The 56353-nt window shown below is 64.8% G+C and carries 55 protein-coding genes and 1 pseudogene (1 of these 56 cut by a window edge); 41 read left to right on the top strand and 15 right to left on the bottom strand.

What is annotated here, in order from left to right:
- Positions 1-537: the 3' portion of a tripartite tricarboxylate transporter substrate binding protein gene (locus ASD04_RS11365; protein WP_056256745.1), read on the top strand. The gene continues 438 nt to the left of window position 1, outside the view; 537 of the gene's 975 nt are visible here — the last part of the coding sequence; the start codon falls outside the window, past its left edge; its stop codon occupies positions 535-537.
- 187 nt (positions 538-724) lie between these two features.
- Here the strand turns inward: ASD04_RS11365 and ASD04_RS11360 are convergent, their stop codons facing one another.
- Positions 725-1153 carry a helix-turn-helix domain-containing protein gene (locus ASD04_RS11360; protein ID WP_056256743.1) on the bottom strand — a complete coding sequence of 143 codons (429 nt, stop codon included), beginning with the start codon at positions 1151-1153 and terminating at the stop codon, positions 725-727.
- 97 nt (positions 1154-1250) lie between these two features.
- Between ASD04_RS11360 and ASD04_RS11355 the strand changes: the two genes are divergently transcribed.
- A complete protein-coding gene (locus tag ASD04_RS11355; protein ID WP_056256742.1) occupies positions 1251-3098 on the top strand; it encodes a chloride channel protein in 1848 nt (615 codons plus the stop codon).
- 84 nt (positions 3099-3182) lie between these two features.
- Positions 3183-4391 carry a hypothetical protein gene (locus tag ASD04_RS11350; RefSeq protein ID WP_056256740.1) on the top strand — a complete coding sequence of 403 codons (1209 nt, stop codon included), beginning with the start codon at positions 3183-3185 and terminating at the stop codon, positions 4389-4391.
- Positions 4392-4394: 3 nt separating this feature from the next.
- Here the strand turns inward: ASD04_RS11350 and ASD04_RS11345 are convergent, their stop codons facing one another.
- The 4 genes from ASD04_RS11345 to ASD04_RS11335 form a co-directional block, all read right to left on the bottom strand.
- Positions 4395-5015 (bottom strand): PQQ-binding-like beta-propeller repeat protein, encoded by a 621-nt coding sequence (locus tag ASD04_RS11345; protein ID WP_056256737.1) that lies wholly within the window; start codon positions 5013-5015, stop codon positions 4395-4397.
- Between the two features lie 6 nt (positions 5016-5021).
- Positions 5022-5189, bottom strand: coding sequence for a DUF1127 domain-containing protein (locus ASD04_RS19430; protein WP_162245124.1), 168 nt, complete (start codon positions 5187-5189; stop codon positions 5022-5024).
- 176 nt (positions 5190-5365) lie between these two features.
- Positions 5366-6085 (bottom strand): FadR/GntR family transcriptional regulator, encoded by a 720-nt coding sequence (locus ASD04_RS11340; RefSeq protein ID WP_056256733.1) that lies wholly within the window; start codon positions 6083-6085, stop codon positions 5366-5368.
- Between the two features lie 33 nt (positions 6086-6118).
- On the bottom strand, positions 6119-7048 hold the full coding sequence (locus ASD04_RS11335; RefSeq protein WP_156461219.1) for a dihydrodipicolinate synthase family protein: 930 nt from the start codon (positions 7046-7048) through the stop codon (positions 6119-6121).
- A gap of 142 nt (positions 7049-7190) precedes the next feature.
- Between ASD04_RS11335 and ASD04_RS11330 the strand changes: the two genes are divergently transcribed.
- The 8 genes from ASD04_RS11330 to ASD04_RS11295 all read left to right on the top strand — a co-directional run bounded on the left by ASD04_RS11330 (position 7191) and on the right by ASD04_RS11295 (position 15228).
- Positions 7191-8387: an enolase C-terminal domain-like protein gene (locus ASD04_RS11330; protein WP_056256729.1), complete on the top strand. Its 1197-nt coding sequence runs from the start codon at positions 7191-7193 to the stop codon at positions 8385-8387.
- Between the two features lie 11 nt (positions 8388-8398).
- Positions 8399-8794, top strand: a complete 396-nt coding sequence (locus ASD04_RS11325) for a cupin domain-containing protein (protein ID WP_056256727.1) — start codon at positions 8399-8401, stop codon at positions 8792-8794.
- Between the two features lie 31 nt (positions 8795-8825).
- Positions 8826-9770 (top strand): tripartite tricarboxylate transporter substrate binding protein, encoded by a 945-nt coding sequence (locus ASD04_RS11320; RefSeq protein WP_056256725.1) that lies wholly within the window; start codon positions 8826-8828, stop codon positions 9768-9770.
- A gap of 52 nt (positions 9771-9822) precedes the next feature.
- A complete protein-coding gene (locus ASD04_RS11315; RefSeq protein WP_056256721.1) occupies positions 9823-10311 on the top strand; it encodes a tripartite tricarboxylate transporter TctB family protein in 489 nt (162 codons plus the stop codon).
- Positions 10312-10315: 4 nt separating this feature from the next.
- Positions 10316-11809, top strand: a complete 1494-nt coding sequence (locus tag ASD04_RS11310; RefSeq protein ID WP_056256718.1) for a tripartite tricarboxylate transporter permease — start codon at positions 10316-10318, stop codon at positions 11807-11809.
- A 243-nt stretch (positions 11810-12052) separates the two neighbouring features.
- Positions 12053-12514 (top strand): MarR family transcriptional regulator, encoded by a 462-nt coding sequence (locus ASD04_RS11305; protein WP_056256715.1) that lies wholly within the window; start codon positions 12053-12055, stop codon positions 12512-12514.
- Entirely contained in the window at positions 12514-13641 is a 1128-nt protein-coding gene (locus ASD04_RS11300; protein WP_056256711.1) for an HlyD family secretion protein, read from the top strand. Before ASD04_RS11305 ends, ASD04_RS11300 begins: the two co-directional genes overlap by 1 nt.
- A gap of 24 nt (positions 13642-13665) precedes the next feature.
- On the top strand, positions 13666-15228 hold the full coding sequence (locus ASD04_RS11295) for a DHA2 family efflux MFS transporter permease subunit (protein WP_056256708.1): 1563 nt from the start codon (positions 13666-13668) through the stop codon (positions 15226-15228).
- A gap of 12 nt (positions 15229-15240) precedes the next feature.
- Here the strand turns inward: ASD04_RS11295 and ASD04_RS11290 are convergent, their stop codons facing one another.
- Positions 15241-16515 carry an L-fuconate dehydratase gene (locus ASD04_RS11290; protein WP_056256706.1) on the bottom strand — a complete coding sequence of 425 codons (1275 nt, stop codon included), beginning with the start codon at positions 16513-16515 and terminating at the stop codon, positions 15241-15243.
- A gap of 120 nt (positions 16516-16635) precedes the next feature.
- On the opposite strand from ASD04_RS11290, the gene ASD04_RS11285 reads away from it, so the two are divergent.
- A complete protein-coding gene (locus ASD04_RS11285; RefSeq protein WP_056256704.1) occupies positions 16636-17427 on the top strand; it encodes a GGDEF domain-containing protein in 792 nt (263 codons plus the stop codon).
- Positions 17428-17429: 2 nt separating this feature from the next.
- Here the strand turns inward: ASD04_RS11285 and ASD04_RS11280 are convergent, their stop codons facing one another.
- The 4 genes from ASD04_RS11280 to ASD04_RS11265 all read right to left on the bottom strand — a co-directional run bounded on the left by ASD04_RS11280 (position 17430) and on the right by ASD04_RS11265 (position 22166).
- A complete protein-coding gene (locus tag ASD04_RS11280) occupies positions 17430-18161 on the bottom strand; it encodes an SDR family oxidoreductase (RefSeq protein WP_056256702.1) in 732 nt (243 codons plus the stop codon).
- 173 nt (positions 18162-18334) lie between these two features.
- Positions 18335-19279, bottom strand: a complete 945-nt coding sequence (locus ASD04_RS11275; RefSeq protein WP_056256699.1) for an ABC transporter substrate-binding protein — start codon at positions 19277-19279, stop codon at positions 18335-18337.
- 119 nt (positions 19280-19398) lie between these two features.
- Positions 19399-20394 carry an ABC transporter permease gene (locus ASD04_RS11270; protein WP_056256697.1) on the bottom strand — a complete coding sequence of 332 codons (996 nt, stop codon included), beginning with the start codon at positions 20392-20394 and terminating at the stop codon, positions 19399-19401.
- Positions 20395-20603: 209 nt separating this feature from the next.
- Complete coding sequence (locus ASD04_RS11265; protein ID WP_210168354.1) at positions 20604-22166, bottom strand: sugar ABC transporter ATP-binding protein; 1563 nt, start codon at positions 22164-22166, stop codon at positions 20604-20606.
- A 167-nt stretch (positions 22167-22333) separates the two neighbouring features.
- Here ASD04_RS11265 and ASD04_RS11260 point away from each other — a divergent pair, with 167 nt between their 5' ends.
- Both ASD04_RS11260 and ASD04_RS11255 read left to right on the top strand, forming a co-directional pair.
- Entirely contained in the window at positions 22334-23101 is a 768-nt protein-coding gene (locus ASD04_RS11260) for an IclR family transcriptional regulator (RefSeq protein WP_056256690.1), read from the top strand.
- Positions 23102-23103: 2 nt separating this feature from the next.
- On the top strand, positions 23104-23928 hold the full coding sequence (locus ASD04_RS11255) for an amidohydrolase (RefSeq protein WP_056256688.1): 825 nt from the start codon (positions 23104-23106) through the stop codon (positions 23926-23928).
- 238 nt (positions 23929-24166) lie between these two features.
- Here ASD04_RS11255 and pobA read toward each other — a convergent pair whose 3' ends face one another.
- The gene (gene pobA / locus ASD04_RS11250; RefSeq protein WP_056256685.1) at positions 24167-25324 is read right to left on the bottom strand and encodes a 4-hydroxybenzoate 3-monooxygenase; all 1158 of its coding nucleotides are present in this window, start codon (positions 25322-25324) and stop codon (positions 24167-24169) included.
- Positions 25325-25396: 72 nt separating this feature from the next.
- Here pobA and ASD04_RS11245 point away from each other — a divergent pair, with 72 nt between their 5' ends.
- Positions 25397-26242 (top strand): helix-turn-helix domain-containing protein, encoded by an 846-nt coding sequence (locus ASD04_RS11245; RefSeq protein WP_244488304.1) that lies wholly within the window; start codon positions 25397-25399, stop codon positions 26240-26242.
- A gap of 34 nt (positions 26243-26276) precedes the next feature.
- Here ASD04_RS11245 and pcaQ read toward each other — a convergent pair whose 3' ends face one another.
- Positions 26277-27197 (bottom strand): pca operon transcription factor PcaQ, encoded by a 921-nt coding sequence (gene pcaQ, locus ASD04_RS11240; protein ID WP_056256680.1) that lies wholly within the window; start codon positions 27195-27197, stop codon positions 26277-26279.
- 254 nt (positions 27198-27451) lie between these two features.
- On the opposite strand from pcaQ, the gene pcaD reads away from it, so the two are divergent.
- From pcaD to ASD04_RS11175, 13 genes are all read left to right on the top strand, one after another.
- Entirely contained in the window at positions 27452-28246 is a 795-nt protein-coding gene (gene pcaD, locus ASD04_RS11235) for a 3-oxoadipate enol-lactonase (protein ID WP_056256677.1), read from the top strand.
- Entirely contained in the window at positions 28239-28625 is a 387-nt protein-coding gene (gene pcaC / locus ASD04_RS11230; RefSeq protein ID WP_056256674.1) for a 4-carboxymuconolactone decarboxylase, read from the top strand. The genes pcaD and pcaC overlap by 8 nt, the downstream gene beginning before the upstream one ends.
- Entirely contained in the window at positions 28622-29368 is a 747-nt protein-coding gene (pcaH, locus tag ASD04_RS11225; RefSeq protein WP_056256671.1) for a protocatechuate 3,4-dioxygenase subunit beta, read from the top strand. Before pcaC ends, pcaH begins: the two co-directional genes overlap by 4 nt.
- Positions 29368-29988, top strand: coding sequence for a protocatechuate 3,4-dioxygenase subunit alpha (gene pcaG / locus ASD04_RS11220; protein WP_056256669.1), 621 nt, complete (start codon positions 29368-29370; stop codon positions 29986-29988). Before pcaH ends, pcaG begins: the two co-directional genes overlap by 1 nt.
- A 220-nt stretch (positions 29989-30208) precedes the next feature.
- Positions 30209-31240: a 3-carboxy-cis,cis-muconate cycloisomerase gene (locus ASD04_RS11215; protein ID WP_056256667.1), complete on the top strand. Its 1032-nt coding sequence runs from the start codon at positions 30209-30211 to the stop codon at positions 31238-31240.
- Positions 31241-31464: 224 nt separating this feature from the next.
- The gene (locus tag ASD04_RS11210; RefSeq protein WP_056256665.1) at positions 31465-32187 is read left to right on the top strand and encodes a 3-oxoacid CoA-transferase subunit A; all 723 of its coding nucleotides are present in this window, start codon (positions 31465-31467) and stop codon (positions 32185-32187) included.
- Positions 32184-32855, top strand: coding sequence for a 3-oxoacid CoA-transferase subunit B (locus tag ASD04_RS11205; RefSeq protein WP_056256662.1), 672 nt, complete (start codon positions 32184-32186; stop codon positions 32853-32855). The genes ASD04_RS11210 and ASD04_RS11205 overlap by 4 nt, the downstream gene beginning before the upstream one ends.
- A gap of 1 nt (position 32856) precedes the next feature.
- A complete protein-coding gene (pcaF, locus tag ASD04_RS11200) occupies positions 32857-34059 on the top strand; it encodes a 3-oxoadipyl-CoA thiolase (protein ID WP_056256661.1) in 1203 nt (400 codons plus the stop codon).
- Between the two features lie 364 nt (positions 34060-34423).
- The gene (locus ASD04_RS11195; RefSeq protein WP_056256658.1) at positions 34424-35602 is read left to right on the top strand and encodes an ABC transporter substrate-binding protein; all 1179 of its coding nucleotides are present in this window, start codon (positions 34424-34426) and stop codon (positions 35600-35602) included.
- A 302-nt stretch (positions 35603-35904) separates the two neighbouring features.
- Positions 35905-36768 (top strand): branched-chain amino acid ABC transporter permease, encoded by an 864-nt coding sequence (locus ASD04_RS11190; protein WP_056256656.1) that lies wholly within the window; start codon positions 35905-35907, stop codon positions 36766-36768.
- A 10-nt stretch (positions 36769-36778) separates the two neighbouring features.
- Complete coding sequence (locus ASD04_RS11185) at positions 36779-37765, top strand: branched-chain amino acid ABC transporter permease (protein ID WP_056256654.1); 987 nt, start codon at positions 36779-36781, stop codon at positions 37763-37765.
- On the top strand, positions 37765-38523 hold the full coding sequence (locus ASD04_RS11180) for an ABC transporter ATP-binding protein (protein ID WP_056256652.1): 759 nt from the start codon (positions 37765-37767) through the stop codon (positions 38521-38523). The genes ASD04_RS11185 and ASD04_RS11180 overlap by 1 nt, the downstream gene beginning before the upstream one ends.
- Positions 38516-39229 carry an ABC transporter ATP-binding protein gene (locus ASD04_RS11175; RefSeq protein WP_056256650.1) on the top strand — a complete coding sequence of 238 codons (714 nt, stop codon included), beginning with the start codon at positions 38516-38518 and terminating at the stop codon, positions 39227-39229. Before ASD04_RS11180 ends, ASD04_RS11175 begins: the two co-directional genes overlap by 8 nt.
- Positions 39230-39457: 228 nt before the next feature.
- On the opposite strand, the gene ASD04_RS11170 is transcribed toward ASD04_RS11175, so the two are convergent.
- Positions 39458-40582, bottom strand: coding sequence for a 5-methyltetrahydropteroyltriglutamate--homocysteine S-methyltransferase (locus ASD04_RS11170; RefSeq protein ID WP_056256648.1), 1125 nt, complete (start codon positions 40580-40582; stop codon positions 39458-39460).
- A 114-nt stretch (positions 40583-40696) separates the two neighbouring features.
- The gene (locus ASD04_RS11165; protein ID WP_056256646.1) at positions 40697-41617 is read right to left on the bottom strand and encodes a hypothetical protein; all 921 of its coding nucleotides are present in this window, start codon (positions 41615-41617) and stop codon (positions 40697-40699) included.
- A gap of 236 nt (positions 41618-41853) precedes the next feature.
- Between ASD04_RS11165 and ASD04_RS11160 the strand changes: the two genes are divergently transcribed.
- From ASD04_RS11160 to ASD04_RS11125, 8 genes are all read left to right on the top strand, one after another.
- Positions 41854-42813, top strand: coding sequence for a VOC family protein (locus ASD04_RS11160; protein WP_056256644.1), 960 nt, complete (start codon positions 41854-41856; stop codon positions 42811-42813).
- 5 nt (positions 42814-42818) lie between these two features.
- Positions 42819-43547 (top strand): PIG-L deacetylase family protein, encoded by a 729-nt coding sequence (locus tag ASD04_RS11155; RefSeq protein ID WP_056256640.1) that lies wholly within the window; start codon positions 42819-42821, stop codon positions 43545-43547.
- Positions 43547-44218, top strand: a complete 672-nt coding sequence (locus ASD04_RS11150) for a 4-carboxy-4-hydroxy-2-oxoadipate aldolase/oxaloacetate decarboxylase (protein ID WP_056256636.1) — start codon at positions 43547-43549, stop codon at positions 44216-44218. Before ASD04_RS11155 ends, ASD04_RS11150 begins: the two co-directional genes overlap by 1 nt.
- Before the next feature lie 207 nt (positions 44219-44425).
- Positions 44426-45484, top strand: coding sequence for a 4-oxalomesaconate tautomerase (locus tag ASD04_RS11145; RefSeq protein WP_056256633.1), 1059 nt, complete (start codon positions 44426-44428; stop codon positions 45482-45484).
- A 13-nt stretch (positions 45485-45497) separates the two neighbouring features.
- The gene (gene purU, locus ASD04_RS11140; protein ID WP_056256631.1) at positions 45498-46346 is read left to right on the top strand and encodes a formyltetrahydrofolate deformylase; all 849 of its coding nucleotides are present in this window, start codon (positions 45498-45500) and stop codon (positions 46344-46346) included.
- Positions 46347-46359: 13 nt separating this feature from the next.
- A complete protein-coding gene (locus tag ASD04_RS11135; protein ID WP_056256628.1) occupies positions 46360-47211 on the top strand; it encodes an NAD(P)-dependent oxidoreductase in 852 nt (283 codons plus the stop codon).
- Between the two features lie 57 nt (positions 47212-47268).
- Positions 47269-48003 carry a GntR family transcriptional regulator gene (locus ASD04_RS11130; RefSeq protein ID WP_056256626.1) on the top strand — a complete coding sequence of 245 codons (735 nt, stop codon included), beginning with the start codon at positions 47269-47271 and terminating at the stop codon, positions 48001-48003.
- A 352-nt stretch (positions 48004-48355) separates the two neighbouring features.
- Positions 48356-49768: an aminomethyltransferase family protein gene (locus tag ASD04_RS11125; protein WP_056256623.1), complete on the top strand. Its 1413-nt coding sequence runs from the start codon at positions 48356-48358 to the stop codon at positions 49766-49768.
- Between the two features lie 218 nt (positions 49769-49986).
- Here the strand turns inward: ASD04_RS11125 and ASD04_RS11120 are convergent, their stop codons facing one another.
- The gene (locus tag ASD04_RS11120; protein WP_056256620.1) at positions 49987-50778 is read right to left on the bottom strand and encodes a crotonase/enoyl-CoA hydratase family protein; all 792 of its coding nucleotides are present in this window, start codon (positions 50776-50778) and stop codon (positions 49987-49989) included.
- 93 nt (positions 50779-50871) lie between these two features.
- Here ASD04_RS11120 and ASD04_RS11115 point away from each other — a divergent pair, with 93 nt between their 5' ends.
- From ASD04_RS11115 to ASD04_RS11095, 5 genes and pseudogenes are all read left to right on the top strand, one after another.
- Positions 50872-52725, top strand: a complete 1854-nt coding sequence (locus tag ASD04_RS11115) for a feruloyl-CoA synthase (RefSeq protein WP_056256618.1) — start codon at positions 50872-50874, stop codon at positions 52723-52725.
- The gene (locus tag ASD04_RS11110; protein ID WP_056256615.1) at positions 52722-53483 is read left to right on the top strand and encodes an SDR family NAD(P)-dependent oxidoreductase; all 762 of its coding nucleotides are present in this window, start codon (positions 52722-52724) and stop codon (positions 53481-53483) included. Before ASD04_RS11115 ends, ASD04_RS11110 begins: the two co-directional genes overlap by 4 nt.
- A complete protein-coding gene (locus ASD04_RS11105; protein WP_082531156.1) occupies positions 53480-55081 on the top strand; it encodes an acyl-CoA dehydrogenase family protein in 1602 nt (533 codons plus the stop codon). The genes ASD04_RS11110 and ASD04_RS11105 overlap by 4 nt, the downstream gene beginning before the upstream one ends.
- Before the next feature lie 318 nt (positions 55082-55399).
- Positions 55400-55891 (top strand): MarR family transcriptional regulator, encoded by a 492-nt coding sequence (locus ASD04_RS11100; RefSeq protein WP_056256612.1) that lies wholly within the window; start codon positions 55400-55402, stop codon positions 55889-55891.
- A gap of 11 nt (positions 55892-55902) precedes the next feature.
- Positions 55903-56259: pseudogene (locus ASD04_RS11095) on the top strand (4-hydroxyphenyl-beta-ketoacyl-CoA hydrolase); the annotation flags it as partial.
- Positions 56260-56353 lie beyond the last annotated feature (94 nt).

Here is a 56353-nt window from a genome sequence, read left to right as displayed (position 1 = left end):
GCCAAGGCCAATCCCGGCCAGGTGAATATCGGCAATCCAGGCGCGGGGACCAAGGGGCATATCGCCGCCGCCATCCTCGGGCAGATGGCCGGCATAGAGGTCAACCACATTCCCTACAAGGGCTCGGCACCGCTCGTGGCCGATCTGCTGGGTGGGCACATCCACTTTGCCCTCGATGCGCCATCGAACTACGTTCCCCATATCCAGGCGAATGCGATCCGCGCCATTGCCGTCACCACTGCGGCGCGGATTCCGGAACTTCCCGAGGTTCAGACCGTGGCTGAACAGGGTATCGACGGCTATGAGCAGACCCTGTGGTTTGGCGCCGTAGGCCCCAAGGACATGCCTGCCGACATCGTCAACAAGCTCAATGCTACCATCAAGGCATGGACCGAAACGCCCGCAGCCCAGGAAAAGCTGGCTTCGCTCGGCCTGACTGCGGTGGCCAATACGCCCGAAGAAATGCGTGCGGAGATGCACCGCGAGATCGAATCGATCCGGCCGCTGGTCGAGGCCGGCCTGGTGCAGGCGACCTGATCGTTTCACCGCCGTCAACCTGAGCAACCGGCGCCGCCCTCATGAAGCGGCGCCGGTTTGCGTTTGCCTGCGCGCTTGCTTGAATATCCCCGCCAACAGCGCAGTCATGTCACCCACCGCACTGATATCGCCAAGCCTTCGCCGGGCCGCGCCTCGAATGTCGGAAGCCGCCGGCTCCCTGCCGCCCTCAATCGGCGCGGTTGAGCACCTGCAGCAGTTCAACCAGGCTGGGGGCCAGTTGCTGCAACTCGCGCAGGTGAACCAGGGTCATCGAATTGAGCAGGGACTCGGCCTTTGCCGACAGCGCCAGGGCGTGGCGTCGGCGGTCGTGGGGATCGGCCACGCGCTCGGCCAGGCCGGCCTCGGCCAGACGATTGACCAGTTCGGTGGCGGTTTGCGGGGCGATGAGCAGCCGTTCGGCCAGCACGCCGATGGTCATCGCTTCCGCTTGGGCATGTCCCTTGATCGCCAGCAGCGCCTGATGTTGCTGGGGCGGCAGACCGGCCGCCTGGGCGGCGCGGGTGCTGAAGGCGGTAAACTGCCGCAGCGCATATCTGAAATTGGCCAGAACCTCATAATCGGTCTGGCTCAGTCGCTCGGGCTGGGTCTCACTCAAACTTGGCTGCTCCTTCTGAGCGGGATTGTATTATATCGTAATACGATATAATCGGCGCGCATCATTTCCGCCCTTTGGGCCGCAGCAAGGACGTTACATGCAGGACCGCGCCACAGCCACCCGAACCGGCGCATCCGGGCATGGTGCAGCCGCACCCCGCGGGCTGGCCGATTTCACCACGGACAAGCGGGTTCTGCTGTTGATCGGCATGGCGGTGGTCATCGGGACCGCGGCCTCCGTGGCGGCGTGGCTGCTGGTGGATTTGATCGCCATCGTGTCCAACCTGATCTGGCTGGGCAAGTTCAGCCTGGTCCCGCTGGATATGGGGACAGTGACGCGCTCGCCCTGGATGGTGCTTGCGCCGGTCTGCGGCGGGCTGGTGATCGGGCTGATGGCGCGGTTCGGCTCCGAGAAAATCCGCGGCCACGGCATTCCCGAGGCCATCGAGGCGATCCTGATCGGGGGCAGCCTCATGTCGCCCAAGGTGGCGGTGCTCAAGCCTTTGTCCTCCGCCATTTCGATCGGCAGCGGCGGCCCGTTCGGCGCCGAAGGCCCGATCATCATGACCGGCGGCGCCATAGGCTCGCTCTTTGCGCAACTGTTCCATCTGAGCGCCGCCGAGCGCAAGACGCTGCTGGTTGCGGGCGCCGCCGCCGGCATGACCGCGATTTTCGGCACGCCGATGGCCGCGGTGCTGCTGGCGGTGGAGCTGCTGCTGTTCGAATGGAAGCCCCGCAGCTTCATTCCGGTCGCCGTGGCCGCCATGGTCTCGATGAGCTGGCGCCCCCTGATGTTCGATGCGGCGCCGCTGTTTCCCAGGCAGGTCGGGTTCGACCTGCCGTGGTGGGGGCTGCTGCTCTGCGCCGGCATGGGAATTCTGTCGGGTCTGCAATCGGGCCTGCTGACCAACCTGCTCTACAAGCTCGAAGACGCCTTCGAGCGGTTGCCGATCCATTGGATGTGGTGGCCGGCCATCGGCGGGCTTGTGGTGGGGCTAGGCGGGCTGATCGAACCACGGGCGCTGGGCGTCGGTTACGATGTCATCGCCGGCCTCGTCTCGGGCCATATGATGGTCCAGGCCGTCGTCGCGATCCTCCTGGTCAAGGGCGTGATCTGGCTGGTGGCCCTGGCATCGGGCACCTCGGGCGGCGTCTTGGCGCCACTGCTGATTCTTGGCGGCACGTTGGGCTACCTCGTGGGGCTGGTGCTGCCCGGTGATCCGGCTTTGTGGGCACTGCTGGGCATGGGCGGCATGATGGGCGGCACCATGCGCGCACCGCTGACCAGCACTCTGTTCATCATCGAGCTGACCGGCAATGTGCACCTGCTGATCCCGCTGTTCACCGCCACGGTAGCGGCCTATGCCTTCACCGTACTGGCGCTGCGCCGCTCGATCCTGACCGAAAAGATCGCCCGGCGGGGCCGTCACATCACCCGCGAATACGGCACCGATCCCTTCGAATTGACGCGGGCCTTCGAGATCATGGTCAAGACGGTCGACACCTTGCCGGCCGAAATGCCGATCAACGAGGCCACCGCCTTTTTCGGCCAGCCCGAACATGCCCACCGCTCCTATCCGGTGGTGCTGCCCGGCGGCGTGCCGGTCGGCATGGTGTCGCGCGCCGATGCCCTGCGCTGGCGGGCGGAAGGCGACCATGCCGATCAGACGCTCTATGATCTGGTGTCCGATGCCTCGGTCACCGTCGCCCATCCCGACGATCTGGTTGGGCGGGTCACCGATCTGATGATTGCCGCCGATCTCGGCCGCATCCCGGTGGTCGATCCGGCGACGCATGTGCTGGTCGGGCTGATCGCCCGCAAGGATATCCTGCGCCTGCGCAGCGCCAACCTGACCGAGGAAAGCGAGCGGCAGGCCTTTCTGGGGCGCTCCATGCGCAACATGTCGAAGGCCATCCGCAAGCGCAAACCGCCTGCGACCCCGTAGAGCCGGGTTCGCGGCACGCGCCTCGTCGCTGAGCGGTTTCGGCGCTATGGTGTGCTCTCACGCCTTCCTCTTGGCCTGGACCCGATGGATTCCATTCTCAATGCGGCAGCCCTGGCGCTGGCGACAGGTGATGTGCTCGGTGCCCTCAATCGGGTAGCGCTGCGCGATGATCCGGAGGCCCTGGCGCTGCGGGGCATCGCCATGTCGCAACTGGGCGATTTCACGCGGGCGCGGGCTCTGCTGAAGCAGGCAGCGCGGGGCTTTGGCAGGCGCGAGGCGGTATCGCGCGCCCGCTGCCTCCTCGCCGAGGCCGAGATTGCCCTTGTTTCCCGAGACCTGGCCTGGCCCCCCGAGAAGCTGGAAGAGGCTCGGACCATCCTCCTGCACAGGGGCGACGTGGCGAACGCGGCGCATGCCGGGATCATCCAGGCCCGCCGCCATCTTCTATTGGGCCGACTCGACCGCGCTGCGGACGGACTGGCGATGCTGGCACCCGAAAGCCTGCCACCGGCCTTGCGGGCCGCCTATTGGCTGGTTCACGCCGGCATGGATATTCGGCGGCTGCGTGTCGCGCTGGCCCGGCAGGCCCTGGTGCGAGCCGGCCAGGCCGCGGGGCAGTCGGGCATACCAGCGCTGATCGCAGAGGTGGATGCGGCGCGCCGGTCGCTCGAAGGACCGGCCGCACTGCTGCGCCGGCGAGGCGTCGAAACGGCGATTTCGCTGGACGAGGTCGAAACCCTGCTGGCCTCCGACGTCCTCGTTGTCGACGCGACCCGCAACGGGTTGCGGCAGGGTGGCGATATCATCCCGCTATCGACGCGGCCGGTGCTCTTTGCCCTGCTGCACGCCCTGGGCGATGCCTGGCCGGGTGACGCTACAAGGGAGACCCTGTTGGCGCGCGCCTTCCATGCCAGGCATGCCGATGAATCGCACCGGGCCCGGTTGCGCGTCGAGATCACGCGGCTGCGCCAGCTCATCGCCCCGCGCGCCGGGCTATCCGCGACTTTGGCCGGATTTCGCTTGATCCCCCGGAGCGGCGACGTGGCCGTCCTGGCCTTTCCGCTCGACGACCAGAATGCCGCCATCATGGCCCTGCTGGCCGATGGCGAGCTGTGGTCGAGTTCGGCGCTGGCACTGGTGCTCGATATCAGCGCCCGCACCGTCCAGCGGGCACTGGGCCAATTGCAACATGCCGGGAAAGTCCAGGCTATCGGCCGGGGCCGGGCGCAGCGCTGGAGCCTGCGGACGCTGCCCGGATTTCCGACGACACTGCTCCTGCCCGAGCCCGGATAGGGATCAGCCGCGGCGGACGGTGCGGACCTTGCCGCTATTGCCGCCGCCGACGAAGAACCGGTCCGCCCCGTCGGACTCGAGGCCGGAGACGCTGATGCCCGGCATGTCCAGCACCGCCAGCACATTGCCATTGGCCGGATCGATGCGGGCGATGCCGCCATCGCCATCGTTCGAGTAGCCGTGCCACAATTCGCCATCCACCCAGGTCACCCCGGTCACGAAGCGGTTGGTCTGGATAATGCGCTGCACCACGCCACTATCGGGATCGATCTGCACGATCTGGCCATCGCGATACTGGCCCACCCAGAGCGAGCCATCCGCCCAGGCCAGCCCCGAATCCATCCCGGCACCCGGCGCCGGGATGGTCCCTACGACCTTGCGGGTCTGCGGATCGACCTTATGGATGACGGCGTCGGCAATCTGGAACAGATATGTGCCGTCATAGGCAGTGCCGGCATGGGCCGGCACGTCGATGGAGCCGGCTTCCGCTCCGGTTTCCGGGTCGAAACACCGCAGCCGGTCGCCCGTGGCGGCCCAGACATGGCGTCCATCGAAACTGACGCCATGAACCGGCCCGCCGGCATTTCCGGTAAATTCGCTCACGATCTCTGCGCGCTTGTTCATGATCGCCTATCCTTGAGAAGTGCCTGCGCCGTCCCGCGCGGCCACGAAAAGTTCGATGCTGTCGCGAAAGGTCCCGACATCGGCCAGCCGGCGGTCATCGAACGAATGCAGAGTGCCGATGGTCTGGCGGCGAAGGCGCCAATGGCGGTAGCGGTTGATCCAGGGTCGAAGCATTTTCATCTCCTGTGCATGTGGCCATATTTGGCCGGTTGCACAGCTCTAGCAGCCGCACGCCCCCGAGTGAGAGTTACAGATGTGACGGTATTCAGTTCGAACAGGCCTGCGCCAGCTCGACTGGCTCGGCACCCGGTTTCGACCCTGACTAACCTTCCAGCCGGACGCCGCGCTGCCTAGCGGCCGACAAAAACGCGGCGTCGGGCGCTTTCGATATGAGCCTGCATGCGTTCGCGGGCGAGTTCGGCCTCGCCATTGCGGATCGCGGCGAAAATGGCGCGATGTTCGTTGTTGGCTATGGTCAGGCGCTCGCGGCTCGGCCGTGTCGATAGCGTGGCGGCAATGGCGATGCCGACACGGATCGCCCTGGTGACCGATTTGATGGTGCGGACGAAATAGTCGTTCTCGCTGGCTTGGGCGACGGCGATATGGAAGGCGATATCTTCGTCCGCCCCCAGCCCACCCTCGATTATGCAACGATCCATCGCCTCGAGTGCGGCCTCGATATCGGCGATCCGCGTCTTGGAGTTCCGCTGCGCCGCAAGGCGCGCCGCCTCCCCCTCGATACCGACCCGGAATTCGTAGCAGCGCTGGATATCGGCCACGCTGCCGGGCTCGGCAAATTCCATGACCCGCTGGCTGGGCGCGCCGATGACCCGCGTACCGGCGCCCTGTTTGGAAGCAACCAGCCCGTCGATGCGCAGGCGCAGCAGTGCCTCGCGAATGACGGTGCGCGAGACACCGAATTTGTCGGCCATTTCCACTTCGGTCGGCAGCCGCGTTCCCTCGGACCACTCGCCCGAGGAGATGCGTTCATAGACCTGCTCGTAGACAGCATCGCTCAGGGTCCGCCCGCTGGCGCCTTTCGGGTTCTGTAGCGGAACGGATTCGGACATGCGCTGGGGCGCCCCTTGTTGGACAATATCGATTCACGCCGATTTCTGGCAGGTCTTGTCGAGCGCTACAAGGGCGGCCACCGCCTGCTTTACCTTCGGCAGGTCCGCCTCGACGACATTGCCCGCCATGGGCAGGATCGGGCCCATATCGGCAATGCCCGAAAGGGTCACCGCGTCATGCATCACCGAAAAGCCGTTGATTGCCGCGCGAACCTTTTCGAAATGCAGGAATGGCGCCGATAGCCGGCTGGCCTCGGCCCGGTCGCCCGTCCGATAGGCCGCCAGGATCGCCATCGCCGCATTCGGCGCGATGCAGACCCCGCCTGATGTATAGGTACGCAGCCCATAGTCGGGCAGGTGCACATGGATCGGCGTCTCGCCCATGCCGCTGGCGATATTGCCCGGACCGATGGCGCTGCAAAGGTCTGACAGATATTGGTCGCCGGAGGGGTCGGGCCGCTCCACGGCATATTTGACGAAGCAGATCGCGCCATCATTCAGCATGGCCGCCACCCGGTCCGGCGCCAGATAGTGCTCGCGCTTGATATAGAGGATCAGCGGCGCGCCAAGCGAATCGGCCGCGGCCCGCAGGGCCTTCTCGATCCCCGCCGGATGCGTCGGGAAGCTCATCGGCAGAGCCATCACCCCGGCAAACCTGCGGCCGCGCAGGATTCTGGCTTCGTCCAACAACTTTCCAAAATCCGGGCCTATCGAGGGGATGACATCGGTCTGCGGCGCTGCGGCGTCGGCAAGCAGGTCGATCAGTGCGCCAAAGCGTCCGCGATCGTAGTGATAGAGATTAGCGTTGCCGCCATAGAGCAGGGCGCCAACGCCGCCACTCTCGATGTGTTTGATTAGTTTACGATTTTCGCTTTCGGCCAGGTCGAGTCCGCTGGTCCAGGCAACGGGCGGTACGGCGACCACCGTGCGACCGAGGCGGGCGGCAATATCTGTCTGCGTCACGATGTTTCTGCCTCTTCTCTGCAATTAGCTCTTGCATAGTTTGGTATAATGATTTTGTAAATGGCGGGAGATTGTATAACAGCTTTTCGCGTGATACGACCTTTCCGGCGAAGCGACCCGCGACCAACTGAAAGACCCCTGAATGCTGCATACCGACGTCAAGCCCCGCGACACTATCCGCATCACGGGCGTTAAGCTCACCACCATTCAGACCAAGCGCCGCACTGGGGCCATCAGCTCGCATATGATCCTGGAGCTCTCGACCGATGCCGGCATTACCGGGCTGGGCGAGATTTCCGATCTCGATTGCTACCGCATGTACATGCCCGACCCCGAGGCGGTGCGGGTGGGCATCGAGAAGGTGGCCTTGGGCCAGAACGCCTTCGAGATCGCGGCCTTGCATGAGCGCCTGCTGGCCTACATGCCGTCCTATTTCCGCTACGCTAACACCTACCCGCCCTTCACGCCGGCCAGCCAGATCGCGGCGGGCGTGGAGATGGCCTTCTACGACATTGTCGGCAAGGCCTTCGGCACGCCGGTCTATAACCTGCTCGGCGGCAAGCAGCGCGACAGCTTCGAGATCACCTATCCGGTGTTCCAGGCCAAGAAGGAAAGCGATACCGAGCGCTACCTGGGCTATATGGACCAGCTGGTCGCCGAGGGCGTCACCCGCTTCCGCTATTATGTCGGCGTCAATTTCGAGCAGGACGAGAAGTTCCTCATCGCCTTCCGCGACCGCTTCGGCGACAGGGTGCGGCTCAAGGCGCTCGATTTCCAGGGTCACCATCACTGGCGCGACACCCTGCGCATCTACGACCGCTTCAAGCAATACGGGTTCGAGCTGATCGAGAGCCCCACCCTGGTCGAGGATTATGAGGGCATGGCCGAGCTGCGCAAGCGGATCGACGTGGATATTTCCGAGCATATTTCCAGCTTCGCTCAGGCCATGCGGATGATCCGCGCCAATGCGGTGGATGTGTTCAATATCACCATCCAGTCGGGCGGCATCTACCAGGCCAAGAAGCTGTTTGATCTCTCCGAGGCGGCAGGCCTCAAATGCCTCATTTCGACCACCCAGGAACTGAGCCTGGGCACCGCGGCCAATGCGCATCTGGCCGCCGTGGTGCCGCAACTGCACTATGCCGGCGATCCGGTCGGACCGCTGCTCTACACCGAGGACGTGGTCACCGAGACGCTCAAGTATGAAGATTCGCGCCTGATCATCCCCACCAAGCCGGGCCTGGGCTTCGAGCTCGACCGCGACAAGCTCGAAGCGCTGCGCGCCCCGCTGGTCGAGTGGGATCGCCCGGCCCACGGCGCCAATTACGTTTCGGACTGAGGAGACCGCAAATGAGCGAAAACGGATTGGGAGCCCTGCGCGTCTTCAACGTGATGGACATGCTCGAAGGCCATCCGCCGCGCACCAATTTCAACGTGTTCCGGCTGGATGACAAATACAACCTGCGCATCGCCGAGGTGACCGGCCGCTTTCCCTGGCATCGTCATACCAATGGCGACGAGGGCTGGCTCATTCTCAAGGGGGGCCTGCAGATCGATGTCGAAGGCCATGAGCCCATCGTCATGCGCCAGTTCGAAGGCACCATGATCCCCACGGGCTTGACCCATTCCCCAATCGCGCTTGAGGAAGGGACCGTCGTCGCCGTCTTCAATATCGACAACTTCCAGCATGAATACGTCGATGCCAATCCCGACACCGGCGCGTTCTCGGAGAGCGACGCCGGTTGACCGGCAAAAAAAATCACAGGAGGAGACTTTCATGAAATCCATCACAACCCTGCTTGCCGGTATCGGCATCAGCCTGGTGGCGCTCGGCGCCGCCCAGGCCCAGGACAAGATCGACTACCCCGTCGATTCCGTCCGCATCATGGTGCCGGCCGCCCCTGGCGGCTCGACCGATGTCGATGCCCGCGTCTTCGGCGAATTCTTCCAGAAGCACTCTGTCGCTTCGACGGCCATCGTCAATCAGCCGGCCGGCGGCGGTGTCGTGGCGGCCCAGACAGTCGCGACTGCGCCCGGCGATGGCAGCACTCTCTACGTGTGGCACGCGGCCGTTCACACCACCAACCTCTCGGGCCAGTCCCCCTTCGCCTATAGCGATCTGACGCCTCTGGCCACCGTCGCCGAATATAACGACGTCTACGCCGTGCGCGCCGATGCACCCTATTCGACCCTGCCGGAACTGGCCGACTACGCCAGGGCCAATCCGGACAGCGTCACCATAGGTTCGCAATTCGGCGGCACGACCCAGATCAAGGGCGATGCCATCAATGCCCTGTCGGATGGCGCCATGCGCGTGGTCGATGCGGGCGGCGAGTCCGACCGGATCATCGCCCTGCTGGGCGAACAGGTCGACGTCATCTCCATGAGCGTCGCCAATGCCCGTCAGTATGCCGAGGATGGCCAGATCAAGGTACTCGCCGTCATCAACAAGAATGCCGATCCCTTCGCGCCCGATTTCCCCACCACGGCGTCGCAGGGCGTGGACATCTCGTTCCCGCTGGTCTTCACCGTCTATGGTCCGCCCAATATGGACCCAGCGGCGGTGACAGCATTCGAGGCCGTCTACGATGCGATGCAGGCCGACCCGGCCTTTGCAGAGGCGCTCGAAACCGCCGCCCAGGTGCCGTCTTTCCGCGGGCCGGCCGAAACGGCCGAGTTCCTCGAAAGCGAGTTGGCCTTCGTCAAGTCGCTGATGGAATAATGCTACCCGGTCGGGCCGCCATGGCGGCCCGGCTTTTCCAGGGAGGAATGACATGGCTGCCGACCGCCTTATTGGTGCGGGTCTTTTCATACTTGGGGTTGTGATGGCCTGGGCATCAACCCAGATCGCCGCCCCCATGCTTGGCGAGGGCGACCCCGGTCCACAGGTGCTGCCGCTGGTGCTCGGGGTGGTGATCGCCATCCTCGGCGCCATGCTGAGCCTGCGCAATCCCGCCGTGGAGGTGTCCACCGATGCGCCGCTATTCGACGAGGCCGATACGGCAACGCTGATCCCGCCGGAGCCGCTGCTGCTGCGCGCTATCCATGCGGTCAACCTGCTGGCCTATGCCGTGCTATTCGAGCGGCTGGGCTTCACGCTGTCGACCTTCATCTTTCTTGCCATCGCCATCTTCCTGCTCGGCACGCGCTCGCTGCGCGGCGGTGTCGTTGCGGTCCTCGTGGCAGTGCTGGTTTCCCTGGTCGTGGGTACCGGCCTCAAGCTCGGCATCGGCGTCCCGCTGCCCGGCGTTTTGTTTGGATAGGTCCATGTTCGAACTCTTCTTCGTCAATCTGGCCCAGCTGATGATACCGACCACCCTGGCCGTCATGGTCGGCGGCCTGCTGGTCGGCCTGTTCTTCGGCGCGCTGCCGGGACTCAGCGCCACCATGGCGGTGGCGCTGCTGCTGCCGGTCACCTTCGCCATGGCGCCCGACGTCGGCATCGCCACCCTGGTCGCCACCTATATCGGCGGCGTTACCGGCGGTCTGGTCTCCGCGACGCTGCTGCGCATCCCGGGCACGCCGTCCTCGATCGCGACCACCTTCGACGGCTATCCCTTGGCGCGTGCCGGCGAAGCGACCAAGGCTCTTGCGACCGGCATGGTGGCCAGTGCCGTTGGCGGACTATTGAGCCTGCTGGTGCTGGTGGCCTTCGCGCCCAGCCTGGCGCGACTCGCCATCCGTTTTGGCGCTCATGAGTTCACCGCCCTCACCGTCGCCGCGCTGATGCTGGTCGTGGTGCTGTCGCAGTCCAATATGGTCAAGGGCCTGCTCTCGGCCGCTTTCGGCCTCGCCATCGCGACCGTCGGTTTCGCGCCCATCGGTGCATCCCAGCGCTTCACCTTCGGCTCCATCGACCTGGCCGCCGGTATCGGAATCGTGCCGTTCATGGTCGGCCTGTTCGCCATTTCCGAGATGATCCGCCAGCTCGTCGAGCCGTCGCTGCGCATCAAGCCAAATTTCGACATTCGCGGCACCGGTATCCGGCTCTCCGAATTCGTCGGTAACGGCTGGAACATGCTGCGTTCGGCCGTCATCGGCATCCTCATCGGCATCCTGCCAGGCATTGGCGGCTCCGCCTCCAACCTGGTGGCCTACGGCGCGGCCCGCCAGGCCTCCAAGGAGCCCGAGAGCTTCGGCAAGGGCAATGTTGCCGGCATCTACGCGTCCGAAACAGCCAACAATGCCAGCGTCGGCGGCGCGCTGCTGCCACTCATCACCCTGGGCATTCCCGGCGACGGCGTCACCGCGGTTCTCATCGGCGGCTTCACCATCCACGGTCTGCAGCCCGGCCCGCTGCTGTTCCGCAACGAGCCGGATCTCATCGGCATGATCTATGCGGCGTTTTTCGCCGCCACCGTCCTGCTGCTGGTCATCCAGTTGCTGACCATCCGCCTTTTCCCGCGCGTCCTGCTGGTCCCGCGCCATTTGCTGCTGCCCATCCTGGTCGTGCTCATGGTCGTGGGGACCTATGCGTCGGGCAACCGCCTGTTCGAGGTATGGGTTATGCTCGGCTTCGGTGTCCTCGGCTACTGCATGGAAAAATATCGATTTCCACTCGGCCCCATGGTTCTTGGTTTCGTGCTGGGTCCGATCTTCGAGACCAACCTGCGCCGCGCCATGATGTTCTCGGGTGGCGATCTCATGCCCTTCATCACCCGCCCGATCTCGGCCACCTTGGTTGGTCTGACCCTGCTGGCATTGGCCTACATGGTCTATGCGCAGCTCAAGGGTCGTGGCGCCGGTGCCAACGGCGAATAGATTTCGCGCCGGACGCATCCGCGTATTGATCGGCATACGCTCCCGGACACCGCGTGCCATGCGGCGCGCGGTGTCTTGCTTCGCGTTGCAGGACAGACCTCCAGCCGTCGATCGAATCATAAACCTCGCGTCTTCGCGGGGATCACACGCATGCGCCCCACGAATTCCCGATACGCAAAAGAAAACGCTATATATTGTAAGCCTGCTTATTATATGTAGACGGTCTTTTGGAGCGCGCGCCCGATGCAGCCGTCAAATCCTTCCGAAACTTCGGTGGGTTACCTGATCTACGAGGTGGCCCGAACCTTTCGCCGCCGCTTCGAGGAAGAAGCGCGCCGCCACGATCTCACTTTGCCGCAATGGCGGGCACTGGCCGAACTGGCCCGCAGGGGCGGCATATCGCAGGTCGTGCTGGCATCCGCCATCGACGCCGATCCCATGACCGTCAGCGGCATTCTCGACCGCCTCGAAAAACGCGGCCTGGTCCGCCGGGAACAGGATCCCGCCGATAGCCGCGCCAAGGTCGTCCAGTTGACCGGCGATGGCCGCGCCCTGTTCGACACGGCCAAGGCCGTCGGGATCGAACTCTATGCCTCCGCCGTACAGGGCATGAGCGCTGCCGAACTGGCGGCGCTGGTCCACGGTCTCACGGCCATTCGCAACAATCTCAACAGCCTGCCTGCCGAGCAGAAGGATCCTGCCTGATGAATACCCACGTTTCCGAACCGAAGCCCGGCTCGACTGTCGCCGCCCCGGCAGGGGTCGAGCTCGACGCGATCGCTCCCGCCGCACCGGCGGCGCCGCCCCGCAAGCGGCGCACCGGCCGGCTCGCGCTGATGGTGGCGGTTCCGCTGCTGCTGGCGGCTGGGGGCGGCTATTTCTACCTGACAGGCGGGCGCTACGAAGAAACCGACAACGCCTATCTGCAGCAGGTCAAGGTCTCGATCTCCTCCGATATCGCCGGCCGCATCGCCGCCGTCAACGTCACCGAGAACCAGATGGTGCATGCCGGCGACGTGCTGTTCGCCATCGATGCGGAACCCTATCGCATCGCCCTCGATCAGGCCAATGCCGCGCTCGGATCGGCCCGCGTCAATGTCGAGCAGCTCAAGGTCAGCTACGGCACCGCCCAGACCGCTTTGTCGTCGGCTCGCAGCACGCTGGATATCCAGCAGGCCACCTTTGACCGCCAGAACAGCCTGGTGACCCAGGGCATTGCCTCCACCGCCACGCTCGACCAGCCCAAGCTGTCCTTGCAGACGGCGCAGAATGCCGTTGCCACCGCCGGGCAGCAGGTGGCCGCCGCCGCCGCCGCCCTGGGCGGCGACCCCGCGATTGCCACTGACGATCATCCGGCGGTCAAGGCCGCATTGGCGCAGGTCGCGCTGGCCGAACGCAATCTCGGCAAGACCGAGGTCGTGGCCCCGGCCGATGGCGTCCTAAGCCAGGTCGCCAGCCTCAATGTGGGCCAGTTCGTGTCCACCGGCACCACCATTGCCAGTCTGGTCGAAACCGGCGGCACCTGGGTCGAGGCCAATTTCAAGGAGACCCAGCTCGGCGCCATCCGCATCGGCATGCCGGCCGAAATCACCGTCGACGCCATGCCCGGCGTCGCCATCGAGGGCACGGTGTCGAGCATCGGCGCCGCCACCGGCTCGGAATTCTCCCTGATCCCGGCGCAGAACGCCACCGGCAACTGGGTCAAGGTCGTCCAGCGCATTCCCGTGCGCATCGATTTCGCTGCGTCCGAAGCGCCGCTGCGGTCTGGCATGAGCGCGCTGGTCAGCGTCGATACCGGCCGCTCCACGCTCGACAAGCTCCAGGGCAAGTAACCCAGCCAAAGTCCGGATTTCGCTATGGCCGACGCCGTTTCCCAGCCTGCCCTCATCGTCAGGAACAAGGGTCTGCTGACCCTGGCCCTGATGCTGGGCACCATCATGCAGGTGCTCGACACCACCATTGCCAATGTGGCTTTGCCACATATGGCGTCCTCGCTGGGCGCCGCGCAGGATGAGATCAACTGGGTCCTGACCTTCTACATCGTCGCCGCCGCCATCGCGACGCCCCTGACCGGCTGGATGAGCGACCGGCTCGGCCAGCGGCGGCTGTTCATCTTCGCGGTCATCGGCTTCACCATCGCCTCGGCCCTGTGCGGCATTGCCACCAGCCTGCCCGAAATGGTGCTGTTCCGCGTGCTGCAGGGCCTGTGCGGCGCCATGATCGCGCCGCTGGCGCAGACCGTCCTGCTATCGATCAATCCCAAGGAAAAGATCGGCCAGGCCATGGCGATCTACGGCATGGGCATCATGGTGGCGCCGATCATCGGGCCGACCCTGGGCGGCTGGCTGACCGAGAGCTTCGACTGGCGCTGGGTATTCCTGGTCAATGTCCCCGTCGGCATCCTGGCCGTGACCATGCTGGTGCTCTATATGCCCGCAACCCCGATCAAGCGCCGGCGCTTCGATTTCTTCGGCTTCGGCATGCTGGCCCTGGGTATCGGTGCCCTGCAGATGATGCTCGACCGCGGCGCCGGCAATGGCTGGTTCGACTCCCCCGAAACCTGGATCGAGCTTGGCCTGGTCATCACCGGCATCTGGGTATTCCTGGTCCACAGCCTGACCGGCGATGCGCCGTTCATCGACCTGCGGATATTCAAGGATTTCAATTTCAACCTGGCATCCCTGTTCATGCTGGTGGTCGGCATCACCCTGTTTTCCGGCCTCGCTTTGCTGCCGCCGCTGCTGCAGAATCTCATGGGCTATTCGGTGATCTTCACCGGCCTGCTGATGGCGCCGCGCGGCGTGGCCACCATGCTCTCGATGATGGTGGTCGGCCGGCTCAGCGGCAAGGTTGATGCGCGCATCATGATGCTGTTCGGCGCCGTGATGATGACCTGGTCGCTCTGGATGATGACCGGCTTCAACCTGCAGATGGACTATATGCCCATCATCATCACCGGCGCCCTGCAGGGCTTCGGCATGGGCTTTATCTTCGTGCCTTTGTCCAGCATGGCCTTCGCCACCATCGCGCCGCATCTGCGGGCCGATGCCACCTCGGTTTTCAGCCTGGTCCGCAATCTCGGCCAGGGCATCGGCATCTCGCTGGTCGTGGCCGTGCTGTCGAGCATGATGCAGGTCAATCATGCCGAACTGGCCACGCGGCTGACGGCGACGTCGCCCAATGTGGCCACGCAGATGCCGGGCCTGCTCAGCGGCAATCCCCAGATCATCGCCATCGTCAATGGCCTGGTGACCCAGCAATCGGCCATCCTGGCCTATCTCGACGACTTCTGGCTAATGATGCTGCTCAGTCTCGGCTCCATCCCGCTGATCCTGCTGCTGCGCGGCCCCAAGAAGGAAAAGACCGCCAAGACCAGGGAACAGCTGGCCATCGAACGCGCCCACGCCATGGCGGAATAGCGCGATGTCGCGCTATCTGTGAAACGTGTTTCGGCGGATCGAATCCGGCTTCATCTCGATCGAAAACCCCGGCAGCTTCGGCGGCATATAGGCCGCGTTGCGCATGTCGCAGGGTTCCACGAAATGCTCGTGCAGGTGGTCGACATATTCGATCACCCGCCCGTCCTTGGTCCCCGAAACCACCAGATAATCGATCATCGACAGATGCTGCACATATTCGCAGAGCCCTACACCCCCGGCATGCGGCCACACCGGCAACCCATACTTGGCCGCCATCACCAGCACCGATAGCACCTCATTCAAGCCCCCAATCCGGCAGGCGTCGATCTGCACGATATCGATCGCCCCATCCTTGATGAACTGCTTGAACAGGATGCGGTTCTGGCACATCTCCCCGGTCGCCACCTTGATCGGCGCGATGGCATTGCGGATGGACCTGTGCCCTGACACATCGTCCGGGCTGGTCGGCTCCTCGATGAAATAGGGGTTGAACTTCGCCAGTGCCTTCACCCAGTCGATCGCCTGATCGACCTCCCAAACCTGGTTGGCGTCGATCATCAGATAGCGGTCTGGCCCCATGATCTCGCGCACGATTTCGAGCCGGCGGATATCGTCGTCGAGATCGCGCCCCACCTTCATCTTGATGTGCTGGAAGCCCTGGCCCACCGCCTCTGTCGCCAGCCGCGTCAGCTTCTCGTTGGAATAGCCCAGCCACCCCGCCGAAGTGGTGTAGCACTGGTAGCCTTCCGCCTTGAGCGTCGCGATCCGCTCAGCCTTGCCCGCCACGGCTTTCCTGAAAATCGCCAGCGCCTCGTCCGGCGTGATGGCATCGGTGAGGTAGCGAAAATCGATGATGGCGACGAGCTGCTCGGGGCTCATGTCGGCCACCAGCTGCCACACCGGCTTGCTGGCCGCCTTGCCCAGCAGGTCCCACACCGCATTGACCACCGCGCCCGTCGCCAGGTGCATCGCCCCCTTGTCCGGCCCGATCCAGCGCAGCTGGCTGTCGCCGGTCACATGCCGCCAGAAGCGGCCGGGATTTTCGGCGATCCAGTCCAGCTCCAGCCCGACCACGCGGCTTTCCAGCGCCTTGATCGCGGCCACCACCACCTCGTTGCCCCGCCCGATGGTAAAGGTCAGTCCGTGCCCCTCATGGCGCCCGTCAGTGCCCAGGATCACATAGGCCGCCGAATAATCCGGATCGGGATTCATCGCGTCCGACCCATCCAGCGAAGCCGAGGTGGGGAAGCGGAGATCGTGGGTGGAGAGGGCGGTGATCCTGGTCATGGCAAACTCGGCTGAACTGAAAAAGGCGCGGCGGGGGATGCGTTAAGCATGCCGGTTAACGGTACGGAGCCTCGGGCGTGGCAATATCGGCCGAACCGGAGTGGACGACGGGAGCGGGACGTGACGGACAAGATTATCGAGCGAACCTATCAGCGCTATTACTTCTGGCTGCTGCGGTTGGGCCTCGTGCGCTCGCTGGCCCTGAGCACGATGATAGCGATCACGGCCTCCGTGCTGTGCACTGCGGCGGTCATGCTGCTGATGCCCGATTCCCGGGCCTATTTCTGGTACAACATGATCGTTGCCGTGGCCTCGCCGCTGGTCAGCGCACCGGGCCTGTCGCTGGTGGCGATCTCCATGGTCTACAAGCTCAATGTGGCCCAGACGGCGCTGACGCTGGCGGCCGAAACCGATGCACTGACCGGCGTCGCCAATCGCCGCTATTTCATGGCGCAGGCCGAACGCGCCTTTGCCGAAGCCCAGGTCACCGGCACAGCCTTTGCCGTGGTCATGATCGACATCGACCATTTCAAGGCCATCAACGATACCCATGGCCACAGCATCGGCGACGAGGTGCTGCTTGACGTGGCGCAGGCCTGCCGGCAGGCGCTGCGGACCAGCGACTGCTTCGCGCGCTTCGGCGGCGAGGAATTCGTCGCCCTGCTGCATCGCACCGATGGCGCCGGTGCGGCGGTCATCGCCGAAGTCCTGCGCAAGACCGTGGCCGCGCTGGCCTTCGAGAATCGGACGCCGCCGGCCGTCACCGTCAGCCTTGGGGTCGCCAGCTATCTTGCGAACAGCGAAAGCCTGCATGACATCCTCAATGAAGCCGATCGGCAGCTCTATGCCGCCAAGGCCGCCGGCCGGAATCGGGTAGTGGCGGCAGACGGCACCGTGCGTCTGGCGTCCTGAAATCAGGCCGTCCAGCCGCCATCGATGATATGGACTTGCCCCGTCGTGTAGGTTGCGCCGGCCAGATAGACCGCCAGGTCCGCCACCTCCTCCGGCCGCGCGATCCGGCCGATCGGCTGGCGCGCGATGAAGGCTTTTTTCGCCCCCTCGAAATCGCCCGTGGCATGCCAGCGCTCGTGCAGGCTCGGCGAATCCACTGTGCCCGGCGCAATGGCATTCACCCGGATGCCCTGGGTCGTGTAGTCGGCCGCGATGGACTTGGTCAGCCCGATCACCGCCGCCTTGGAGATCGTATAGGCCGCCCGGTTGGGCACGCCCTTCACCGACGAGGCCACCGTCGCCATGTTGATGATGCAGCCATCCCGGCGCGCCAGCATCTGCGGCAGCATGGCCTGGATGGTGCGGATCTGCGCCTTGATATTGAGGTCCAGGGCGAAATCGAGATCGGCATCGCTCATCTCCAGCACCGTGCCGGAATGGACCACGCCGGCGCAGTTGAACAGCACGTCGATATGTCCAATCTCGGCCACCGCCGCATTCACCGCCTCGGCGCTGAGCACATCGAGCACGCGCGTCGTGACCCCGGCCATGCCATCGAGTTCGCCGAGCTTCTCCGCATTGATGTCGGTGGCGATCACCCTGGCCCCGGCTTTGATGAAGGCCTCCACCGAGGCCCGGCCAATGCCCTGCGCGGCGGCGGTAATGAGGACGATTTTCCCTGACAGGTCGGCCATTGATTTGATCCTTGAAGTCTCAGTCGTCTCCCTCCCCCTTGCGGGGAGGGATCAAGGGTGGGGGGTGTTTGGCCCGGGTATCGGGGCTATCAACACCCCCTCCCAACCTCCCCCGTCAAGGGGGAGGAGCCGTTCGGTGGGCGTGGCAATCTGCTGCCACGCCCATATTGGTTTTAGTCGTACAGCACGGCCGCGATTTCCGGGTCGTTCATGTTGCTGGCATCGTAATAATAAAAGCCGGTATCGATCACCGGCGGCAGGGCTTCGCCCTTGAGTGCGCTCACGGCGGCCTGCACGGTCTGGTAGCCGATGCCGACCGGGTTCTGGGTGATGGCGCCGGCCATCACGCCCGAGGTGATCATGCCCTTCTGGGCCGCGCCGGAGTCGAAGCCGATGACCACGACATTGCTGCCCAGTTCGGTCTTGCCATTGGCAACGCCGATGGCCGAGCCTTCATTGGCGCCGAAAATGCCCTTGAGGTCCGGATTGGCGAGCAGGATCGACTTGGTGATTTCGGTCGACTGCAACTGGTCGCCGCCACCGTACTGGACGGTCACCACTTCGATATTGGGATAGGCTTCCTTGATGCGGTTGACGAAGCCGTCGACCCGGTCGATGCCGGTGCGGCTGGTCTGGTCATGAGCCACCACGGCAACCTTGCCTTCGCCGCCGATCAGTTCGGCCATCACGTCGGCCGCCAAAGCGGCAGCCGCCACGTTATCGGTGGTCGCGGTGGTCAGCGGAATGTCGCTGTCGACGCCCGAGTCGAAGGCGATGACCGGAATGCCGGCATCCTTGGCCTGCTGCAGCAGCGGGGTTGCAGCCTGGCTGTCGAGTGCCGCGAAGCCGATGGCGTCGGGGCCGCGCGACAATGCGGCGGCCAGCATGTCCATCTGGCGGTCGACCTGGGTTTCGCTTTCCGGACCTTCGAAGGTCACGGTCACGCCCAGATCGGCGGCAGCCTGGTCGGCACCGGCCTTCACCGCCTGCCAGAACTGGTGCTGGAAGCCCTTGGAGATCAGGGCGATGTCATAATTCTCCTGGGCCGAGGCAGCGCCGCCGGCCGAGAGAAGTGCGATGGCGCTGATGGCGCCGAGCAAAGTACGTCTGGTGAGCATTGAAGTCCTCCCGTTGAGTTTTGAATGCGTCGTCTTCTGGTGAGGCGTTGCCGCCCTCTTGTTGGCGCCTTGAACGCGATCCCTTGCGAGGGTGCTCGGGGGCGCAGCGAAACCGGCGCCTAAAGTGTGCGGCGTCGCAGGATATCGGCATAGACGGCCAGGATGATGATCGAGCCGGTCACGACCGTCTGCCATTCCTGGGCCACCGAAAGGATGCGCAGGCCATTGGCCAGCACGGAAATGATGAGCGCGCCGATCAGCGTGCCGAGCACGGTGCCGCGTCCGCCCGACAGCGAGGTGCCGCCGATGACCACCGCGGCGATGGCGTCGAGCTCGTAACCCTGTCCCAGGGCCGGCTGCGCCGAGTTGAGTCGGCTGGCGATGAGCAGGCCCGCCACGCCGCAGACGCTGCCGGCCAGCGCATAGACCGCGATCTTCCAGCGATCGACATTGACGCCCGACAGGCGCACCGCTTCCTCGTTGCTGCCCAGCGCGAAGGTGTAGCGGCCAAGCGCCGTCTTGCTCAGCACGAAGGCCGCGAGCAAAGCCACGCCGAACAGGATCAGTACGCCATTGGGTATCGGCACGGCGGGCAGCACCGCCTCCACCAGCGAACCGCGGGCGATCTGGTCGAAGCCGGGCGTGTCATTGAAATAAATCGGCCGCGTGCCCGAAATGACCAGCGACAGGCCCTTGAGGATGAGCATCATGCCCAAAGTGGCGATGAAGGGCGGCACTTTGAGCTTTGCGATGATCGTGCCCGAAACCAGCCCGCAAGCCGTGCCCGCCAAGATCGAGGCAACAATGCCCACCGGCAGCGGCAGCCCGAGATAGGTCAGCACCACGCCGGTTATGACCGCACAGAAGGTCATCAGCGTGCCCACGCTGAGGTCGATGCCGCCGGTAATGATCACCAGCGTCGCGGCAATGGCCAGCACGCCGTTGACCGACGTGGCCTGCAGGATGGCCAGCACATTCTGCGTCTGCATGAAGTTGGGCGAAGCCAGGCTGAACACCACCACCAGCGCGATCAGGCCCGAAAAGGCCAGCAGCCGGTGAAAGGCCCCGGAGATGCGAACGCCGGATTTGGCTGGGGTTGCTGCGGTATCAGTCATTGGTTTTCTCCCAAGGCGCGGATGCCTGGGCCATTGCCCTTCTCCCCTTGAGGGAGAAGGTGCCCGAAGGGCGGATGAGGGGTGCTGTGCTAACCGCGAACGTCGAAGCATGGGATGGCGCAGCACCCCACACCCGGTTTTCCGCTGAACGCGGAAAACCACCCTCTCCCTCAAGGGGAGAGGGGAATTGCGCCGTACCAAGGATCGCATCACCCCGCATGTCGCATCTCCATCGCCGGCTCGCGTTGCGTGGCCAGCCGCATGATCTCTTCCTGCGATGACCCGCCCGGCAGCGTGCCGGTCAGTCGCCCTTCGCACATCACCGCGATGCGATGGCTCAGCCGCAAAATCTCCGGCAGCTCGGATGAAATCACGATGATCGCCCGCCCTTGCTCGGCCAGCGCGTTCAGCAGCTTGTAGATTTCCGCCTTGGCGCCGACATCGATGCCGCGCGTGGGCTCATCGAAGATCAGGATATCGCAGTCGCGCAGCAGCCATTTGGCGATGACGACCTTCTGCTGGTTGCCGCCCGACAGCAGCCTTGCTTCCTGTGTATCGCTCGGGGTCTTGATGGAGAGCTGGCGGATATATTTCTCCGCCACCTCGCGCATCGCCCCGTCATTGAGCACGCCACCGGGTCCGCTAAAGCGCTCGAGGCTGGCCAGCGCGATATTGTTGCGTACGTCGAGCCCGGTCGCGAGGCCGAAATGCTTGCGGTCTTCGCTGAGATAGCCGATGCCCGCGCGCACCGCATCCTTGGGCGAGGATATGCCGACCCTCTGGCCATTGACCCAGATTTCGCCGCTGTCGCGCGGATCGGCGCCGAAAATGGCGCGGGCCACTTCCGTCCGCCCGGCGCCCATCAGTCCGGCCAGGCCCAGGATTTCGCCCTTGCGGACGGTGAGGCTCACATCGCGGATATCGCGGCCGCGGTTGAGCCCGCGCACTTCCAGCGCCACCGGATTGGCGGCAGTATTGGGGATGTCGAGCGCCTCATTGGTCAGCGTGCGCCCCACCATCATCGAGATGATGGTCTCGATCGGCGTATCGGCTGCCGGCACGGTGCCGACATATTCGCCGTCGCGCATCACTGTCACCCGGTCCGAGATACGTTTGATCTCGTCCATCTTGTGGCTGATATAGACCACGCCGACGCCCTCGGCCTTGAGCCTGTTGATGATGGTGAACAACTCGGCGATCTCGGCATCGTTCAGCGCCGCCGTCGGTTCATCCATGATCAGCACACGCGACTTGTAGCTCAGCGCCTTGGCGATCTCGACCATCTGCTGGCGGGCAATGGTCAACGTCTCGACCTTCACCGTCGGCTCCAGCCTGAGGTTCATCGAATCGAAGATGGCCTGGGCGTCGCGGTTGAGCGCGCCTTCATCCAGCAGGCCGAAGCGGCGCGGCTCGCGGCCGATGAAGATGTTCTGCGCCGCCGTCAGGTCGCGCATCAGCGCCAGTTCCTGATGGATGATGCCGATGCCCATGTCCTGCGCCTGGCGCGGCGACACGATATCCACGGGCTGGCCATTGAGCCTTATAGTGCCGGTGTCGCGCGAATAGACCCCCGACAGGATTTTCATCAGCGTCGACTTGCCGGCGCCATTCTCGCCCATCAGGGCATGGACCTCGCCGGCCCGAAGTTCCAACCGCGCCTGCGACAGCGCCCGGACCCCGGGGAAGCTCTTGTCGATGCCCACCATCTCGACAAGCGGAGTCGAGCCGGCATCTCCGCTCGATGACACTGCTGTCGGGATGGGGGTCGGCATGCTGGATTTGTCCTCCCGCGCATTCTTGCGATGCGCCTGCAAACAATCTATTCATAAATGAAGTGCGCTTGCAAGGACTAACATGTCAGTTGCGACTGGCGTGAAAGCGCGATTGGTGACACCAGATGCTAACAGTCTGTTAGCAATGGGGCGCTTGAGGGAGGCACATGACAGAGGACGCCAACGACCGCTATCGCGCCCCGGCGCTGGACAAGGGGCTCGACATTCTGGAGCTCCTGGCGCGCACGGCCGACGGGCTGAGCCAGGCCGAAATCGCCAAGGCGCTGGACCGTTCGCCCAACGAAATCTACCGCATGCTCGACCGGCTGGTGCGCCGCGACTATGTCCGCCGCACCCCCGAAGACCGCTACGAAATCACCCTGAAACTGTTCGAACTGGGCCATGCCAGGCCCCCCCTGCATCGCATGGTCAGCCAGGCCATGCCGGTGCTGCGCCACTTCGCGCTGCGGGCCGAACAGGCCGTCCATATGGTGGTGCAGGACCGCAATATTCTCGTCGTCATCGCCCAGGTCGATGGTCCCGGCTACTGGAATGTCTCGATCCGCGTCGGCAGCCGCATCGGGCTGGTCAATACCGGATCCGGTCACGTTTTCCTGGCCTTCGCCACCCCCCAGGAGCGGTTGCTGATGCTGGAGGAGCAGGATATGGGCAGCCCCGAAAAGATGCCCAAAGGCCTCGAAGCCCGGCTCGAAACCGTGCGCGAACAGGGCTTCGAAATGATGCCGAGCGCCCAGGTTTCCGGCGTTTCCAACCTCACCGTACCGATCTTCGGCCCGCTCGGCACAGTCATCGCCGTCCTCACCTGCCCCTATACCCAGCGCCTCGACAAACGTGATGCACCCGACATGCAGACGGTGCTTAAACTGCTGCAGCAGGCCGGCGCCGACGTCACCCGGCGCTCGCCGGAGGCCTGAACATGCGCATCCTCGATACCCACCTGCACCTCATCTACCCCGACCGCTTCGCCTATCCCTGGCTCGCCGGCAAACCCGCGCTCAACAGGCCCTGGAGCCTGGAGGCCTATTTCGCCGAGGCCGTGCCGCTGGGCGTGGAATCCGCCCTCCACATGGAGGTCGACGTCGCCGAAGCCGACATGCTGGGCGAGACCGAATTCGTGCTCGGCCTGCCGCGCATTGCCGGCGCCATCGTCGCCTGCCGGCCCGAGCACATGAACTTCGTCGACCAGATCGAACACTTGAGCGAACACGCCCACGTCAAAGGCGTCCGCCGCATCCTGCACGAATCCCCCGACGAACTCAGCCAATCGGACCTCTTCATCGAGAACATCCGCCACCTGCCCGATTATGACCTGAGCTTCGATCTCTGCCTGCGCGCCGACCAGCTCCGGCTCGGCGTGGCGCTGGCGCAGCGGGCGCCCGACGTTACCTTCATCCTCGACCATTGCGGCAACCCCGATATCAACGGGCTCGGCCTCGATCCGTGGCGTGCCGCGATCGCCGAAATCGCCCGCAATCCCAATGTCGTCGGCAAGGTCTCGGGCCTGGTCAATCACTGCGACCCCGGCTGGACCGCCGAAACGCTCCGCCCCTATGTCGAGCACATGATCGAGAGTTTCGGCTGGGATCGCGTGGTCTGGGGCTCCGATCACCCCGTCGCCACCACCACGGGCGGCACCCTCACCGATTGGGTCGAGGCCACGCACGCGATCATCAAGGCCGCCAGCGCCGACGAACAGGCCAGCCTGCTGCACCGCAATGCCGAGCGCATCTACAAGGTCTAGGCCGCGACGACGAGGCGTCGCGCGCAGGTCGAGCCTGGGATCGTTCACCTGCCGCTCGCAGATTTCGATCATGCCGGACGGGACCTTTCCAGCCGGTTGATGCAGCGCAGGGCGGTACTCTTGCCCGAGCCGGGGCAGCCGGTATTCTCCCGAGCAACCTCGAAGGCCGGCGAGATGACCGGCCTGCCGTCATCACCGGGAATGGCGGCAGGGAAGGGGCCCGGAGTTTCCGCGAACGCTAGAGCGGCAGGCCGGTATAGTTTTCCGCCAGGCTTTGCTGTGCGGCGGCGGACCCGGCCAGATAATCGAATTCGGCCCGCTGGATGCGCCGGCCGAAGGCGCCGGTTTCCGGGAATGTGTGCAGCAGGCTGGTCATCCACCAGCTGAACCGTTCGGCTTTCCATATGCGCGACAAGACTTTAGCCGAATAGCCGTCGATCCCGGCCGCCGAGTTCTCGCCGAAAAATTCGATGAGCGCATCGGCCAGGGCGGCGACGTCGCTCATGGCGAGGTTGAGGCCCTTGGCCCCGGTCGGCGGCACGATATGGGCCGCGTCGCCGGCCAGGAACAGCTTGCCGAAACGCAGGGGTTCGGCGACGAAACTGCGCAGGGGGGCGATGGATTTTTCGATGGAAGCCCCGGTTTGCAAGGCTTCCGCCGTCGCCGGGTTGAGCCGGATGCGCAGCTCATCCCAGAAGCGCGCGTCGGACCAGTTCTCGACTTTCTCGTCGGCCGGCACCTGCACATAATAGCGGCTGCGGGTGGGAGAACGCTGCGAGCAGAGGGCGAAGCCGCGCGCGTGATGGGCATAGATCAGCTCGTGGGCGACCGGTGGCTGGTCGACCAGAACACCAAGCCAGCCAAACGGATAGATGCGCTCGAAGGTGGTCAACGACTGCGCCGGGACGCTGGCGCGCGACACCCCGTGATAGCCATCGCAGCCGGCGATGAAATCGCAGTCGATGCGATGCGTTAGCCCGTTTTGACGATAGGTGACGAAGGGTTTGCCGTCGAAATCGTGCAGTTGCACGTCCTCGGCCTCGTAGATGGTCCGCGCCTGCCGTGCTGCCATCAGGTCGCGCGTGACCTCGGTCTGGCCATAGACCATGACGTGCCGATCGATGAGCGCGGCGAAGTCGATGCGCTGGCTGTCGCCGTCGAAGCTCAGCTCAACCCCTTGATGGATAAGGCCTTCCGCGTGCATGCGCTGGCCGGCCCGGGCCCGGTCCATCAGGTCCATTGTGCCCTGTTCGAGCACGCCGGCCCGGATGCGGCCGAGTACATAATCGGCGCTTTTGCGCTCGAGAATGACCGCGTCGATGCCGGCCAGCTCGAGCAGCCGCGCCAGCATCAGCCCTGCCGGACCGGCCCCCACAATGACAACCTGTGCGCGCAATATGTTCCCCCACTGTTAGCATCAGCATGCGCATTCAGGGCGGGTTGGTGAATGGACAGGGGGTGCAATCTCTTGCACTATCCGAACATGGACCGGGTTCCGACATATGCGCTTTATGGTGAGGCCGACAGCGCCCGCCAGCAGGACTGGCTGCATTGGGAAACCATCCAGTCGCGCAGCCGGCTGCATGGCTATCGCATCGCCCCGCATCGGCATGAGCGCTTTTTCCAGATCCTGATCCTGACTGGCGGCTGGGCCTATGTGACGCTCGATGGCGAGCCTTTCGATCTCAGGCCCCCCGCCATCGTCGTCGTGCCGGCGCTGACCGTGCATGGCTATGTGTTCAGCAACGATGTCGAGGGCGTGGTGGTGACGCTGATGGAGCGCGACCTGGCCGAAGGGCTGGAAACGCCGCCGGCAGGCGTCATCACCGGCGGCACGGCGGCGGTCAACGCCATGCTCGACATATTGCTGGCCGAGGCCGACCGGCCCGGCGGCTGGCATGACCTGGCCATGCGCGCCCATATCACCCTGTTGCTCGTGGCTCTGCACCGTGCACGCACCCTGCCGGCACCGCGCAATGCCGGCGCGGCCCGTGCCCGCTTTCATGCTACGGCCTTTCGCTGGATGGTGGACCAGCGTTTCCGCGAGACCCGGCGCATCGCCGATTATGCGCGCGACCTTGGCATCAGCCCGACCCATCTCAATCGTGTCTGCCGGCAGGAACTCGGCATCTCGGCCCTGACCGTGATCGAGCGGCGCATCGCGCTCGAGGCGCGGCGGCAATTGCTGTTCTCCACCCTCACCATCAAGCAGATCGGGGCCGGGCTGGGCTACGAGGACCCAGCCTATTTCACCCGGGTCCTCAAGCGCGTGCTGGGCGTGACCCCGGCGGCTTTTCGCAATCGGGAGGGGTAGGGCTTCTTCCTCAAGGGCAGGGGGGAAGCGGCCCTCACTTCACGCCCGCAGCCACCTCGCGCACCGACTGGATCAGGCTGCTGGCGGCGAGGCTGGGTGTGGTTTCGGTGCGGGTAGTGAAGCCGACCGGGCCGGTGGTCTGGCTGGTATCGACCGGCAGCCGCGCAAGCAGCCCCGCTTCGAGGTCGCGAGCGACGACGCCTTCCGAGATGATCCAGACGGCATCCGTCTGGCTCGTATAGGCGCGGCCGAAGGCGTCGGAGACCGTTTCCACCTCGTCGCGCAGCTCGGTAATGCCATGGGTCAGCAGCATCCGATCGACCAGCCGGCGGATGAGCGAGCTGGGCGTGGGCATCATGGTCTGGTAGCGCTCGATCATCGAAAGGTTGAAGGCGCGCTCGCCCAGCAGCGGGTGGCCTTGCCGCACCACCATCACCACCCGCTCCGAATAAAGATGCTCGAAGGACAGCCCCGCCATGGCGTCGGGCTCGGCCATGCGGCCGATGACGAAATCGACATCGCCGGTGCGCAGCAGGCTCAGCAGGTAGTCGTTGGGGCCGGTGGTGATGCGGGTATGGACGCCGGGGCTGCCGGCAGTGAAGGCTTCCACCGCGGCCGGCAGGATGCGCGCCGAAACGGTCGGCAGCGCGCCGACCCGCACCACAGCCGCCCCATGGCTGCCCCGCGCCAGGTCCAGCCCCTGCCGCAGGGCCGCGACACTGGTCGAGGCATAGCGGTGAAAGCTCTCGCCGAACGGCGTGAGAAAGAGATTGCGCTTGCTGCGATCGAACAGGGCACCGCCGAGAAGCTGCTCCAGCTCCTGGATAGTCTTGGACACGGCGGGTTGGCTGACATTGAGGGCGGCGGCGGCCCCGACCATGCTCCGGAGCCGCGCCACTTCGAGGAAACAGGTCAGATGCCGCAGCTTGACGCGGGGATCGATAGGCTGAGGCAATTTTGGGGCTCCGGTTATGATGGCACGATCATGTCCCAGCCTCGTTTGGCTCCTCCCTCGTGACGGGAGAGGTTGGGAAGGGAGTGTTTGGCCCTGACATCCGGGCCAACGCCCCCAGCCATGATCCCTCCCGGCGAGGGGGGAGGGAGGTGACTGCAACATCGTGGCCTATAATCTATAGGTTATATCTTGTTTCGCACTACTCATTTTACTCACCCGCCGCCGGCGCCTTATATCGGGGCAGGGGGAGCGGAATGGATTTCGTTCGGATCAATGGCGTGCTGCTGCATTACCGGCTTGCCGGCCCCGCCGGCGCGCCCGTATTGGCGCTGACCAATTCGCTGGGCACCGATGCGCGCATCTGGGATGGCGTGATCGCGCGCCTGTCCGGCCACTACCGCATCCTGTCCTATGATAAGCGTGGCCACGGCCTCAGCGACACGCCGCCGGGCGACTATGCGCTGGAAGATCATGTGGCCGACCTCACGGGGCTGCTCGATCATCTCGATATCGGGCGGCTGGCGCTGGCCGGGGTTTCGGTGGGCGGGCTGATCGCCCAGGGCTTTGCGCTGCAGGCCCCGGACCGGCTGGCGGCTTTGGTGCTGTGCGACACGGTGCCCAAGATGGGCGATGCCGTCGGCTGGAATGCCCGTATCGACACCGTGCGCACCCAGGGGCTGGGCGCCATTGCCGACATGGTGATGGACCGCTGGTTCAGCCCCGGCTTCCAGCAGCAGCGGCAAGATGAACTGGCCGGCTGGCGCAATCTGTTCCTGCGCAGCGACCCTGACGGCTATGCCGCCACCTGCGCCACATTGCGCGATACCGATCTGACGGCCGAAATCGGCCGCATAGCCATGCCGACGCTGGTCGTGGCCGGCGAGGCGGATCGCTCGACGCCGGTGGACCTGGTGCGAAGCTGCGCCGCGGCCATTGGCGGGGCCCGTTTTGAAATCCTGCCCGGCGTCGGCCATATTCCATCCATCGAGCAGCCCGCGGCTTTGGCCGCGCTGATCGCGCAGTTCCTCAAGGAGAACGGCCATGGCTGAACCCACGCGCTTCGAGCAAGGCATGGCGACGCGCCGGTCGGTGCTGGGCAATCCCCATGTCGATGCCGCCGTCGCGCGCAAGACTGACTTCGACGACGACTTCCAGACTTTCATCACCGAAGGGGCTTGGGGCTCGGTCTGGTCGCGGCCGGGGCTCAGCAAGCGCGAACGCTCCATGCTGACCATCGCGCTGCTGGCGGCGTTGGGGCATGATGAGGAAGTGGCCATGCATGTGCGGGCCACTGTCAATACCGGCTGCTCGCCGGATGATATCAAGGAAGCCCTGCTGCATGTGGCGGTCTATGCCGGTGTGCCGGCCGCCAACCGGGCATTCAGAATTGCCAAGGACGAACTGGCCAGGCGGGAGACGGGACAATGAGCGGCATCATACTACCGGGCGCGGACGGGGCGCTCTATCAGCGCGACAGGGCCTGGCATCCTCCGGCCAATACGCCTGGCTACAAGAGCACCACTTTCCGCGCGCCCAGACACGCCTTGCTGTCGCTGGGCGGCACCGCTTCGGAACTGACCGGGCCGACCTTCGGCCATTCCAGTCTCAATCCGCTCGATAACGACCTGATCCGCAATTACAGCCAGGATGGCAGCGAGGCCATCGGCCAGCGGATTATCGTCTATGGCCAGGTGCTCGACGAGAATGCGCGGGCTGTGCCCGATACGCTGGTCGAATTCTGGCAGGCCAATGCCGGAGGCCGCTATCGCCACCGCAAGGAAGCCTATCTCGCCCCGCTCGACCCCAATTTCGGCGGCTGCGGCCGGGCCGTCACCGACGAAAACGGCTTTTATTCCTTCCGCACCATCAAGCCGGGCGCCTATCCCTGGCCCAATGGCGTCAACGACTGGCGCCCCGCCCATATTCACTTCTCGGTCTTCGGCCACGCCTTCGCGCAGCGGCTCATCACCCAGATGTATTTCGAGGGCGACCCGATGATCTGGCAATGCCCCATCGTCGGCTCCATCGCCGACAAGTCGGCCATCGACCAGCTCGTCGCCCGGCTCGACCGCCACAATACGACGCCCATGGACGCGCTGGCCTATCGCTTCGATATCGTGCTGCGCGGCCGCCGTTCGACCATGTTCGAGAACAAGCTGGAGGGGAACTGATGCTGCATCCGGTTCCGACACTGAAAGAGACCCCGTCGCAGACGGCGGGCCCCTATGTCCATATCGGGCTGACGCCCAACTTCGCCGAGATCAAGGGCGTCTATGCCACCGATCCGGGCAGCACCATGCTGACCGAGAATACCAAGGGTGAACGCATCACCATATCGGGCAGGATATTCGACGGCTCGGGCGCCGTGGTGAACGACGCATTGGTGGAAATCTGGCAGGCCGATGCCGATGGCTCCTATGTGGCACCCATGGGCCCGAACTCCAATTCGGCGCCGGCCTTTACCGGCTGGGGCCGCCAACCCACCAATGCTGAGGGCATCTTCACCTTCGAGACCATCAAGCCCGGCCCGGTGCCCGGCCCGGACGGCAAGCCGATGGCGCCCCATGTCAACCTGTGGATCGTGGCGCGCGGTATCAATATCGGGCTGCAGACGCGGCTCTATTTCGACGATGAGACCGAGGCCAATGGCAAGGACTTCGTGCTCAACAAGATCATGGATCCTCGCCGCCGCCTGACCCTGATCGCCCGCAAGGAAGATGGGCCCGTGCCGCGCTACATGCTGGACATCCACCTGCAGGGCGACAAGGAGACGGTGTTCTTCGATATGTGAGGGGTGGCGCTGACGTCACCTCCTCCCTTCTCCCCTTGAGGGAGAAGGTGCCCGAAGGGCGGATGAGGGGTCCCTTCCTTGCTTCTGGAGCATAGGATGGCGCGGTACCCCTCACCCGGTTCTTCCGCTAAACGCGGCAGAACCCCCCTCTCCCTCAAGGGGAGAGGGGAAGCAAAGGCCAAGCCTTTTGCCCAACCGCAAACGCCTGTAGCATTCCCCCATGAACCCATTGCTCTCCGCCCTTGCCGGCGATGCCGAAATCGACGCGCTGCTGTCCGACGATGCGCAACTGACTGCCATGCTTGCGGTGGAAGCTGCCCTGGCTGAGGCGAGCGTGGACTGCGGCTGGATCGAGGAGGGGGCGGCCCTCGCCATCAAGTCGGCCATCGCCGCTTTCGTGCCCGACCGGGCGGCCCTCGCTGCCGGCATGGCGCAGGATGGTGTCGTGGTGCCGGCCCTGCTGCGGCAATTGCGGGCCACGGTGGCCGAGTCGCATCGCGCCGCCCTGCATCGAGGCGCCACCAGCCAGGACGTGATCGACACGGCCCTCATGCTGCAACTGGCCCGCGTCTTCGACCTCTATGAATCCCGGCTCGCCGCCCTGCTGGAACGGCTCGACGCGCTGGGCACCGATGCCGGCGCGCGCCCGCTGATGGCCCATACCCGCATGCAGGCGGCCCTGCCCACGAGTTGGGCTGCCAAGATCGAGAGCTGGCGCGCGCCGTTGCAGCGCCATCTGCGCGCGCTGGGAGCGATGCGCCGCACCCTGCTGGTGGTGCAACTGGGCGGGCCGGTGGGCGATCGCGGCAGTTTCGAGGGGCATGGCGACGCCATCGCTGCGGCCATGGCCCGCCGGCTCGATCTCGGCCTGGCCGAACCCTGGCAGGCGACGCGCGACCCCATCGTGGCTTTGGGAAACCTGCTGGCGCTGATCAGCGGCTCGCTGGGCAAGCTGGGCGCCGATGTGGCTTTGCTGGCGCAAAGCGAGGTCGGCGCGCTGCGGCTCGAAGGGGCGGGGGGCTCGTCGGCCATGGCGCACAAGGCCAACCCTGTCAATGCCGAGATACTGGTCGCCCTGGCCCGCTACAATGCCGGCCTCTCCGGCACTTTGGGCCAGGCCATGCTGCATGAATATGAGCGCTCGGGCGCGGCCTGGACCCTGGAATGGCTGACCCTGCCGCCCATGCTGGTCACCACAGGCGCCAGCCTGCGGCTGGGCGTGCGCCTGGTGGAGCAGCTTCATCTGGCGTGACTGTTGATCCTGTACCTGCGTCATTCCGGCGACAGCGGGAATCCCCCTTTGCCGCGAAAGGGTTTCCCGCTTTCGCGGGAATGACGTCGAGGGGCAATTTCAAACCCGGTATCACCCCGGATTTGGGCGATATTCGAACAAATGCAACATATCGCACAAATCTCCTTGCGAGTGTGCCGCGCCAATGCGTAGGTCGCGGGCAAGACCCACAGGAAACAGGCTTCATGGACAAGACGGTCGTCGATCTCACAGCCGCATTGGCTGACATCGAGGATGGCATGGTGCTGATGATCGGCGGTTTCGGCGGCGCGGGGGCGCCGATCGAGCTGATCCACGCGCTGATCGACCGCTTCAAAGCCACCGGCAGCCCCGGCAAGCTCACCGTGGTCAACAACAATGCCGGCAATGGCCGTATCGGCATCGCCGCCATGATCGATGCCGGCATGGTCGCCAAGATGATCTGTTCGTTTCCGCGTTCGTCCGATCCGCGCGCCTTTACCGAAAAGTACCTGGCTGGCGAGATTGGGCTCGAACTGGTGCCGCAGGGCACTTTGGCCGAGCGCATCCGTGCCGGCGGGGCCGGCATCCCGGCTTTCTATACGCCGACCAGCTATGGCACCGATCTCGCCGAGGGCAAGCCGGTGGCCGAATTCGAGGGGCGGGCCTATGTGCAGGAGCGCTGGCTCAAGGCCGATGTGGCGCTGCTCAAGGCGGAACTGGCCGATCGGCACGGCAACCTGACCTATCGCAAGGCGGCGCGCAATTTCTCGCCGCTGATGGCCGCCGCCGCCGGCCTGACTGTCGTGCAGGCGACAAAAGTGGTGGAACCGGACGAGATCGATCCGGAAGCGGTCATCACGCCAGGCATTTTCGTCAATCGTGTGGTGGAAGTGGCCGATGCGCGGCAGGAAGAAGCGCTGATGCGCGACGGGGTGGCCTACGCATGAGCGACAAGCTTTCCAACGCCCAGATCGCCTGGCGCGCCGCGCAGGATATCGAGAACGAGGCCTATGTGAACCTGGGCATCGGCTTTCCCGAAATGGTGGCCAAGTTCCAGCCGCCCGGCAGGCAGGCCATTTTCCACACCGAGAACGGCATCCTCAATTTCGGTGAATCCCCCGCCGAAGGCGAGGAGGACTGGGACCTGATCAATGCCGGCAAGAAAGCGGTGACGCTCAAGCCCGGCGCGGCCTTCTTCAACCATGCCGAGAGCTTCGCCATGGTGCGCGGCGGGCATCTGGATGTGGCGATCCTCGGCGCCTATGAAGTGGCCGAGAATGGCGACCTGGCCAACTGGTCGACCGGCCCCAAGGGCGTGCCGGCGGTGGGCGGGGCGATGGACCTGGTGCATGGCGCCAAGCGCGTCGCCGTCATTACTGATCACGTCACCAGGGATGGCCGGCCCAAACTGGTGAAGCGCTGCAGCCTGCCGCTGACCGGCGTCGGCTGCGTCACCCGCGTCTATACCAGCCTCGCCGTGATCGACATCGAAGGCGGCCGTTTCGTGCTGCGCGAAAAGCTGCCCGGCCTCAGCCTCGATGCGCTGCAGGCCGTGACCGGGGCAGAGCTGCTGCTTGCCGGCACTGTCGCCGACCTTGTCGTACCGGAGGTATGAGATGACTGAGGCCTATATCTGCGACTATATCCGCACCCCCATCGGCCGCTTCGGCGGCGCGCTGTCGGCCGTTCGGCCCGACGACCTGGGCGCCATTCCGCTCATGGCGCTGGCCGCCCGCAATGGGGGCCTCGACTGGGAAGCGGTCGATGACGTGATCTTCGGCAATGCCAACCAGGCCGGCGAGGACAATCGCAACGTGGCGCGCATGAGCCTGCTGCTGGCGGGCTTGCCTGTCACTGTCACCGGCACCACCATCAACCGGCTCTGCGGCTCGGGCATGGATGCGGTCATCACGGCGGCGCGCGCCATCAAATCGGGCGAGGCCGATCTGGTGATTGCCGGCGGCACGGAATCGATGAGCCGCGCGCCCTTCGTGCTGCCCAAGGCCGGCACGGCCTTTTCGCGCAATGCCGAGATTTACGACACCACCATCGGCTGGCGCTTCGTCAATCCGCTGATGCAGAAGCTGCATGGCACCGACTCGATGCCCGAGACCGGCGAGAACGTGGCGCAGGAATTCGGCGTGAGCCGCGAGGCGCAGGACGCCTTTGCCGTGCGCAGCCAGGACAAGGCGGTGGCGGCGCAGCAGAATGGGCGGCTGGCGCGGGAAATTACCCCGGTCACCATCCCGCAGAAAAAGGGCGATCCCATCGTCATCGACACCGACGAACATCCGCGTGCCGGCACCACCAGCGAAACGCTCGGCAAGCTGCGGGCGCTGTTTCCCAATGGCACGGTGACGGCCGGCAATGCCTCCGGCGTTAATGACGGTGCCGCGGCGCTGATCGTCGCCTCCGAAGCGGCGGTGAAACAGCATGGCCTCACCCCTATTGCCCGCATCCTGGGCGGGGCCACGGCTGGCGTGCCGCCGCGCATCATGGGCATGGGCCCGGCGCCCGCGACGAAAAAACTTTGCGCCCGTCTCGGTCTCACGCCGGCCGATTTCGACGTGATCGAACTCAACGAGGCCTTTGCCAGCCAGGGCATCGCGGTGCTGCGCGAGCTGGGCATTGCCGAGGACGCGGCGCATGTAAACCCCAATGGCGGCGCCATCGCGCTCGGGCATCCGCTCGGCATGAGCGGCGCCCGCATCGCCGGTTCGGCGGCGCTCGAACTATCGCTGGGCGGCAGGAGGCGGGCGCTGGCCACCATGTGCATCGGCGTCGGCCAAGGCATCGCCGTGGCTCTCGAACGCGTCTAGGCAGGGGAGGGTTATTATCGTCCGTGGAGTGGAGCAAAGTCACCTCTCCCCTCAGGGGAGAGGTCGACCCGAAGGCTCGGGTGAGGGGTTCAGCGTTGCGCGAGGCCAAGATGCCTTCACCAGCACTGAACCCCTCACCCCACCCTCTCCCCTGAGGGGAGAGGGAGCCTGCGCTCGGTGGAGCTGGTGGGTCTGGTACGGGGTAAGCGTCCAGCCGTTTCAATGGCTTGGCGCATAAAGCAGCCCCCAGCTTTCCCTTGGCGAAGCCGGGTATCGTGTATACAGTTCATCGTTAGGATGGCGCTTAATGAGGCTGCAAAAGGCCCGGTGCCATCTCGTCAAAAAGTCTTCAAGGGAGGAATTCATGTTGAAAAGAACAGCAGTGGCCGCGGTGCTGGGGCTCAGCCTGGCCTGGTCATCCGGCGCCATGGCGCAGGAAACCATCAAGATCGGCGTCATCCTGCCCTATTCGGGACCGTTCGCCGATGCCGCCAACCAGCTCCAGGCCGGTATTGACCTCTATATCGCCGAGCATGGCGACGAGGTTGCCGGCCGCAAGATCGAGCTCATCAAGCGCGACACCGGCGGCCCGGCTCCCGACGTCGCCCGCCGCCTGGCACAGGAACTGGTGGTGCGCGACAATGTCGATATTCTCGCCGGTTTTGCGCTGACGCCCGAGGCGCTCGGTGCCGCCGAAATCGCCACCGAAGCGCAGAAGCTGATGGTGGTGATGAATGCCGCCACCTCCGTCGTCACCGAGCAGTCGCCCTATATCGTGCGCACCTCGGTCACCATCCCGCAGCTCAACTACTCGTTCGGCAAATGGGCCTATGAGCAGGGCATCCGCGAAGCCTATACGCTGGTCGCCGACTACGGCCCCGGCATCGACGCCGAAGCCTCCTTCGCCAAGGGCTTCACCGAAATGGGTGGCACCATTGTCGGCGCCGACCGCACCCCGGTCGCCAACCCCGACTTCTCGGCCTATGTGCAGCGCGTCGCCGATGCCGCCCCTGAAGCTGTATACATTTTCGTGCCTGGCGGCGCCCAGCCTGCCGCTATCGGCAAGGCGCTGGTCGATCGTGGCCTCGCCCCGCCCGATATCAAGGTGCTCGGCCAGGGCGAGCTGACCCACCCCGAAGCGTTGGAGAGCATGGGCGAAACCGCCCGCGGCATCATCACGACCTTCCACTACACGCTGGAACGCGACGATCCGCTCAACAAGGCCTATGTCGACGGCTATACCGCCGCCAATAACGGCCGCGAGCCCGACCTGTTCTCCATCGGCGGCTATGACGGCATGCACCTCATCTATGAGGCGCTCAAGGCCACCAATGGCGACACCAATGGCGATGCCCTGGTCGAAGCCGCCAAGGGCATGTCCTGGGACAGCCCGCGTGGCCCGATGTCGATCGATCCGGAAACCCGTGACGTGATCCAGACCGTCTACATCCGCGAAATCCAGGAAGTGGATGGCAAGCTGCAGAACGTGATCGTGCACGAGATCCCCGACGTAAAGGACCCGCTGCACGGCGCTGCGAAGTAGGCATGGCTTGCTGGGGTGTGGCACAGCCACACCCCAGCCACGGGACGGCACCTGCTCTCTTTCAAGCGGGCGATCGCCTATGGAGTGGAAGCCGAAGTCACCTCTCCCCTCAGGGGAGAGGTCGACCCGAAGGGGCGGGTGAGGGGTTCAGCGCTGCGTCGGGCACCGTGCTCACACAAGCACTGAACCCCTCACCCCACCCTCTCCTCTGAGGGGAGAGGGAGCCAACGCCCGGTGGGAAAGCAAAGAAAACGGGGCAGTGAATTGCCCAACAAGCAGCATGATCCGCTAGGACCAATTCCATGATCAGCCAGATTGCCATTGTCCTGTTCGACGGCTTTGCTTTCGGCATGCTGCTATTCCTGCTGTCGGTTGGCCTGTCGGTCACCCTGGGCATGATGAATTTCATCAACCTGGCGCATGGCGCCTTCGGCATGTTCGGCGGCTATGTCGCCGTCACCGTGATGCGCCAGCTCGGCCTGCCGTTCCTCGCGGCGCTGCCCATGGCTTTCATCGCCATGGCTTTGCTCAGCGTACTGATCGAACGCAGCCTGTTCCGCCGCCTCTACAAGGCCGGTGAGCTCAACCAGGTGCTGTTCACCATCGGCGTGGTCTTCGTTGCCGCCGCGGCCGCCACCTTCATCTTCGGCACGGTGCAACAGGTCATCATCCTGCCGTCCTGGCTGCGCGGCTCGGTGGAATTCGGCGGCGTCCGCTTCGGCATCTATCGCGCCTTCATTATTGTCGTGGCCCTCATCATCACCGCCTTGCTGGTCTTCGGGCTGGAACGCACCAGGCTGGGCGCGCAGATCCGCGCCGCCGTGGACAACCAGCGCATGGCCCAGGGGCTTGGCCTCGATGTCGAACGCGTCTTCGCCATCACCTTCGCTCTGGGCTGCGGCCTTGCCGGCCTCGGCGGCGCGCTGGCGGTCGAGATCGTCGGGCTCTCGCCCTCCTTCGGCTTCCAGATGCTGGTCTATGTGCTGATCGTGGTGTCGGTGGGCGGGCTGGGCTCGATCACCGGCTCCTTCGCCGGCGCCGCACTGCTCGGCATCGGCGATGTCGCCGGCAAGTATTTCTGGCCCGAAATCGGCAGCTTCCTCATCTACCTGCTGCTGGTGGCCATCCTGCTCGTGCGGCCGCTCGGCCTGTTCGGCAAGCGTTAGGGAGGCTGACATGACCACGCCCATCGCCGCCCCCATCGAATCGCGTGACTGGCTGCGCCGCCGCAGCCGCTGGTCACCCTTTGAAATCATGTTCTGGCTGGCGGCCCTGCTGCCCTTCATCCTGTTGCCGACCTATCTGCCGCTGGCCAGCCAGATCGCCATTGCCGCATTGTTCGCCATCTCGGTCGACCTGATCCTGGGCTATGCCGGCATCGTGACGCTGGGCCATGCCATGTTCTTCGGGCTGGGCGCCTATTTCGCCGGCATCATCAGCGTGCGCGGCTGGGGCGAGCCTATCTCGGGCCTGCTCATGGCGGGCCTGTTTGCCGGCATCATCGGTTATGTGGTGAGCTTCCTCATCACCCGCGTCCAGCATCTGGCCCTGATCATGGTGACGCTCGGCCTTGGCCTGCTGACCTATGAACTGGCCAATGCCCTGCACGACCTGACCGGGGGCACCGACGGGTTGCGCGGCATTCGCACTTGGCCCATCCTGGGCCAGTTCAAGTTCGATCTCTGGGGCTATACCGGCTATGCCTATACGCTGGCCGTGCTGTTCCTGTGCTTCCTCCTGAGCCGCCGGCTGGTCAATTCCAGCTTCGGCCTGGCCCTGCGCGGCATCCGCGAAAACGTCAAGCGCATGCCGGCCATCGGCGCCGACCACAAGGGACACCTGCGGCTGGTCTATGCCATCTCGGCCGCCATTGCGGGCCTTGCCGGCGGGTTGATGGCGCAGACCACCAATACGGTGGCGCTAGATTCCCTCAGCTTCGAGCGCTCGGCCGATGTGGTGGTCATGCTCATCCTGGGCGGCACCGGAAGGCTCTATGGCGCGATCCTGGGCACCATCATCTTCCTTGTCGCCCGCGACCAGCTTGCCGGCATCAATCCGCAATACTGGTATTTCGGCATCGGACTGCTGCTGATGGTCGTCGTGCTGTTCATGCCCAAGGGCATTCTGGGCTTCCTGGCCCGTATCGTGGACAGGAGCAAGTGATGGCTGGTGAGGAAATCGTACTGCGCGCTGAAGCGCTCAAGAAGAATTTCGGCAAGCTCGAAGTGACGCGCGACGTGGCCATCAGCCTGCCGCGCGGCGCCCGCCACGCGCTGATCGGCCCCAATGGCGCCGGCAAGACCACGCTGATCAACCTGCTGACCGGGCAGCTCAAGCCCGATGCCGGGCGCATCGAGCTCGAGGGCGGCGATATTACCGGTCTTGCCCCCGCCCATCGCGTGCGAAAAGGCCTCAGCCGCACTTTCCAGATCAATACGCTGTTCCCCGACCTCACCCCCATCGAGGCCGTCACCCTGGCGGTGATGGAGCGCGAGCGGACGGCCGGTCAGTTCTGGAAGCGGCTTGCCGCCCATGGCGATGCCATCGAGGAGAGCTTCACCATCCTGGACCAGCTCGGCCTTGCCGATGTCGCCACCCGCACCACCCGCACCTTGCCCTATGGCCAGCAGCGGCTGCTGGAAATCGCGCTGGCTCTGGCCACGCGGCCGCACGTGCTGCTGCTCGACGAGCCGGCGGCCGGCGTGCCCAAGGATGAAAGTGCCGCCCTGTTCGCCGTCATCGCGGGCTTGCCGTCCGACATCTCGGTGCTGTTCATCGAACACGACATGGACATCGTCTTCAAATTCGCCACCCGCATCATCGTATTGGTGGGCGGCGGCGTGTTGCTGGAGGCCGATCCCGAAACCGTGCGCAGCGATCCGCGCGTGCGCGAAGTCTATCTGGGGCATGGACATGGCTGAGCCGCTGCTGGAATTCCGCGACGTCCGCTCCGGCTATGGCGAAGCCGTGGTGCTCGATGGCGTGTCGTTGACGCTGCCCGCCAACGGAAGTCTCGCCTTGCTCGGCCGCAACGGCGTCGGCAAGACGACCTTGCTGCTGACGGCGATGGGCTTCGTCACGCTGGCGCGCGGCGCAATCTACTGGCGCGGGCAGGACATTTCCCGGCTGGCCCCGCATAAGCGGGCCCGCCTTGGCCTCGGCTGGGTGGCGCAGGAGCGCGATATCTTCCCCTCTTTGTCGGTGGAGGAAAATCTCACCGTCATCGCCCGCCCCGGCCGCTGGAATCTCACCGCTATCTACGCGCTGTTCCCGCGCCTGGCCGAGCGCCGCGCCAATATGGGCAATCAGCTTTCCGGCGGCGAACAGCAGATGCTGGCCATTGCCCGTACGCTGATGACCAATCCATCCGTGCTGCTGCTCGACGAGCCCTTCGAGGGGCTGGCCCCCATCATCGTCGAGGAACTGACGTCGGCCGTCCGCCAGATGGCTGCCGACGAGGGCATAGCCCTGGTGCTGGTGGAGCAGCATGCCGAGGTGGCCCTAAGCCTGACGCAGGAGGCCATCATCATCGAACGCGGCATGATCGCCCACCGTGCGAAATCGGCGGATTTGCTGCGGGACGACGCGACGCTGGAGCGCTATCTGGGGCTGAAGCTGGGGGCCTAGCGAGCGCTGGTTTATAGGCTTCTTCGCTCACGTCCCTTACGGCGGCCATCGCATATTGAGCGGATCTGACGTCACCTCTCCCCTGAGGGGAGAGGTCGGCCCGAAGGGCCGGGTGAGGGGTTCAGCGCTGGTGCAGAGCATGGTGCCTGAAGCGGCTCTGAACCCCTCACCCCACCCTCTCCCCTCAGGGGAGAGGGAGCCCACGCCCTGCGGCACTGATAAACGGGTCTAAACCGAACCCCAGATCGCCTCGGCCGTCTTCACCACCAGCTCCAGCTTGCGCTTCTGGTCGTCCACCGTGATGGCATTGCCTTCCTCGGTGGACGAGAACCCGCATTGCGGGGCGATGCCCATCTGCTCGATATCGGCGAACTTGCCGGCTTCATCGAACTTGCGGCGCAGGCTGTCGAGGCTTTCCGGCTCGCCCGTCTTGGTGGTGATGAAGCCGGGCATGACGCGCTTGTTGCCCTTGGGCAAAAGCCGCAGCGGATCGAGCCCGCCGGCGCGTTCGGTGTCGTATTCCATGAAATAGATATCGACGCCGGTCTTGTTGAACACGGCATCGGCCGCCGGGTCATAGGCGCCTTCGGCGATCCAGGTCGATTTGAAATTGCCCCGGCACATATGCATGCCGATGACCATGTCGTCCGGCCGCCCATCGATCGCGTCATGCATCATCTTGGCATATTGCTCGATCAGCCAATCGGGATCGAGGCCCTGCGCCTGCTTCTCGGCGCGGATCTTGGGGTCGCACAGATAGGCGAAGAAGATGTCGTCCATCTGCAGATACCGGCAGCCGGCATCGTAGAAGCCCTTGACCGCCTTCTTGTAGGCCTTGGCCAGGTCCGCGAACAGCAGTTCCACATCGTCGTGATAGGGCTTGTGGGTGATATCGTCCTTGGCCACGCGGAAATGGCAGCAGCTCGGGCCGGGGATCGAGATCTTGGGCATGACGCTGGTATTGGCCGCCACGAACTTGAAATGCTCCAGCATCGGGTGGTCGGCCGGGAAATCGACGGGGCCGGTAATGGTGGGGAAGATCGGCCGCGTATTGGCGCCCTTGAAGTTATGGCCGGTGGCCACGTCGCGCTCGACGAACTTGAAGCCATCGAGCTCGGCCATGAAATCGTAGTGCCAGAACGAGCGGCGGATTTCGCCGTCGGTCACCACGGGCAGGCCGACATCCTGCTGCAGCTTGATCGCCTCGCGGATCGCCGCATCCTCGACTTCGGCCAGGTCCTCGCGGGAAATGGCCTTCTCGTCATGGAAGCGGTGACGCGCCTCTTTCACCGCTGCATTGCGCAGCAGGGAGCCGACGTGGTCGGCGCGGAAAGGCGGGCGGGCAATGGTCATCGAAAAGTCTCCTGGAAAGCGGCGCGATCGTGTCTTCGTGTACACAGCCAAGGCCCTGCTCGGCAAGTCTCGATGCCGCGCAGCGCCCTATTCGTTGGGAATGTATACGCGAGATCAGGTCGCGATCAGCTCCGCCTCGGCGGGCGCGTGGTTTTTCATCCATTCCGCAGCGGTCTTGATGCCGCCCAGCGGGAACACATGCAATTGGCTGATGAGGCTATGGGGATGGCGTGCCTTGTAGTCGGCAAAGCCGGCCACCACTTCGGTCGGCTCATAGGGCATCAGCAGCTTGGTCAGGTCGCGTGCCCGCTTGTGCAGCACGCCGATCGACGGCCCGACGCCACAGCTGAGCGCGAACTGGATCAGCGTCTGCAGCTTGGCCGGCCCGGCAATGCCGGCATGAATGGGCAGGGTCACGCCCATATCGGCGATGCGCTCGGCCCATGCCGTCACCGATTGGGTATCGAAAGCGAATTGGGTGACGATGGCCATTTCGGCATCGGTACGCGAGGCGAAATCCTGCTTGTAGAGAAGGGCGCTGTCGACATTGGCGGTGCTGCCGCCGTGGTCGATATCCCTGTTGCCCTCAGGGTGGCCCGCCACATGCAGATGGGTAAAGCCGTGATGGTCGAACAGCCCCGTCTCGATCATCTGGATCGAACTCTCGAAGGTGCCAACCGGCGTCGCATAGCCGCCGCCCAGCAGCAGCGCCTGGGTAACGCCCGCCTCGTCGCGATAGCGCTTGATCCATTCGTCCAGCATGGCCTTGTCGGCAATACCGCGCGCCGGGAAATGCGGCATCACCGGAAAACCGTCCTCATGCAGCCGCCGCGCCGTCGCCACCATGTCCTCGATATCGGTGCCGGCAATGTGGGCGATATAGACGCGCGTGCCCGCTGGCAGCAGCGCCCGGAAGTCCTCGATCTTGGCGGCGGTGCGGGGCATGACCTCGATGGACCAGCCCCCGGTCATGTCGGCCGGTCGCGCTGGCGCGGGCCGTGCACTGGGACGCATGTCGAAATTCAGCAGGTCCATACCGATCCTCCTCAGCTACATTATGTATACATAGTGATTGCGAGTCGAATCAAGAAGAGTCGTGAAACCGCCCGTAAGCGGCAAATTCCCGTGTGGAGGGCCGTTGCATCGCCGCTATCAATGCAGCATAGTGCATACACATACTGCGCAGCGACCAGCGCTACGGACCAGCGGAACACGCCGAAACGGCGGGCCGCTGCATTGGTCGCGCGGGAAGCAGCAGGGAGGAAAACCGCATGGCCGAGCCGTGTTTCGACGTCGCCCATCTCGGTCACATCGAGCTCTATACCGACCGGTTCGAGGAGAGCCTCGATTTCTTCACCCGCGTCTATGGGCTCACTGCCAGCCTGCTCGAAGATGGCGTCGCCTGGCTGCGCGCCTTCGACGATTACGAGTTTCACACGCTCAAGCTGACCCGCCACCACACCACCGGCATCGGCCATGTCGGCTACCGCACGTCATCGCCCGAGGCGCTGGAGCGGCGGGTGAAGGTGATCGAGGCCATGGGCTGCGCCATCGGCTGGGTCGATGGCGACGAGGGCCACGGCCGCGCCTTCCGCTTCACCGACCCCGATGGCCACATTTTCGAGCTCTACTACGACACGCGCGTCTATGAAGCTCCGCCCGAGGAGCGTCCGGCGCTCAAGAATATCGCCCAGCGCTATCATGGCCGCGGCTGCTCACCCCGCCGGCTCGACCACTTCAACCTGCTGGCCAAGGATGTGCGCGCCATCAAGGCCTTCATGACCCAGGCCCTGGGCAGCCGGGTGACCGAAGAAATCCTGCTCGACAATGGACGGCTGGGCGGCTGCTGGTTCACCGTCAACAACAAGAGCTATGACGTCGCCTATTCGGAAGATCATACCGGCGAGACCGGCCGCTTCCACCACGTCACCTATGCCGTGGACCAGCGCGAGGACATCTTGCGCGCCGCCGATATCTTCCTCGAAAATGGCGTCCATATCGAAACCGGCCCGCACAAGCACGCCATCCAGGGCACCTTCTTCCTTTATGTCTGGGAGCCGGCGGGCAATCGCGTCGAACTGGCCAATGCCGGGGCACGGTTGATCCTGCGGCCGGATTGGCCGACGGTGACCTGGACCGAGACCGAGCGGAAGCGTGGCCAGGCCTGGGGCCTCAAGACGATCGAGACATTCCATACCCATGGCACGCCCCCGGTGGGCAAGAAGGACTAGAAGACATGGCCAAAACAGCCCTTATCGTCAGCGCCCATTCCGCCGACTTTGTCTGGCGCTGTGGCGGCGCCATCGCTGCCCATGCCGCCAGGGGTTACGAAGTGACCGTGGTGTGCCTCTCCTATGGCGAGCGCGGCGAAAGCGCCAAGCTATGGAAGCAGGAGGGCATGACGCTCGACAAGGTCAAGGCGGGCCGGCGTGTCGAGGCGGAGAATGCCGCCAAGGCGCTTGATGTGCACGACATCCAGTTCTTCGATCTCGGCGATTATCCGCTGGAAATGACCCGCGAGGCCAAGGACCGGCTGGTGGACGTGATGCGTGCAGTCCAGCCCAGCTTTATGATGACCCATTCCAAATACGATCCCTATAACACCGACCACATGTATGTGTCGCAGTGGACCCTGGAATGCCGCGCCATTGCCCAGGCCTGGGGCCACAATCCGGGCCAGAAAATCCTCGGCGCGCCGCAGGTCTACCTGTTCGAGCCGCACCAGACCGAGCAGATGAACTGGACGCCCGACGTGTTCCTCGACATATCGGATGTCTGGGACAAGAAATGGGCCGCCATCCAGGCCATGGCTGGCCAGGAACACCTCTGGCACTATTACAAGAATGTCGCCGAGAACCGGGCCAACCACTTCACCCGCAATTCGGGGGGGCAGTCCGGCGGGCGCCCCGCCAGATATGCCGAGGGCTTCCAGTCGATCTATCCGCGCACCGTGGATGAACTCTGATGAGCGTCGTGGTGCAGAATATCGCGCGGGCCGAACAATCCGTCATCGACCGGCTGGCGGCCTGCGGCGTCGCTACCGTGCACGAGGCGCAGGGTCGCAAGGGCCTGCTGGCCGCCTATATGCGCCCCATCTATTCCGGCGCCCGGCTCGCCGCTTCGGCGGTGACCATTTCCGCGCCGCCAGGCGACAACTGGATGGTCCATGTCGCCATCGAACAGCTTCACGCTGGCGACATCATGGTGCTGGCCCCGACCAGCCCCAGCGAAGATGGCTATTTCGGCGACCTGCTCGCCACTTCGGCAAGGGCGCGCGGTTGCAAGGGCCTCATCATCGAAGCCGGCGTGCGCGACGTGGCCGATCTCACCGCCATGCAATTCCCGGTCTGGTCGAAAGCCATCTTCGCCCAGGGCACCGTCAAGGAAACCCTGGGCTCGATCAACGTCCCCATCGTCTGCGCCGGCGCCCTGGTCAATCCCGGCGACGTCATCGTCGCCGATGACGACGGCGTCTGCGTGGTGCGCCGCGACGAGGCCGCTGATGTGGCTGACAAGGCCGAGGCCCGCGTAGCCGCCGAGGAAGGCAAGCGCCAACGCCTCGCCGCCGGGGAACTCGGCCTCGACATCTACAAGATGCGCGAGAAGCTGGCCGAGAAGGGACTGAAATATGTCTAGGCGGTCGGGGCGCTTTCCCCTTCTCCCCTTGAGGGAGAAGGTGCCCGAAGGGCGGATGAGGGGTGCCGCGCTATCCATACGCATCAAGGCATGGGATGACGCAGCACCCCTCACCCGGTTTTTCCGGCTGAGCGCCGCAAAAATCACCCTCTCCCTCAAGGAGCGAGGGTTAGGGTCCGGGGGCGCTCCATTGTCGAGGATAACCTGATGTCCACCAGCGCAGGCATCCCCTGCATGTGGATGCGCGGCGGCACCTCCAAGGGCGGCTATTTCCTCGCCTCGGATCTGCCTGCCGACCCGGCCGACCGCGACGCCTTCCTGCTCAAGGTCATGGGCTCGCCGGATCCGCGCCAGATCGATGGCATGGGTGGCGCCAATCCGCTGACCTCCAAGGTCGCGGTGGTGAAGCGCTCGACCCGCGAAGGGATCGACGTCGACTACCTGTTCCTGCAGGTCTTCATCGACCAGCCCACGGTCACCGACGCGCAGAACTGCGGCAATATCCTTGCCGGGGTCGGGCCCTTCGCCATCGAGCGCGGGCTGGTGGCAGCGCAGGATGGCCAGACCGTGGTCCGCATCTTCATGGAAAATACCGGCCAGGTGGCCGAAGCCCGCGTCGAAACGCCGGGCGGCCGCGTCAGCTATGATGGCCAAGCGCGCATCGATGGCGTGCCCGGCACATCCGCGCCCATACCCATCACCTTCGCCGATACCGCCGGTTCGAGCTGTGGCGCGCTGCTGCCTACGGGCAACGCGGTGGATGTGATCGAGGACGTCGCCTGCACATTGATCGACAATGGCATGCCCTGCGTGGTCATGCGGGCCGCCGATCTCGGCATATCGGGGACGGAAACGCCCGAGGCGCTGGAGGCCAACGCCGCCCTGCGGGCAAAACTCGAAGCCATCCGCCTCAAGGCCGGGCCGCTGATGAATCTGGGCGATGTGAGCAAAAGCTCGGTGCCCAAGATGACCATGGTCTCCGCCCCGTCAGCAGGCGGCGCCATCGCCACCCGCACCTTCATCCCCCATCGCTGCCACGACGCCATCGGCGTGCTCGGCGCGGTCAGCGTCGCCACGGCGTGCCTTCTGTCCTCGGGCCCCGCGGCCGAACTGGCCAGCGTGCCCGATGGTGAAGAAAAGCTGATCTCGGTGGAACATCCCACCGGCGAAATGAGCGTCATCGTCGCTGTCAGCGATGGCGCGGTGACCAATGCCGCCGTGCTGCGGACCGCGCGAAAACTGTTCGACGGACATATCTTCCCATGAGGCGAGACCCAGAGTGACCGGCTATATTCTCACCCTGCGATGCAACAATCGCAGCGGCATCGTGGCGGCCGTGGCCGCCCGCATCGCCCGCCATGGCGGCGATATCTACGAGGCCCATCAATTCGACGATCCGGCCACCGGCATGTTCTTCATGCGCGTCGGCTTTTCCATGGCGGCCCCGGAAGCCGATTTCCGCGCCGGCATCGCCGAGGAGGTGACCAGCCTCAAGCTCGATTTCTCGCTGCGCCCGGCCGGGCAGAAGCGCAAGGTGCTGTTCCTCGTCTCCAAATTCGACCACTGCCTGGGCGACCTGCTCTATCGCATGCGGATCGGCGAGCTGAATATCGAGGCGGTGGGCATCGTCAGCAACCATCCGCGCGAAGCGCTCAACCTGACGCTGATGGAGGGCATACCCTACCACTATCGCCCGGTCAGCAAGGACACCAAGGCACAGCAGGAAGCCTGGGTGAAGACCATCATCGAAGAGACCGGCGCCGAGCTGGTGGTGCTGGCGCGCTACATGCAGATACTCTCCGACGATTTCTCGGCCTATCTCGAAGGCCGCTGCATCAATATCCACCATTCCTTCCTGCCCGGCTTCAAGGGCGCCAAGCCCTATCACCAGGCCCATGAGCGCGGAGTGAAGATGATCGGCGCCACGGCCCACTATGTCACCGCCGATCTCGATGAAGGCCCGATCATCTGCCAGGATGTGGAGCCGGTCAGCCACGCCGATACGCCCGAGGACCTCGTGCGCAAGGGCCGCGACATCGAGCGTCGCGTTCTCGCCCGCGCCGTCACCTGGCACCTGGAAGATCGCGTGCTGGTCAACAAGCACAAGACCGTGGTGTTCCAGCACTAGGAGGCAGATGCGCATGAAAATCGGGTTCCTGGGTTATGGCGAGGCGGCGCGCGCCTTTCACGATGGGCTGGCCCGTGCGGTGCTGGCCCACGATATCCTGCTCGACCGTGATGATGGCGCCATGCGCCAAGCCATGAAGCTGCGCGGCGCCAGCCCCGTCGCCATATCGGGCCTCGCCGAAGCCGACTGGGTGTTCAGCGCCGTCACCGCCGACCAGAGCCTGCTGGCGGTCGAGCCCTTATTGCCCCATTTGCGGCAGGGCCAGGTGCTGATCGACATCAATTCGGTGTCGCCGGATCGCAAGCGCGAAACCGCAGCCGCCGTCGAAGCGACCGGTGCGCTTTATCTCGATATGGCCGTCATGGCCCCGGTTCACCCGAAAAAGCATGCAACGCCCGTGCTATTGGCAGGAAAACAGGCGGCAAACCTGCTGCAAGAATTGCTTGATCTGGGTTTTTCCGCCAGCCTTGCCGGCGCCGAACCCGGCGCGGCCACCGCCATCAAGATGGTGCGCTCGCTCTTTGTGAAGGGGCTCGAGGCCATCACGGTGGAAGCCCTGCTGGCTGCCAGGGCGTCCGGCTGTTTCGACGAGATTTATGCCTCGCTTTCGGGGTCTTTCCCCGGCCTCGACTGGTCGCGCTTTGCCAGTTACCAGTTCGAGCGCACCACCCGCCACGGCCACCGCCGCGCCGCCGAAATGCGCGAAAGCGGCGCCACGCTCGATGCGCTCGGCCTGCATGGCGGCCTGGCCCGCGAGATTGCCGCCGTGCAGGATGCCATGGGCATGGCGGGGCCTGCGCCCGATGCCCCACTGGCCGAAACGGTGCAGCACGTGCTGGCCCGGCGGACCGGGCAGGGCGGCTGACCTCTTCGCGTCGTCCCGACGCGCTGCTATAGGATGCGGCGGAACAGGAATCGTCCCATGAAGAGCAGTGAAGTCGCCACCCACGGCCGCCGCGCCGTCATCGAGCTGCGCGAAAAGATCATCAATGGCGAGCTGCCCGGCGGCATGCGCCTGTTCGAGGTGCCGCTGGCCGAGGCCCTGCAAATCTCGCGAACCCCGGTGCGCGAAGCGCTGTCGCGCCTAGCCGAGGAGGGATTGCTCGATCGCTTGCCCAGCGGCGGCTTCGTGGTGCGCCGCTTCGGCTATGCCGACGTGGTCGATTCCATCGAATTGCGCGGCGTGCTGGAGGGGACGGCGGCGCGGCTGGCGGCCGAGCGCGGCGTGGCGCCCGAGGCGCTGGCCAGTATCCAGGCCATCGTTACCAGGCTCGACGCCTGTTTCGGCCCCAATGAGGAAGACGTCGATTTCGACGCCTATTCCGATCTCAACGCCGCCTTCCATTTCGAACTGGCCGGTCTGTCCGGCAGCGAGATCGTGCGACGCGAAGTCGAGCGCGCCACGGCGCTCCCCTTTGCCTCGCCCTCGGCTTTCCTGCCCAACAAGATGGAAATCGCCGCCTTCCGCCGCTCGCTGCGCACTGCGCAGGAGCAGCATCACGCCATGCTCAACGCCATCGCCGCCCGCGAAGGCGCCCGCGCCGAATTCATCGCCCGCGAACACGCCCGCACCGCGCGGGGTAATCTCGAATACATCTTCAGCCAGGACCTGGACCTGCTGCAGAAGATTCCCGGGTTAGCGCTGATCCGGCATTAGTCGCTTTCACTTCGCCGCGCTATCGGTTCTTGCTCACCCCTCGCCCCTTGAGGGAGATGGGTGGAAATCCGCGTCCAGCGGATTTCCGGGTGAGGGGTTCTGCGCCATCCCTTGCTTCGACAATTGTGGATAGCGCAGGACCCCTCATCCGCCCTTCGGGCACCTTCTCCCTCAAGGGAGAAGGGCAGTGCCCCACTATCTGGCAGAGCCTGAGGGGGGCGGTGTATGTGGCGGCATAGTGCCCCCACAATCCCCCATCTTCCCACCCCTGCGCCGTGAAAACGGCTTGCATTCCCGCGCCCCTTCGGCACATATGTATACATTAATAGCAAGAACATGGGAGGACATTGCGATGGCGCAATCCAGTCTTGGCGGCATCATGAGAGAAAATCCGGACATTGTGGGCCGGCTGCGCAATTCCCAGATCGGGATGTATGTATACCCGGTGGTGACGCCTGAATTCACCAACTGGCGCACCGAGCAGGCCGCCTGGCGCCATTCCGCCGTGCTGTTCGACCAGTCCCACCACATGGATGAGCTGACGGTCGAAGGCCCCGATGCGGAGAAATTCCTCTCCCATCACGGCATCAATTCCTTCGCCAATTTTGACCTGAACCGCGCCAAGCACTTCGTGCCGGTCACGCCCAACGGCCATGTCATTGGCGACCACATCATTTTCCGTGAGCGCCAGGACAAGTTCGTGCTGGTTGGCCGCGCGCCGACCAGCAACTGGCTGATGTTCTGCGCCGCCAATGGCAAGTGGAACATCCGCGTCAAGCACGACCCGCGCTCCACCTCGCGGCCCGAGGGCGAACGGGTGCTGCGCACCCATTATCGCTACCAGATCCAGGGTCCCGAGGCGACGAAGGTGTTCGAGAAGATGCACGGTGGCCCGGTCCCCGACATCAAGTTCTTCCACACCGATTTCATCAATGTCGGGTCCAAGAAAGTGCGCGCCCTGCGGCACGGCATGTCCGGCGCGCCGGGCCTGGAGATCTGGGGGCCATACGAGGACAAGAGCTACATCCTCAATTGCATCCTCGAAGCCGCCCGCGAGGCCAAGGTGGACCTCGTCCGCTGCGGCAGCCGCGCCTATTCCACCAATACGCTGGAATCGGGCTGGATTCCTTCGCCACTGCCGGGCATCTATACCGGCGACGGCATGCTGGCCGACTACCGCGACTGGCTGGCGGCCGACAGCTACGAATCCATCGGGGCCATCGGCGGCTCCTTCGTCTCGGACAATATCGAGGATTACTACGTCAATCCGTTCGAGCTGGGCTACGACTTCTATATCGGCTGGAAAAAGGACGATTTCGTCGGCAAGGCCGCCCTCGAAAAAATGAAGGGCCAGACCCATCGCAAGAAGGTGACCTTCGAGTGGAATGCCGAGGATGTCGTCGATGTCATCGCCTCGGCCTTCCGCCCTGGCGAAGACCACTACAAGTGGATCGACTTCCCACAGCCCAACTATGCCTCGACCAGTGCCGACATGGTGCTGCGCGACGGCAGACAAGTCGGCATGTCCATGTTCAACGGCTATTCCTACAACGAGCGCTGCATGCTCTCGCTCGGCGTGGTCAATGCCGATGTCCAGGTGGGCGACGTGCTCACCCTGGTCTGGGGCGAGCCCGATGGCGGCACCAGGAAGACCTCGACCGAGCGCCACAAGCAGGCCGAAATCCGCGTCCGCGTCTCCCCGACGCCGTATGCTGCCGAGGCTCGCGAAAACTACGCCGACAGCTGGCGCAGCAAGAAGCGGTAACAGTCAAAGGCCGGGAAGCAATGCCCGGCCTTTCGCTTGTCGAGCGGTCGCCCCACCCACGGTGTCACCCCGGCCTTGAGCCGGGGCCCGTCCCGAGATCGCCCCGCAGCCGCAAGGTGGCTCGATCAGCCATCTCAGGATGGATCCCGGCTCAAGGCCGGGATGACACGGTGGTTTGGAGCGATAGTGCCACGCGAAAGCTACCGCGTCAGTGCCGGCTATTCCGCGTCCGGCGCCTTGATCCGCGCGACGCGCTTCTCCAGGAACGCCCGCAGCCGCTCCTCGGCCTCGGGGCTCGTGGCCGTGAACGAGGCGATGAACGATTCCACGAACAGCCCGTCTTCCTTGGCCATGTCCTGGATGCGCGGCAGCGCGTTGATGATGGCGTAATTGGAAATCTCGGCATTGGTGGCCATGGTCTCGGCCAGCTTGTGCGCATGGTCGCGCGCCGTGCCGGTCTCCACCACATATTGCACCAGGTTCCAGCGCTCGGCCTCGTCGGGCGCGATCACCCGCCCGGTCAGCATCATGTCGCTCATCCGCGCCACGCCAAGCAGCCGTGCGATGCGCACCGAGCCGCCCCCGCCGACGAAAATGCCGCGCTGGCCTTCGGGCAGCGCGAAAAACGCCGAGCGATCCGCCACGCGGATATGGGTGGCCGCCGCCAGTTCCATGCCGCCGCCGATCACCCCGCCATGCAAAGCCGAAACCCAGGGAATGGTGCCATGCTGCATGCCCGCGGTCACCGCGTGCCAGCGGCGCGAGCCGCGCACGCCTTCGAACGGTGTCTTTTCCACATGCTCGGCCAGGTCGAGCCCGGCGCAGAAATGCTCGCCATGCCCGAACAGCACCACAGCCTTGGCCTCGTGCTCGGCGCGGGCAATGGAATCGGCCAGCATCTCGACGAAGCGGTCGTTCATGGCATTGCGTTTTTCGGGCCGGTTGAGCCCGATATGGGCCACCTTGCCCCTGAGCTCATAGGTCACGAAAGCGCTGGTTTCTGCGGTCATTGCCATGTCCCCCGGAAAGCAATGTTTGATCGTTTACAGGTAGATAGTTTCCTTGTAAACAAATTTGCAACCGACTGACCGGAGGGGAAGGTCATGGCCGCAAAGGCTGCGCGCAGCGTCAAGCTGTGGTCGCCACGTATCGCCTGGGAGGAACGGGCGAATGGCGAATATATCATCTGGCGCGAGGACAAGCTTGGCCCGTATCCGGCGCGACTCAACGAGCGGCTGATCCACTGGGCCACTGCCGCCCCCGACCGCGTCTGGATGGCCGACCGCCAGGGCACCGGCCCCTGGTACACCGTCACCTATGCCCAGGCGCTCGACAAGGTGCGCCGCATCGGCACGTTCCTCCTCGCTGCCGGCCTCTCCGCTGAGCACCCGCTGGTCATCCTCTCGGAAAACTCCATCGAACATGCACTGATGGCGCTGGGCGCCCAGCATGCCGGCATACCCTCGGCTGCCATCGCCCCGGCCTATGCCAGCGCCTCGTCTGGCTATGCCAAGCTGCGCGAGATTGCTGGCCAGATCGCGCCTGGCATGGTCTTTGTCGATGACGGCGCCAATTTTGCCCCCGCCGTCGATGCCGTCTTCGGCCCCGACATGGCGCTTTCCGCCCAGCGCAATCTGCCCGTGGGCCGCGCCAACACCTACACGTTCCAATCCATTGCCGCGACCGAACCGGCTCCCGCCGTCGATGCCGCTTTCGCCACGACCGGCCCGGATACGGTCGCCAAATTCCTCTTCACCTCGGGCACGACTGGCGCGCCCAAGGCGGTGATCCAGACGCAGCGCATGCTCTGTTCCAACCAGGAAATGATCGCCGATTGCTACGCCTTCATGCGCGACGAGCCGCCCGTCCTGGTCGATTGGGCGCCGTGGAACCACACCGCCAGCGGCAACAAGGTGTTTAACCTCACCATCTACAATGGCGGCAGCTATTATATCGACCGCGGCAAGCCATCGCCGTCGCTGATCGGCCAGACCATCGCCAACCTGCGCGAAGTGGCCCCCACCTGGTATTTCAACGTCCCCGCCGGCTTCGAAATGCTTGTTGGCGCCATGCGCGACGACGCCGAGCTGCGCCACAATTTCTTCTCCCGCCTCAATATGCTGATGTATGCCGGCGCGGGCCTGGCCCAGCATAGCTGGGACGCTTTGGTGGAGCTCTCCGAACAGACCCTGGGCGAACGCGTGCCCATGACCACCGGCCTGGGTTCCACCGAAACCGGCCCCTTCGCCCTCTATTGCACCGAGCCGCAATCGGGCCCGGGCAATGTCGGCATCCCTTCCCAGGGCGTCTCCGTGAAGCTCGTGCCCGTGGGCGATAAATACGAGCTGCGCCTGAAGGGTCCCAATGTCACCCCGGGCTACTGGAAAAACCCGAAACTGACGGCCGAAGCCTTCGATGATGAAGGGTTCTACCGCATCGGCGACGCAGTGAAGTTCGCCACCCCGGGCGATCCGCGTGCCGGTTTCTATTTCGATGGCCGCACCGCCGAGAATTTCAAGCTCGATACCGGCACCTGGGTCGCCGTCGGCGTGTTGCGCGCACAACTGGTCAACCAGTTCGGCGGCCTCATCCGCGATGCCGTCATCACTGGCGAAAACCGGCCCGAACTGGGCGCGCTGGTCGTGCCCTTCATGCCCGTTTTGCGCGAACTGGCGGGCGAGCCGGACCTTGATGATGCCGCGGTTCTCGCCCATCCCAAGGTCCGCGCGGCCCTGGCGGAACGGCTGGCCGCCCATCAGCGCGAAGCGACCGGCTCGGCCACGCGCATCCGCCGCATATTGCTGATGAGCGAACCGCTGCGCTTCGAGCGCGGCGAGGTTACCGACAAGGGCTCGATCAACCAGCGCGCCGTGCTGGCGCAACGCGCCGACCTGGTCGCTGCGCTCTATGCCGGCGCTGCCGATGTGATCCAGATCAGCAGGGAGGCTGCCGCATGAAGATCGAGGGTTCCAGCGCATTGGTGACCGGCGGCGGCTCCGGTCTCGGCGCGGCCACGGCGCGGCTGCTGGCACGGCGCGGTGCGGTGGTCCATGTATTCGACCGCAACCGCGACGCGGCCCACGCCATCGCCACCGAGATCGGCGGCGTGGCCCTGGCCGGCGACGTCACCAGTGAAGCCGATGCTGCTGCCGCGCTCGACACCGCCAACAAGGCCGCCGATGGCCTGCGCATCCTCGTCAACTGCGCCGGCATCGGTGTGGCCTCCCGCATCCTCGGCAAGGCGGGCACCATGCCTTTAGCCGACTTCGAAACGGTCATCCGCGTGAACCTCGTCGGCACGTTCAACATGCTGCGCCTCGCCGCCGAGCGCATGGCCACGCTCCCCGAGCGTGACGACAAGGCCCGGGGCGTTATCGTCAACACCGCCTCGGTCGCCGCCTTCGAGGGCCAGATCGGCCAGGCCGCCTATGCCGCCTCCAAGGGTGGCATCGTCTCCATGGCCCTGCCCGCGGCGCGCGAATTCGCCCGCTTCGGCATCCGCGTGAACACTATCGCGCCCGGCATCTTCCTCACGCCCCTGCTGCACAATCTCCCCGAGGACGCCCAGCAGAGCCTCGCGGCGGCCATCCCCTATCCGTCGCGGCTGGGCGACCCCGCCGAATTCGCCGACGCCGTCCGCTTCGCCATCGAGAACCAGTATCTCAACGGCGAAGTCATCCGGCTCGATGGTGCCATCCGCATGCAGCCCAAATGAGCTTTGCCGACCAGGCGGACCGCACCATTGCCACGCTGGCGCTGACGCCGGGCTGGGCGCGGCTGCAGGCGCTGCGGCCCGATTGCGACAATGTCATCGTCGCCACCATGCTCGACGCGGCGGCGGGCTTTGCCGAAACCGTTCTTGCCCCGCTCAATGCCGTCGGCGACCGGGTCGGCGCACAGGTGGCCGATAGCCGGGTGGTGCTGCCGCCGGGCTTTGTCGAGGGCTTCCGCCAATATGCCGAAGCCGGCTGGCTGGGCATCGACGCCCCCGCCGCCTTCGGCGGGCAGGATGTGCCTTTGACGCTGCAGGCCGCCTGCGCGCCATTATTCGATCGCGGTTGCATGGCGCTGATGATGGCGGCGGGTGCCACGCGCGGCGCCATCCACCTGCTGGCGCAAACCGCCGATGCGGCCACCGCGGCGGAGTGGGGGCCGCAACTGGTCTCGGGCGAATGGGCCGCCACCATCTGCATTTCCGAGCCCGAAGCCGGCTCCGATATCGGCCGCATCCGCACCAAAGCCCAACGGCGCGATGGCCATTGGTCCATCACCGGCCAGAAGATCTGGATTTCCTACGGCTCGCACGACCTGGCCAGCCGCATCGGCCATTGCCTGCTCGCCCGCACCAATGACCGGCCGGGCACGCGCGGCCTCAGCCTCTTCCTCGTGCCCGACCATATCGGGGGGGCGCCCAATGGCGTCACCCTCGAGCGGATCGAAGAAAAATTGGGCCTCCACGGCTCGCCCACCTGCGCCATGCGCTTCCGCGACGCCCGCGCCATCCTGCTGGGCGAGGAGGGCAGGGGCCTCCCCCAGCTCTTTGCCATGATCGAGCCGATGCGGCTCCATACCGGTTGCCAGGGGCTTGGCCTGGCTTCGGCTGCGGCCGATATCGCCGAGGATTACGCCACCCAGCGCCGGCAGGGCGGACGCCCGGATGTGGCGCCACCTACTATTGGCAGCCATCCCGATGTCATCAGGCAATTGCACGATATCCGCTCTGCCACCGAAATCCTGCGCGCCGCCGTGCTGGAACTGGCAACGGCAATGGACCTGGCCCGGCTCGAAGCCGATGCCGGTCTCGCCGATTTCGCCGCCTGGATGCTGCCGCTGATCAAGACCTTCGGCGCCGAAACGGGCTTCGACACGGCCCACGCCGCCATCCAGGTGCTGGGCGGCGCCGGCTATGTCCGCGACTATCCGCTCGAGCAATATCTGCGCGATGCCCGCGTCATGGCGGTTTATGAAGGTACGACTGGCATGCAGGCGCTCGATTTCCTCACCCGCCGCCTGTGGCGCGACGAGGGGCGGGGGCTGGCGGTTTTCCTGCGACAGGCGCGCGCCGAACTTGCCGCCGCGGCGCCCTCCGGCCGGGCGCAAGCCGTCGGCATCGTGCTCGACGGCTTCGAAGCCCTGAGCGCCCGGATGCTGGCCATGCAGGCCGATCCCGACGCCGCGCTCTACCGGGCCGACAGCTACATGCGCGCCGGCTGGACCGCCGTCTCGGCATGGATGGCCTTTCGCCTCGGGGCAGACGAGGCCATCGGCATCCTGGCCGCACGCCATGCCCTGCACAGCGCCCGCTGCGCCTGATGATAGCGGTGTCATTTCGGCCGAAACCGCGCTTTACACTTGACGGCAGATCGTTTATTTCCGAATAGTTTGAAAGTGAACAATGTCGGGTCGCACGAACAGACGGGGTTGGGGGACACCGCACGCGACCGACGGGGGTGGATTTCCGCAGCATCCGGCTCGCGCGGCCATCGGGCCGCCAGCGCCACGGTTTTGGCGCACGGACCTTGATGCCCGCGGCGCGGCGATCGGTCGGGTGGCTTTTGCCGTCGCTCTCGTCGTAGCAGTCGATCCCTGCGCCAACAGTGGCGCGACGATCTGGAACCTGGAGAACAATTGATGGCGGTCCGTAAGCTCGACGACGAGGAAGTGGATGGCGTGGCCGGCAAGGCCGATGTCTCGCTTGGCCAGCTCGAAATCTCGGGCGGCTTCGTGCTGCGCATTGCCCAGCTTTCCGCCTTCGAGCGTTTCTTCACCGTCTTCGGCGAGAGCGAGATCCGGATCTCCGAATTCACCGTGCTGCTGGCTTTGTCGGAAAATCCGGGCATTCGCCAGGGCGTGCTGGCCGACGTGCTCAAGATCAAGTGGTCCAACATGACCAAGCTGGTCCGCGCCCTCGAAGAGCGTGGCCTCATCGCCCGCCATATCCCGCATGACGATCGCCGCTCCGTCGTGCTCAGCGTCACCGGGGCCGGTCGCAGGCAGATCGATGCCTCTGCCGACAAGATGTACCGCTCCGATCGCGCGGCCTTGTCCATGCTTGATGACGAGGAGCATGCCCAGTTGATCAGGCTGTCGCGCAAGATCGCCGGCTGGCCGGAGCTCAAATGATGGGCGCGCCGATGAATCTGGACGACATCGTGGCCATCGACTTCCACACCCATGCCGAAGAAGCCTGCGGCATGCATGCCGATGACGGCTACGATGACCTGCAGCACGCGATGGCGCAATATTTCCACTCGCCCTTCAAGACCCCGCCGACCATTCCCGAGACGGCCGAATACTACCGGCAGCGCCGCATTGCCGCGGTCATCTTCGCCGTGGATGCCGAGGCCGCGACCGGCCACCGCCGCTACAATAACGAAGACATCGCCACGCTGGCCGCCGAACATTCCGACATCCTGATCCCCTTCGCCTCGATCGATCCGGCCAGGGGCAAGATGGGCGTGCGCGAGGCGCGGCGGCTGGTGAGCGATTTCAGATGAGGTGGATGGCTCCCGCTCCCGGCATCTGAGTGCCAAAATGGGTTTGCTATCAGGCAACCCGAGCAAAGGAGCCATCCGCCATGCAGGT

The sequence above is a fragment of the Devosia sp. Root436 genome, from assembly GCF_001426345.1.
GTDB lineage: Bacteria > Pseudomonadota > Alphaproteobacteria > Rhizobiales > Devosiaceae > Devosia.
This window is presented reverse-complemented; position numbering and strand designations above follow the sequence as displayed.

Coding starts and splice junctions, on each gene's coding strand:
- ASD04_RS11195 (WP_056256658.1), top strand. CDS start 34,424: ATGTTGAAAAGAACAGCAGTGGCCGCGGTGCTGGGGCTCAGCCTGGCC.
- ASD04_RS11205 (WP_056256662.1), top strand. CDS start 32,184: ATGAGCGACAAGCTTTCCAACGCCCAGATCGCCTGGCGCGCCGCGCAG.
- ASD04_RS11260 (WP_056256690.1), top strand. CDS start 22,334: ATGACAGAGGACGCCAACGACCGCTATCGCGCCCCGGCGCTGGACAAG.
- ASD04_RS11215 (WP_056256667.1), top strand. CDS start 30,209: ATGAACCCATTGCTCTCCGCCCTTGCCGGCGATGCCGAAATCGACGCG.
- ASD04_RS11170 (WP_056256648.1), bottom strand. CDS start 40,582: ATGACCATTGCCCGCCCGCCTTTCCGCGCCGACCACGTCGGCTCCCTG.
- ASD04_RS11280 (WP_056256702.1), bottom strand. CDS start 18,161: ATGGCCGACCTGTCAGGGAAAATCGTCCTCATTACCGCCGCCGCGCAG.
- pcaF (WP_056256661.1), top strand. CDS start 32,857: ATGACTGAGGCCTATATCTGCGACTATATCCGCACCCCCATCGGCCGC.
- ASD04_RS11105 (WP_082531156.1), top strand. CDS start 53,480: ATGAGCTTTGCCGACCAGGCGGACCGCACCATTGCCACGCTGGCGCTG.
- ASD04_RS11315 (WP_056256721.1), top strand. CDS start 9,823: ATGGCTGCCGACCGCCTTATTGGTGCGGGTCTTTTCATACTTGGGGTT.
- ASD04_RS11355 (WP_056256742.1), top strand. CDS start 1,251: ATGCAGGACCGCGCCACAGCCACCCGAACCGGCGCATCCGGGCATGGT.
- ASD04_RS11115 (WP_056256618.1), top strand. CDS start 50,872: ATGGCCGCAAAGGCTGCGCGCAGCGTCAAGCTGTGGTCGCCACGTATC.
- ASD04_RS11255 (WP_056256688.1), top strand. CDS start 23,104: ATGCGCATCCTCGATACCCACCTGCACCTCATCTACCCCGACCGCTTC.
- ASD04_RS11340 (WP_056256733.1), bottom strand. CDS start 6,085: ATGTCCGAATCCGTTCCGCTACAGAACCCGAAAGGCGCCAGCGGGCGG.
- pcaC (WP_056256674.1), top strand. CDS start 28,239: ATGGCTGAACCCACGCGCTTCGAGCAAGGCATGGCGACGCGCCGGTCG.
- ASD04_RS11110 (WP_056256615.1), top strand. CDS start 52,722: ATGAAGATCGAGGGTTCCAGCGCATTGGTGACCGGCGGCGGCTCCGGT.
- ASD04_RS11145 (WP_056256633.1), top strand. CDS start 44,426: ATGTCCACCAGCGCAGGCATCCCCTGCATGTGGATGCGCGGCGGCACC.
- ASD04_RS11265 (WP_210168354.1), bottom strand. CDS start 22,166: ATGCCGACCCCCATCCCGACAGCAGTGTCATCGAGCGGAGATGCCGGC.
- ASD04_RS11310 (WP_056256718.1), top strand. CDS start 10,316: ATGTTCGAACTCTTCTTCGTCAATCTGGCCCAGCTGATGATACCGACC.
- ASD04_RS11175 (WP_056256650.1), top strand. CDS start 38,516: ATGGCTGAGCCGCTGCTGGAATTCCGCGACGTCCGCTCCGGCTATGGC.
- ASD04_RS11320 (WP_056256725.1), top strand. CDS start 8,826: ATGAAATCCATCACAACCCTGCTTGCCGGTATCGGCATCAGCCTGGTG.
- ASD04_RS11275 (WP_056256699.1), bottom strand. CDS start 19,279: ATGCTCACCAGACGTACTTTGCTCGGCGCCATCAGCGCCATCGCACTT.
- ASD04_RS11295 (WP_056256708.1), top strand. CDS start 13,666: ATGGCCGACGCCGTTTCCCAGCCTGCCCTCATCGTCAGGAACAAGGGT.
- ASD04_RS11185 (WP_056256654.1), top strand. CDS start 36,779: ATGACCACGCCCATCGCCGCCCCCATCGAATCGCGTGACTGGCTGCGC.
- pcaD (WP_056256677.1), top strand. CDS start 27,452: ATGGATTTCGTTCGGATCAATGGCGTGCTGCTGCATTACCGGCTTGCC.
- ASD04_RS11325 (WP_056256727.1), top strand. CDS start 8,399: ATGAGCGAAAACGGATTGGGAGCCCTGCGCGTCTTCAACGTGATGGAC.
- ASD04_RS11270 (WP_056256697.1), bottom strand. CDS start 20,394: ATGACTGATACCGCAGCAACCCCAGCCAAATCCGGCGTTCGCATCTCC.
- ASD04_RS11180 (WP_056256652.1), top strand. CDS start 37,765: ATGGCTGGTGAGGAAATCGTACTGCGCGCTGAAGCGCTCAAGAAGAAT.
- ASD04_RS11190 (WP_056256656.1), top strand. CDS start 35,905: ATGATCAGCCAGATTGCCATTGTCCTGTTCGACGGCTTTGCTTTCGGC.
- ASD04_RS19430 (WP_162245124.1), bottom strand. CDS start 5,189: ATGCTTCGACCCTGGATCAACCGCTACCGCCATTGGCGCCTTCGCCGC.
- ASD04_RS11350 (WP_056256740.1), top strand. CDS start 3,183: ATGGATTCCATTCTCAATGCGGCAGCCCTGGCGCTGGCGACAGGTGAT.
- ASD04_RS11165 (WP_056256646.1), bottom strand. CDS start 41,617: ATGGACCTGCTGAATTTCGACATGCGTCCCAGTGCACGGCCCGCGCCA.
- ASD04_RS11155 (WP_056256640.1), top strand. CDS start 42,819: ATGGCCAAAACAGCCCTTATCGTCAGCGCCCATTCCGCCGACTTTGTC.
- ASD04_RS11345 (WP_056256737.1), bottom strand. CDS start 5,015: ATGAACAAGCGCGCAGAGATCGTGAGCGAATTTACCGGAAATGCCGGC.
- ASD04_RS11305 (WP_056256715.1), top strand. CDS start 12,053: ATGCAGCCGTCAAATCCTTCCGAAACTTCGGTGGGTTACCTGATCTAC.
- ASD04_RS11135 (WP_056256628.1), top strand. CDS start 46,360: ATGAAAATCGGGTTCCTGGGTTATGGCGAGGCGGCGCGCGCCTTTCAC.
- ASD04_RS11100 (WP_056256612.1), top strand. CDS start 55,400: ATGGCGGTCCGTAAGCTCGACGACGAGGAAGTGGATGGCGTGGCCGGC.
- ASD04_RS11290 (WP_056256706.1), bottom strand. CDS start 16,515: ATGACCAGGATCACCGCCCTCTCCACCCACGATCTCCGCTTCCCCACC.
- ASD04_RS11300 (WP_056256711.1), top strand. CDS start 12,514: ATGAATACCCACGTTTCCGAACCGAAGCCCGGCTCGACTGTCGCCGCC.
- ASD04_RS11125 (WP_056256623.1), top strand. CDS start 48,356: ATGGCGCAATCCAGTCTTGGCGGCATCATGAGAGAAAATCCGGACATT.
- ASD04_RS11120 (WP_056256620.1), bottom strand. CDS start 50,778: ATGACCGCAGAAACCAGCGCTTTCGTGACCTATGAGCTCAGGGGCAAG.
- ASD04_RS11330 (WP_056256729.1), top strand. CDS start 7,191: ATGCTGCATACCGACGTCAAGCCCCGCGACACTATCCGCATCACGGGC.
- pcaH (WP_056256671.1), top strand. CDS start 28,622: ATGAGCGGCATCATACTACCGGGCGCGGACGGGGCGCTCTATCAGCGC.
- ASD04_RS11130 (WP_056256626.1), top strand. CDS start 47,269: ATGAAGAGCAGTGAAGTCGCCACCCACGGCCGCCGCGCCGTCATCGAG.
- pcaG (WP_056256669.1), top strand. CDS start 29,368: ATGCTGCATCCGGTTCCGACACTGAAAGAGACCCCGTCGCAGACGGCG.
- ASD04_RS11210 (WP_056256665.1), top strand. CDS start 31,465: ATGGACAAGACGGTCGTCGATCTCACAGCCGCATTGGCTGACATCGAG.
- ASD04_RS11160 (WP_056256644.1), top strand. CDS start 41,854: ATGGCCGAGCCGTGTTTCGACGTCGCCCATCTCGGTCACATCGAGCTC.
- ASD04_RS11150 (WP_056256636.1), top strand. CDS start 43,547: ATGAGCGTCGTGGTGCAGAATATCGCGCGGGCCGAACAATCCGTCATC.